General features: G+C 70.2%; 46 protein-coding genes and 3 pseudogenes (1 of these 49 running past the window's edge). 23 read left to right on the forward strand and 26 right to left on the reverse strand.

Annotated elements, in window-relative coordinates; genetic code table 11:
* Positions 1 to 29: 29 nt before the first annotated feature.
* Complete coding sequence (locus P3T35_RS35140; RefSeq protein ID WP_280709153.1) at positions 30 to 4,784, forward strand: non-ribosomal peptide synthetase; 4,755 nt, start codon at positions 30 to 32, stop codon at positions 4,782 to 4,784.
* 192 nt (positions 4,785 to 4,976) lie between these two features.
* Positions 4,977 to 5,870, forward strand: a complete 894-nt coding sequence (locus tag P3T35_RS35145) for a TauD/TfdA family dioxygenase (RefSeq protein ID WP_101383133.1) — start codon at positions 4,977 to 4,979, stop codon at positions 5,868 to 5,870.
* Between the two features lie 216 nt (positions 5,871 to 6,086).
* Here P3T35_RS35145 and P3T35_RS35150 read toward each other — a convergent pair whose 3' ends face one another.
* From P3T35_RS35150 to P3T35_RS35165, 4 genes are all read right to left on the reverse strand, one after another.
* A complete protein-coding gene (locus tag P3T35_RS35150; protein WP_143676963.1) occupies positions 6,087 to 6,329 on the reverse strand; it encodes a hypothetical protein in 243 nt (80 codons plus the stop codon).
* Positions 6,330 to 6,521: 192 nt separating this feature from the next.
* Complete coding sequence (locus tag P3T35_RS35155) at positions 6,522 to 7,292, reverse strand: alpha/beta fold hydrolase (RefSeq protein WP_101383134.1); 771 nt, start codon at positions 7,290 to 7,292, stop codon at positions 6,522 to 6,524.
* A gap of 27 nt (positions 7,293 to 7,319) precedes the next feature.
* On the reverse strand, positions 7,320 to 9,188 hold the full coding sequence (locus P3T35_RS35160) for a non-ribosomal peptide synthetase (RefSeq protein ID WP_280709156.1): 1,869 nt from the start codon (positions 9,186 to 9,188) through the stop codon (positions 7,320 to 7,322).
* 78 nt (positions 9,189 to 9,266) lie between these two features.
* Positions 9,267 to 10,271 carry a TauD/TfdA family dioxygenase gene (locus P3T35_RS35165; protein WP_101383135.1) on the reverse strand — a complete coding sequence of 335 codons (1,005 nt, stop codon included), beginning with the start codon at positions 10,269 to 10,271 and terminating at the stop codon, positions 9,267 to 9,269.
* 118 nt (positions 10,272 to 10,389) lie between these two features.
* Between P3T35_RS35165 and P3T35_RS35170 the strand changes: the two genes are divergently transcribed.
* The gene (locus P3T35_RS35170; RefSeq protein WP_101383136.1) at positions 10,390 to 10,596 is read left to right on the forward strand and encodes a helix-turn-helix transcriptional regulator; all 207 of its coding nucleotides are present in this window, start codon (positions 10,390 to 10,392) and stop codon (positions 10,594 to 10,596) included.
* An 80-nt stretch (positions 10,597 to 10,676) separates the two neighbouring features.
* Here the strand turns inward: P3T35_RS35170 and P3T35_RS35175 are convergent, their stop codons facing one another.
* Complete coding sequence (locus P3T35_RS35175; RefSeq protein ID WP_101383137.1) at positions 10,677 to 11,615, reverse strand: TauD/TfdA family dioxygenase; 939 nt, start codon at positions 11,613 to 11,615, stop codon at positions 10,677 to 10,679.
* 537 nt (positions 11,616 to 12,152) lie between these two features.
* On the opposite strand from P3T35_RS35175, the gene P3T35_RS35180 reads away from it, so the two are divergent.
* The 3 genes from P3T35_RS35180 to P3T35_RS35190 all read left to right on the forward strand — a co-directional run bounded on the left by P3T35_RS35180 (position 12,153) and on the right by P3T35_RS35190 (position 15,093).
* Positions 12,153 to 12,434, forward strand: coding sequence for an acyl carrier protein (locus tag P3T35_RS35180; RefSeq protein WP_101383138.1), 282 nt, complete (start codon positions 12,153 to 12,155; stop codon positions 12,432 to 12,434).
* Positions 12,435 to 13,067: 633 nt separating this feature from the next.
* Positions 13,068 to 14,849: a fatty acyl-AMP ligase gene (locus tag P3T35_RS35185; protein WP_101383139.1), complete on the forward strand. Its 1,782-nt coding sequence runs from the start codon at positions 13,068 to 13,070 to the stop codon at positions 14,847 to 14,849.
* A gap of 61 nt (positions 14,850 to 14,910) precedes the next feature.
* On the forward strand, positions 14,911 to 15,093 hold the full coding sequence (locus tag P3T35_RS35190) for a phosphopantetheine-binding protein (RefSeq protein WP_180356680.1): 183 nt from the start codon (positions 14,911 to 14,913) through the stop codon (positions 15,091 to 15,093).
* Positions 15,094 to 15,111: 18 nt separating this feature from the next.
* On the opposite strand, the pseudogene P3T35_RS40490 reads toward P3T35_RS35190, so the two are convergent.
* The 5 genes and pseudogenes from P3T35_RS40490 to P3T35_RS35210 all read right to left on the reverse strand — a co-directional run.
* Positions 15,112 to 15,470, reverse strand: a pseudogene (locus P3T35_RS40490) (integrase); the annotation flags it as partial.
* A 268-nt stretch (positions 15,471 to 15,738) separates the two neighbouring features.
* Positions 15,739 to 16,242 carry a hypothetical protein gene (locus P3T35_RS35195; RefSeq protein WP_101383141.1) on the reverse strand — a complete coding sequence of 168 codons (504 nt, stop codon included), beginning with the start codon at positions 16,240 to 16,242 and terminating at the stop codon, positions 15,739 to 15,741.
* The gene (locus P3T35_RS35200; RefSeq protein WP_101383142.1) at positions 16,239 to 19,031 is read right to left on the reverse strand and encodes a CHAT domain-containing protein; all 2,793 of its coding nucleotides are present in this window, start codon (positions 19,029 to 19,031) and stop codon (positions 16,239 to 16,241) included. The genes P3T35_RS35195 and P3T35_RS35200 overlap by 4 nt, the downstream gene beginning before the upstream one ends.
* Positions 19,024 to 20,229, reverse strand: a complete 1,206-nt coding sequence (locus P3T35_RS35205; RefSeq protein ID WP_143676964.1) for a hypothetical protein — start codon at positions 20,227 to 20,229, stop codon at positions 19,024 to 19,026. The genes P3T35_RS35200 and P3T35_RS35205 overlap by 8 nt, the downstream gene beginning before the upstream one ends.
* 557 nt (positions 20,230 to 20,786) lie before the next feature.
* Entirely contained in the window at positions 20,787 to 21,308 is a 522-nt protein-coding gene (locus P3T35_RS35210; RefSeq protein ID WP_101383144.1) for a TerD family protein, read from the reverse strand.
* A 637-nt stretch (positions 21,309 to 21,945) separates the two neighbouring features.
* Here P3T35_RS35210 and P3T35_RS35215 point away from each other — a divergent pair.
* Positions 21,946 to 22,089: pseudogene (locus P3T35_RS35215) on the forward strand (IS256 family transposase); the annotation flags it as partial.
* A 78-nt stretch (positions 22,090 to 22,167) separates the two neighbouring features.
* Here the strand turns inward: P3T35_RS35215 and P3T35_RS35220 are convergent.
* Both P3T35_RS35220 and P3T35_RS35225 read right to left on the reverse strand, forming a co-directional pair.
* Complete coding sequence (locus P3T35_RS35220; RefSeq protein ID WP_101383145.1) at positions 22,168 to 22,842, reverse strand: NUDIX domain-containing protein; 675 nt, start codon at positions 22,840 to 22,842, stop codon at positions 22,168 to 22,170.
* Positions 22,839 to 23,222, reverse strand: coding sequence for a DUF4406 domain-containing protein (locus P3T35_RS35225; RefSeq protein ID WP_180356681.1), 384 nt, complete (start codon positions 23,220 to 23,222; stop codon positions 22,839 to 22,841). Before P3T35_RS35225 ends, P3T35_RS35220 begins: the two co-directional genes overlap by 4 nt.
* A gap of 48 nt (positions 23,223 to 23,270) precedes the next feature.
* Here P3T35_RS35225 and P3T35_RS35230 point away from each other — a divergent pair, with 48 nt between their 5' ends.
* Both P3T35_RS35230 and P3T35_RS35235 read left to right on the forward strand, forming a co-directional pair.
* Positions 23,271 to 24,029 carry a DeoR/GlpR family DNA-binding transcription regulator gene (locus P3T35_RS35230; RefSeq protein WP_101383146.1) on the forward strand — a complete coding sequence of 253 codons (759 nt, stop codon included), beginning with the start codon at positions 23,271 to 23,273 and terminating at the stop codon, positions 24,027 to 24,029.
* A 417-nt stretch (positions 24,030 to 24,446) separates the two neighbouring features.
* Positions 24,447 to 24,722, forward strand: coding sequence for a hypothetical protein (locus tag P3T35_RS35235; protein ID WP_101383147.1), 276 nt, complete (start codon positions 24,447 to 24,449; stop codon positions 24,720 to 24,722).
* 170 nt (positions 24,723 to 24,892) lie between these two features.
* Here the strand turns inward: P3T35_RS35235 and P3T35_RS35240 are convergent, their stop codons facing one another.
* Positions 24,893 to 25,774, reverse strand: coding sequence for a LysR substrate-binding domain-containing protein (locus P3T35_RS35240; protein ID WP_101383148.1), 882 nt, complete (start codon positions 25,772 to 25,774; stop codon positions 24,893 to 24,895).
* 106 nt (positions 25,775 to 25,880) lie between these two features.
* Here P3T35_RS35240 and P3T35_RS35245 point away from each other — a divergent pair, with 106 nt between their 5' ends.
* From P3T35_RS35245 to P3T35_RS35255, 3 genes are read left to right on the forward strand one after another with little or no spacing between them, the layout of a single operon-like run.
* On the forward strand, positions 25,881 to 26,024 hold the full coding sequence (locus P3T35_RS35245; protein ID WP_180356682.1) for a hypothetical protein: 144 nt from the start codon (positions 25,881 to 25,883) through the stop codon (positions 26,022 to 26,024).
* Positions 25,999 to 27,231 (forward strand): MFS transporter, encoded by a 1,233-nt coding sequence (locus P3T35_RS35250; protein WP_101383149.1) that lies wholly within the window; start codon positions 25,999 to 26,001, stop codon positions 27,229 to 27,231. Before P3T35_RS35245 ends, P3T35_RS35250 begins: the two co-directional genes overlap by 26 nt.
* Positions 27,228 to 28,325, forward strand: a complete 1,098-nt coding sequence (locus P3T35_RS35255; protein WP_101383150.1) for a hypothetical protein — start codon at positions 27,228 to 27,230, stop codon at positions 28,323 to 28,325. The genes P3T35_RS35250 and P3T35_RS35255 overlap by 4 nt, the downstream gene beginning before the upstream one ends.
* 242 nt (positions 28,326 to 28,567) lie before the next feature.
* On the opposite strand, the pseudogene P3T35_RS35260 reads toward P3T35_RS35255, so the two are convergent.
* The 3 genes and pseudogenes from P3T35_RS35260 to P3T35_RS35270 all read right to left on the reverse strand — a co-directional run.
* Positions 28,568 to 28,945, reverse strand: a pseudogene (locus P3T35_RS35260) (integrase); the annotation flags it as partial.
* Between the two features lie 525 nt (positions 28,946 to 29,470).
* The gene (locus P3T35_RS35265) at positions 29,471 to 30,667 is read right to left on the reverse strand and encodes a globin domain-containing protein (protein WP_101383151.1); all 1,197 of its coding nucleotides are present in this window, start codon (positions 30,665 to 30,667) and stop codon (positions 29,471 to 29,473) included.
* A 285-nt stretch (positions 30,668 to 30,952) separates the two neighbouring features.
* A complete protein-coding gene (locus P3T35_RS35270) occupies positions 30,953 to 31,102 on the reverse strand; it encodes a hypothetical protein (RefSeq protein WP_180356683.1) in 150 nt (49 codons plus the stop codon).
* A 251-nt stretch (positions 31,103 to 31,353) separates the two neighbouring features.
* On the opposite strand from P3T35_RS35270, the gene P3T35_RS35275 reads away from it, so the two are divergent.
* Complete coding sequence (locus P3T35_RS35275; protein WP_101383152.1) at positions 31,354 to 32,142, forward strand: helix-turn-helix domain-containing protein; 789 nt, start codon at positions 31,354 to 31,356, stop codon at positions 32,140 to 32,142.
* Positions 32,143 to 32,218: 76 nt separating this feature from the next.
* On the opposite strand, the gene P3T35_RS35280 is transcribed toward P3T35_RS35275, so the two are convergent.
* The 6 genes from P3T35_RS35280 to P3T35_RS35305 form a co-directional block, all read right to left on the reverse strand.
* A complete protein-coding gene (locus P3T35_RS35280) occupies positions 32,219 to 33,700 on the reverse strand; it encodes a CoA transferase (RefSeq protein WP_101383153.1) in 1,482 nt (493 codons plus the stop codon).
* Between the two features lie 31 nt (positions 33,701 to 33,731).
* The gene (locus tag P3T35_RS35285) at positions 33,732 to 34,673 is read right to left on the reverse strand and encodes a 3-hydroxyacyl-CoA dehydrogenase NAD-binding domain-containing protein (RefSeq protein ID WP_101383154.1); all 942 of its coding nucleotides are present in this window, start codon (positions 34,671 to 34,673) and stop codon (positions 33,732 to 33,734) included.
* Positions 34,674 to 34,733: 60 nt separating this feature from the next.
* Positions 34,734 to 35,471: an acetoacetate decarboxylase gene (locus P3T35_RS35290; RefSeq protein ID WP_101383155.1), complete on the reverse strand. Its 738-nt coding sequence runs from the start codon at positions 35,469 to 35,471 to the stop codon at positions 34,734 to 34,736.
* A gap of 64 nt (positions 35,472 to 35,535) precedes the next feature.
* Positions 35,536 to 37,026, reverse strand: a complete 1,491-nt coding sequence (locus P3T35_RS35295) for a CoA transferase (RefSeq protein ID WP_101383156.1) — start codon at positions 37,024 to 37,026, stop codon at positions 35,536 to 35,538.
* Between the two features lie 354 nt (positions 37,027 to 37,380).
* The gene (locus P3T35_RS35300; RefSeq protein ID WP_218976723.1) at positions 37,381 to 37,638 is read right to left on the reverse strand and encodes a hypothetical protein; all 258 of its coding nucleotides are present in this window, start codon (positions 37,636 to 37,638) and stop codon (positions 37,381 to 37,383) included.
* A gap of 373 nt (positions 37,639 to 38,011) precedes the next feature.
* Positions 38,012 to 39,268: a lipase family protein gene (locus P3T35_RS35305; RefSeq protein WP_180356684.1), complete on the reverse strand. Its 1,257-nt coding sequence runs from the start codon at positions 39,266 to 39,268 to the stop codon at positions 38,012 to 38,014.
* Between the two features lie 881 nt (positions 39,269 to 40,149).
* On the opposite strand from P3T35_RS35305, the gene P3T35_RS35310 reads away from it, so the two are divergent.
* Entirely contained in the window at positions 40,150 to 41,517 is a 1,368-nt protein-coding gene (locus P3T35_RS35310) for an arylsulfotransferase family protein (protein ID WP_280709165.1), read from the forward strand.
* 454 nt (positions 41,518 to 41,971) lie between these two features.
* Here the strand turns inward: P3T35_RS35310 and P3T35_RS35315 are convergent, their stop codons facing one another.
* The 4 genes from P3T35_RS35315 to P3T35_RS35330 all read right to left on the reverse strand — a co-directional run bounded on the left by P3T35_RS35315 (position 41,972) and on the right by P3T35_RS35330 (position 48,196).
* On the reverse strand, positions 41,972 to 44,404 hold the full coding sequence (locus tag P3T35_RS35315) for a glycoside hydrolase family 27 protein (protein ID WP_101383157.1): 2,433 nt from the start codon (positions 44,402 to 44,404) through the stop codon (positions 41,972 to 41,974).
* A gap of 104 nt (positions 44,405 to 44,508) precedes the next feature.
* Positions 44,509 to 45,549, reverse strand: coding sequence for an ABC transporter permease (locus tag P3T35_RS35320; protein WP_101383158.1), 1,041 nt, complete (start codon positions 45,547 to 45,549; stop codon positions 44,509 to 44,511).
* Complete coding sequence (locus P3T35_RS35325) at positions 45,546 to 47,141, reverse strand: sugar ABC transporter ATP-binding protein (protein WP_101383159.1); 1,596 nt, start codon at positions 47,139 to 47,141, stop codon at positions 45,546 to 45,548. Before P3T35_RS35325 ends, P3T35_RS35320 begins: the two co-directional genes overlap by 4 nt.
* A gap of 5 nt (positions 47,142 to 47,146) precedes the next feature.
* Positions 47,147 to 48,196 carry a substrate-binding domain-containing protein gene (locus P3T35_RS35330; protein ID WP_101383160.1) on the reverse strand — a complete coding sequence of 350 codons (1,050 nt, stop codon included), beginning with the start codon at positions 48,194 to 48,196 and terminating at the stop codon, positions 47,147 to 47,149.
* A gap of 188 nt (positions 48,197 to 48,384) precedes the next feature.
* Here P3T35_RS35330 and P3T35_RS35335 point away from each other — a divergent pair, with 188 nt between their 5' ends.
* The 9 genes from P3T35_RS35335 to P3T35_RS35375 form a co-directional block, all read left to right on the forward strand.
* On the forward strand, positions 48,385 to 49,152 hold the full coding sequence (locus P3T35_RS35335; RefSeq protein WP_280709168.1) for an SDR family oxidoreductase: 768 nt from the start codon (positions 48,385 to 48,387) through the stop codon (positions 49,150 to 49,152).
* Between the two features lie 60 nt (positions 49,153 to 49,212).
* Entirely contained in the window at positions 49,213 to 49,929 is a 717-nt protein-coding gene (locus P3T35_RS35340; RefSeq protein WP_101383162.1) for an FCD domain-containing protein, read from the forward strand.
* Positions 49,926 to 51,071, forward strand: a complete 1,146-nt coding sequence (gene dgoD / locus P3T35_RS35345) for a galactonate dehydratase (RefSeq protein ID WP_101383163.1) — start codon at positions 49,926 to 49,928, stop codon at positions 51,069 to 51,071. The genes P3T35_RS35340 and dgoD overlap by 4 nt, the downstream gene beginning before the upstream one ends.
* On the forward strand, positions 51,065 to 51,898 hold the full coding sequence (locus P3T35_RS35350; RefSeq protein WP_180356685.1) for a hypothetical protein: 834 nt from the start codon (positions 51,065 to 51,067) through the stop codon (positions 51,896 to 51,898). The genes dgoD and P3T35_RS35350 overlap by 7 nt, the downstream gene beginning before the upstream one ends.
* A gap of 17 nt (positions 51,899 to 51,915) precedes the next feature.
* Positions 51,916 to 52,539 carry a bifunctional 4-hydroxy-2-oxoglutarate aldolase/2-dehydro-3-deoxy-phosphogluconate aldolase gene (locus P3T35_RS35355; protein WP_101383164.1) on the forward strand — a complete coding sequence of 208 codons (624 nt, stop codon included), beginning with the start codon at positions 51,916 to 51,918 and terminating at the stop codon, positions 52,537 to 52,539.
* Positions 52,536 to 53,501, forward strand: a complete 966-nt coding sequence (locus P3T35_RS35360; RefSeq protein ID WP_101383165.1) for a sugar kinase — start codon at positions 52,536 to 52,538, stop codon at positions 53,499 to 53,501. Before P3T35_RS35355 ends, P3T35_RS35360 begins: the two co-directional genes overlap by 4 nt.
* Before the next feature lie 18 nt (positions 53,502 to 53,519).
* Positions 53,520 to 54,404 (forward strand): SMP-30/gluconolactonase/LRE family protein, encoded by an 885-nt coding sequence (locus P3T35_RS35365; RefSeq protein ID WP_101383166.1) that lies wholly within the window; start codon positions 53,520 to 53,522, stop codon positions 54,402 to 54,404.
* 480 nt (positions 54,405 to 54,884) lie between these two features.
* The gene (locus tag P3T35_RS35370; protein ID WP_280709179.1) at positions 54,885 to 57,314 is read left to right on the forward strand and encodes a ricin-type beta-trefoil lectin domain protein; all 2,430 of its coding nucleotides are present in this window, start codon (positions 54,885 to 54,887) and stop codon (positions 57,312 to 57,314) included.
* A 99-nt stretch (positions 57,315 to 57,413) separates the two neighbouring features.
* Positions 57,414 to 57,671: part of an RICIN domain-containing protein coding region (locus P3T35_RS35375; RefSeq protein WP_280709181.1), annotated on the forward strand (this coding region is incomplete at its 3' end). 1,973 nt of the annotated region lie beyond the right edge of the window; the window shows 258 of its 2,231 annotated nt.

Raw genomic sequence — 57,671 nt, forward strand, 5'->3', positions numbered from 1 at the left:
CGCGCTGTGTCGTCAGCGATGGTGCGGTGGTGCCGATCGGTGGGCCGGTGGCCAACACCCGGGTGTATGTGCTGGACGGTTCGCTGTCCCCGGTGGCGGTGGGTGTCGAGGGTGAGTTGTATCTGGCGGGTGTGCAGTTGGCGCGCGGCTATGTGGGGCGTGCCGGTCTGACCGCGGAGCGGTTCGTGGCCTGCCCGTTCGCCGAGGGCGGGCGGATGTATCGCACGGGTGACCGGGTCCGCTGGAACGCCGATGGTCAGCTGGTGTATCTGGGCCGTGCGGACGAGCAGGTGAAGATCCGCGGTTTCCGGATCGAGCCCGGCGAGGTCCAGGCGGTGGTGGCCGCCCACCCTGCCGTGGCCCAGGTCGCGGTCGTCGCTCGCGAGGACGTGCCGGGTGACATCCGCCTGGTGGCGTACGCCGTTCCGGCTGGATCGGACACGCCTTCGGACGAACTCGTGTCCCTGTTGCGGGAGTTCGCTGGTGAGCGGTTGCCGTCCTACATGGTTCCGTCGGCGGTCGTGGTCCTGGACGCGCTGCCGGTGACCGTCAACGGCAAGCTGGACCGCAAGGCCCTGCCCGCACCGGAGTATGCGGCGGGTGCGGGTCGGGCACCGGCGACGGTGCAGGAGGAGTGGCTGTGCCAGGCGTTCGCGCAGGTGCTGGGACTTGACCGGGTCGGTGCGGAGGATGACTTCTTCGCGCTGGGTGGTCATTCGCTGTCGGCGATGCGGTTGGTGAGCCGGGTGCGTGCGGTGCTGGGCGTGGAGTTGCCCCTCCGGGTGCTGTTCGAACGCCCGACGCCGGCCGCGGTCGCGGCGTGGAAGGGTGAGGCCGGCGAGGGCCGTGCGGCGTTGGTGCCGGTGGTGCGTCCGGAGCGGGTGCCGCTGTCGTTCGCGCAGCGCCGACTGTGGTTCCTGGGGCAGTTGGAGGGTCCGAGCGCGGCCTACAACATTCCGATGGCGATGCGGTTGACCGGGGAGTTGGACCGCGGGGCCATGGCCGAGGCGTTGCGGGACGTGATCGGGCGGCACGAAGTGCTGCGCACGGTCCTGCCGATGGCGGATGGTGGGCCGTTCCAGCGGGTGCTGTCGCTGGAGGAGTGCGGCTTCGAGCTGTCGGTGGTCGAGGTGGCGCCGCAGGAGCTGGATGCGGCGGTGGCGGAGGCGGTCGGGTACGGGTTCGACCTGACGTCGGAGATCCCGTTTCGGGCGACGCTGATCGCGCTCGGCGAGGCCGAGCACGTGCTGGTGGTGGTGGTTCACCACATCGCCGGGGACGGCTGGTCGGCGGCGCCGTTGGCGCGGGATGCGTCGGTGGCGTATGCGGCGCGGGCCGCGGGCCGGGTGCCGCAGTGGGAGCCACTGCCGGTGCAGTACGCGGATTATGCGTTGTGGCAGCAGGAGTTGCTCGGGAGTGAGGACGATCCGGGCAGTGTGCTGTCCAAGCAGGTGGCGTATTGGCGCGAGGCGTTGGCGGGGGTGCCGGAGGAGTTGGAGCTGCCGGTGGACCGCCAACGCCCGGCGACGGCTTCGCACCGCGGTGAGAGTGTGGAGCTGGCCGTCTCCGCGCAGATGCACCAGCGACTGGCGGCGCTGGCCCGGGAGCGGGGGGCGACCCTGTTCATGGTGCTGCAGGCGGCGTTGGCGGTGACGTTGAACCGCCTGGGGGCGGGGGTGGACATCCCGATCGGGTCGCCGGTCGCCGGGCGCACCGATGAGGCGCTGACCGACTTGGTCGGGTTCTTCGTCAACACCCTGGTGATCCGGACCGACCTGTCCGGTGACCCGACCTTCGACGAGGTGCTGGAGCGGGTCCGGGAGACCAGCCTGCGCGCGTACGAGAACCAGGACGTGCCGTTCCAGAAGCTGGTGGAGGAGCTGTCGCCGGCCCGGTCGACGGCACGCCAGCCGCTGTTCCAGGTCGTGCTCGCGCTGCAGAACAACCAGTCGGCACAGCTGGAGCTGCCCGGTCTGCGCGCCGGAGGGTTGTCGGGCGGCCTGGTGCACAGCAAGTTTGACCTGGACCTGAACCTCAGCGAGGCGTTCGACGCTGACGGTGCGCCGGCCGGCTTGCGGGGTGTGCTCCTGGCGGCGGCGGACTTGTTCGATGCGCAGACCGTGCGGCGGATCGCGGGCTGGTTGCTCCAGGTTCTGGAGACGGCGACGGCGCAGCCGGGGACGCGGTTGAGCGCCGTTGATGTGATGGGCGCGGATGAGCGCCGCCTGCTCCTGGAGGAGTGGAACGACACGGGTGTTGCTGCTCCTGTGTTGTCGGTGGCGGAGGTGTTTGCGGCGCAGGTGGCGCGGACGCCGGATGCGGTGGCGGTGGTGTGCGGGGACGTGGAGCTGTCGTACGCGGAGTTGGATGTGCGGGCTGCTGCGTTGGCGGGTGTGCTGCGGGATCGCGGGGTCGGCGCGGAGTCGCTGGTCGGTGTGGTGATGGAGCGTTCGGTCGAGCTGCTGGTGGCGTTGCTGGCGGTGGTGAAGGCGGGTGGTGCGTATCTGCCGGTGGATGTGGAGTCTCCGTCGGAGCGGGTCGCGTTCGTGCTCAAGGACGCGGCGCCGGTGTGTGTGCTGACCACGCGGGATGCTGCCTCGCGGGTGCCTGGATCGGTGGAGGCGCCGGTGCTGGTGGTCGACGGTGAGCGGGTGCCGGCCGGGTCGGCGCAGGTGACTGGCGCTGGGGTGGGTCTGGAGTGCCCGGTGTATGTGATGTACACCTCGGGTTCGACGGGTGTGCCCAAGGGCGTGGTGACCACGCAGCGGGATCTCGTGGAGTTGGCGTCGGCTTCGCATTGGGGTGTGGGGTCGGGGGATCGGGTGTTGTTCCAGGCCCCGCATGCCTTCGACGCCTCCTCGTATGAGGTGTGGGTGGCGTTGCTGTCGGGTGCGACGGTGGTGGTGGCGCCGACGGGTGCGGTGGATGCGGTGGTGCTGCGGAAGTTGCTGGTCGACTGCGGGGTGTCGCACGTGCATGTGACGGCGGGTCTGTTCCGGGTGATCGCGGAGCAGGATCCGCAGTGTTTCGCGGGCGTGCGTGAGGTGTTGACCGGTGGTGATGTGGTGCCGGTGGGTGCGGTGCGTCGGGTGCTGGAGGCCAACGCGGGTGTGGTGGTGCGGCACCTGTACGGGCCGACGGAGGTGACGCTGTGCGCTACCCAGCACGAGGTGGGCTCGCCGGAGGCGCTGGGTGGGGTGCTGCCGATCGGTGGGCCGTTGGACGGTACCCGGGTGTATGTGCTGGACGAGTACTTGGCTCCGGTGCCGGTGGGTGTGGCGGGTGAACTGTATGTCGCGGGTGCTGGGTTGGCGCGCGGCTATCTGAACCGCCCGGGCCTGACGGGTGAGCGGTTCGTCGCGGACCCGTTCGGTGTGGCGGGTGGCCGGTTGTACCGCACGGGTGACCGCGTGAAGTGGTCGGCGGACGGTCGGTTGGTGTTCGCGGGTCGTGCGGATGAGCAGGTGAAGATCCGCGGGTTCCGAGTGGAGCCGGCCGAGGTGGAGTCGGTGGTGGCCGCGCACCCGCAGGTGGCGCAGGCCGCGGTGATCGCACGTGCCGTGGCGGACGGCGACAACGCCGAACTCGCCTCGTCCGTCCGTGCGTTCGTTGCTGAGCGGTTGCCGTCCTACATGGTTCCGTCGGCGGTGGTGGTGCTGGACGCGCTGCCGCTGACCGTGAACGGCAAGCTGGACCGCAAGGCCCTGCCGGCCCCGCAGTACGCCGTGAGTGCGAAGGCTCCCGACGGCGCCGGCTCGCTCAGTGCCCTCGAGCAGAGCGTGTGCGAGGCGTTCGCGAAGGTGCTGGGGCTGGAGAGCGTCGGGCTCGACGACGACTTCTTCGCGCTGGGCGGGCACTCGCTGCTGGCGGTGTCGCTGGTGGAGGAGCTACGGTCGCGCGGTGTGTCGGTGTCGGTGCGCGACGTGATCACCAACCCGACTGCGGCGGGACTGCTCAGCAGGATGTCCTTGTCGTCGGTCAAGGACGCGCTCGGCGGCATGCTTTCCATCCGGCCGAGCGGTAGCAAGTCGCCGTTCTTCTTCGTGCATCCCGGAAGCGGGTCGAGCTGGTGCTACCTGCCGCTGGCCCGGTACATCCCGCAGGAGTATCCGCTCTACGGGCTGCAGGCCGACGGGCTCGACGGCACGAGTGAACTCGCAGCCCGTGCTGTGGAGATGGCCGCGGCGTACATCGAGCAGATTCGTTCCGTGCAGCCGAGCGGCCCCTACCACCTGGTGGGTTACTCCTTCGGGGGGACGGTGGCGCATGAGATCGCGGTGCAACTCCAGGCGGCGGGTGAGCAGGTGGCCGCGCTGGTCATGCTGGACGCCTACCCGGCGGAGCAGGACGCGGATCCCGCCGCGGTCGGCGAGGCATCCCGCAACGCCGGGGAGGCGGACCGGTCCGACGACCCGGAGAGCTCGTCGACGTCCGACGAGAACGACGTGCGCGCCCAGAGACTCCGGGAGCTCCGGGCGGATATGGGCGCTGTCCTCGGCGGGATCTCGGACGAGGAGCTGATCCGCATCATGCGCGTCTTCGAGAACAACAGCCAGCTGTTGGTGGAGCACCGGACCGGTCGGTTCCGCGGGGATGCCCTGATGGTGGTCGCGGCGCAGGGCAAGGCGACCGATGTGCCGTTGGCGCAGCGGTGGGAGCCGTACATCTCCGAGGAGATCACCGAGGTGAGCCTTCCTCTCACGCACGCCGACATGATGCGGCCTCACACGCTGGGCCAGGTGTGGGCCGCCGTCGAGGGGTGGCTGGGCTCGGGCCGGTCGTAGCGGGGCCAGTCCGAACCGGAACCCGGAGCCACCTCAAGCCGGAGCAACCCACCGGCGAGTGGAGAAGTGGGGCCGGCTCAGGCCGGAAAGGTGGGGCCACTTCAAGCCGCCAACGCCACACAACCCCGCCCCGCCAAACCGTGCTCGGTAGCGGGCGACCACGACGTGACTTTCAACCATCCGGAGAAACAGATGACAACAGAACTCAGCAACCAGGCGCAGGGCGTACAGGAGGCCAGCGCCCCGCTGCTGCTCGAAGAGGCTTCGGCCGAACAAGTACGCGCCGGTCTCAGGGCCCGTGGGGCGGTCCTGCTGCGCCGGGCCGGCGGTCGGTCGCTAGCGGAGTTCGAGTCCTTGGCGGACGAGTTGATGACTCCGCTGGTACATCCCGCGGTCGCTGACATGCAACGTGAGCCGGTGAGCGCGGACGGTGCGACGGCGACGGTGAACAAGGGCCAGGGCTCCATCCCGCTGCACCGGGAGCTGTCGTACGCGCCCGGCGCACCCGACCTGCTGATGTTCCTCTGCCAGACGCCGCCGGCCAATGGTGGGCAGACCACCCTGTGCGACGGTGTCGTCCTGTTCGAGGCCCTGGACGAAGCGACGCGCGACTTCCTGCGAACCGGTGAACTGGTCTGGAGGTGGGAGGTCTCGCCCGCGCGCTGGCGCTCGGTCCTGGGCGTCACCACCCAGGAGGAGGCGCTCACCGCGGTCGAGGCGCTCAACGGCCTTTCGCGCGACGGCGGCTTCCTCAGCGGGACGTTCGAGGGGGAGACGCTCAAGGGCGCCTACCGGACCAGCTTCGTCACCCGCCCCGGCGACGGGCTCCGTGAGGCATTCTGCAACTCCGTGCTCGTCACCATGAGCGACGCGAAAAGCACCGCCACGCTGGGCGACGGCTCGGCCTTCCCCGACCTGCTGCTGCACGGCATCGCGGCCAAGGCCGAGGCGGTCACCTACGACATGGCCTGGCAGGCAGGCGACATCGTCGTACTGGACAACGCCCGGTACCTGCACGGGCGCCGTTCCTTCCTCGACACAGAGCGCCGGATCCTGACCCGGGTGGGCCACAGCCACAGGCCCTGAGCCTGGATCCACAGAGTTGTATTCGGTGAGTGCGGCTCTGCGCGGCACCGGGGTCAGGTAGTTGCGGCGCCAGTAGCCGACCTGGCCCTCCACTCCGCCCTTCTCGTGGGCGCCGCGAAGCCCGGGCTCGCAGTAGAACGGCGTGATCGAGAAGTGCTGGCGGAAGTCGGTCCAGCGGGGATGCTCCTCGCTGGAGCGGCTCTTGCTGATCACCCGCTAGGCGATCTCCTGGTGCCGCTGGTGGACGTAGTCCCACACCGTGGAGTACGCGATCTCGGCACCGCACTCCTGCTGAAGCCGGGTCAGGATCCGCTTCACGGTGTGCCGCTGCTTCGGCGGAGCTTCCAGATCGTCCAGCAGCCACTGGTCGATCGTCTTCTTGAACGGCTCCAGCCTTGGCGAATGCCGCCGAGGCGTCCGTCGCGGAGTCGGAACCGGCGAAGACAGGGCATCACGCACCAGCCGCCGATGGACCCCGTACTTGGGCTCTGGTCCGGGCCGAGCCTGGTCACGCCCGAGTCAGAGCCCAGGTCGCGGCCGGGTCGTCGGACGGCGCGAGCTCGGGGCCGGCGGGAACGCCGAAGCGCGGGTGCCGAGGCTGTGATACAGCCTCGGCACCCGCGCTGTTGGTGCGAGAGCCCCCGGGGGGCGTCAGCGGGAGCTGAACGCCCCGGAGAGGGCCGGGATGTAGGTCGGAATCCGACTCCAGACCTCCGGCGTGTAGAAGTGGCCGCCGGGCAGGACATCGTGCCGGAAGTCACCGGTCGTGAGGTCCCGCCAGTGCTCGCCGGCGTTGGGCTCGATCACCGTGTCCGTCTCGCCGGTCAGGACCTGCAGCGGCACACTGACCTTCGAGCCGGGAACGTAGTGGAAGGTGTCCCGGACCCGGACGTCGGCCCGCATCAGCTCGACCGCGAGTTCCCGCAGGTCCGGGTCGTTGACGACGTGCTCGGGCAACATCCCGTGCATGGTCATCCAGCCGAGCAGCTGCTCGTCGGTGTCCTGCTGAGTCGGGGACCCGTCCTGGGCGGTCAGCCCGCGGTGGGCCGCGTTGGCGGAGGACACCACGAGCGCCTCGGGCGCGGGGCCACCGAGCCGCTCGATGCGCACGGTGACGTCGAAGGCCATCCAGCCGCCCATGCTGTGACCGAAGAGCACATAGGGGCCCTCGGCCGCAGCGGAGAGCACGGCCTGGGTCGTGTCGTCGGCGAGGGCGTCCCAGGTCTGGGCGAAGTCCTCCATGAAGCGGCCTTCCCGGCCCGGGTAGCAGATGGCGGCGAGGTCGACGTCCGCCGGGAGCATGCCGCCCCACTGGTGGTACTGCCCGGTGCCGCCGCCGCAGAAGCCGAGGCAGATCAGGGTGCGGGCGGCGTTCTCGGTTCGGCGGGATCGGACGACGATGAGGTCCTGGGCGGTAGCCATGGGCGGGAATCCTTGCGATGTGATGGGTCAGGGGGTCTCGGGAGCTGCGGCGAGCTTGGCCTCGACGTACGCGGCCAGTTCGCGCAACTGCGGGTGCTGGTACACCTCTTTGGTCCGCACGGCGAGGCCGAGCTCGCGCTTGAGCCGGCTGATGACGCGCAGCGCGACGAGCGAGTGGCCACCCAGTGCGAAGAAGTTGTCGTCGGCGCTGATCCGGTCCCGGCCCAAGACCTCCGACCAGACCTCGGCGAGCAACTTCTCGACCGTTCCCTGGGGCTCGACGAACTGCTCGGCGGGTGCCGCATGCGGCGCGGGCAGTGCCTCCCAGTCGACCTTGCCGTTGACGGTCAGCGGAATGGCGTCGACCGCCACGAAGACCGAAGGGACCATGAACTCGGGGAGCACTGCCGCGCAGTGGTCGCGCAGCTCCGCGCCGGTCAGCGGCTCGTCGGCGACGTAGTAGGCCACCAACTGGTCACCGAGCGCGGGGTCCTGGTAGCCGGTGAGCACGGCGGTGGTCACCCGGGGGTGCGAGGAGACCGCGTCCTCGACCTCGCCGATTTCGATCCGGTAGCCGCGGATCTTGACCTGGCGGTCGACCCGGCCGATGAAGTCCAGCGAACCGTCGGCTCGCAGGCGGACCAGGTCTCCGGTGCGGTACATCCTCCCTCCTGGCCCGCCGCCGGGCTGGGGGTACCTCCCGGCCTCCCCCAGCCTTCGGCCGGGGGTACCCCCATGGCCGGGGGCGAGAGGCCTGTTGCCGTTCGCCGCGAACGGGTCGGCGACGAAGCGCTCGGCGGTCAGGGCCGGCCGGTTGAGGTAGCCCAGGGCCAGGCCCTCGCCTGCCAAGTACAGCTCGCCCGTCTCACCGGGAGCGGTCACCTGCCGGAGGTCGTCGCCGACCACGTACGCCCGGGTGCCCGGCAGCGGGTGGCCGATGTGCGCTTCCCCACCGGTGATCCAGGCACTGGTGGCGTCCACGGTGCACTCGGTCGGACCGTAGAGGTTCACCGCTTCGAGCAGCCCGTTCGCGGTCGCCTTGGATATCTCCTGCCAGGTCCGCTCCGGCACCGGCTCCCCGCCCATGAACAGACGCGGCAGCGGGCCGTCGGCACCGCTGTCCAGCAGGCAGGTCCGCACCAGCTCCCAGTGGGAGGGGGTGAGGTCGAGGTCCTGGATGCCGTACGCGTCGAGCAGGGTCCGGAGCTGGACGGGATCGGTGCGCTGGTCCTCGTCGAGGATGGCGATGGTGTCGCCGCGGCAGATCCGCGCCCACTGCTTCACCGAGGCATCGAAGGAGACACTGGCGTTCCAGCCGACGACCCGCGGCTCTTCGGCGTAGACGCCGGCCCGCTCCAGGGCCGTGACCAGGTCTGCGACGGATCCCCGTCCGACCTGGACGCCCTTGGGCCGGCCGGTTGAGCCCGAGGTGTAGATCACGTACGCCGGGTCGAGCGGATTGGCGGCCACCGGCTCCGAGCCGGCGGCTTCGGGGGCGCCGGTCGTGGAGTCCGGGTCGACGACGTCGAGGCCGGATGCCCCCAGGACGTGGTCGGGGGCGCCCAGCAGTACCCGGATGCCGGCGTCCTTGGCCATGAACTCCAGGCGGTCCACCGGGTAGCGGGGGTCCAGCGGGAGGTAGGCCGCACCCGCGCGCCACACCGCGAGCAGCGACACGACCAGCTGGGTGCTGCGCGGCAGACTGACCCCGACCAGGTCGCCGGCGCCGATGCCACGGGCGGCCAGCGCGCCGGCGAGCTGTGCGGTCCGCCGGTCGAGCTCGGCGAAGGTGAGCTCACCGTCCGCGCCCCGTACGGCGATCCGGTCCGGGGCGTGCTGTGCGGTAGCGCGGAAGCGTGCTACCAGGTCAACCGGCTTCTGGGCGAGGTCAGTCACGAGAACGAGCTCCTTGTGCACAGGAATGGGGCATGGCGCGGCCACCGGACCGACCCGGTCTGACGGCGCCGCTCAGGTTCAGGCGAATGCGGGCGCGGGCTCGACGGTCGGCCGGCACTCGGAGAGCTCGACCGGGTCGCCCATGGCCACCACGATCTTCCGGTCGCCGCGGAACGGGTCCCGGCCGTGTGCGGTCAGGATGTTGTCGACCAGCATCACGTCGCCCGGCTGCCAGGTCTCGCGCACCGTGGCCGCGTCATAGGCCGCCTGGATGGCCTGGAGGTCCTCGTTGCTCAGCGCGGCCCCGTCCCCGAACTCGGTGTTGAACGGAAGACCGTCGCGTCCGAACTCATCGACCAGCGCCTCCCGCAGGTCCTCTTCCAGCGCCCATTCGTTCCAGAAGAGCAGGTGGTTGAACCACACCTCCTCGCCACTCGACGGGTGGGTGATGATGCCGGGACGGATCTGGCTCGTCCTCAGGGTGCCGTCGTCGTACCACTGGTGGCCGATGAGGTTGTCCGCGCAGTAGCGCGCGACCTCGTCCACGTCATCGGTGGCGAACGCGGTCTGCCAGGCGGTGGAAATGTGCTCGGAGTAGCTGCGCGAGAGTCGCCACCCGGCGGTCCGGATCTTCTCGACCACCTGATCGGGGAGCGCGTCGAGGACCTTCCGGCAGTCCGCGACGGGTGTCGCCCCGCCCTGCGATGGTGCGATCAGGCAGCCGAACAACAACCGGCCGGGGAAGGTCAGCGTGTAGCTGTTCTCGTTGTGCATCCGGATCGACTGTGCGGCCGGGAGGTCCGTCGAAGAGAAGACATCGTCGCCGAGCCGGCTGCGGGGAGTGGTCTTCTCCCGGTACGGCGTCCGCTCGCTGATGAGCACGTCTCGGATCTGGGCGAAGTCCTCGATGGTCGCCATCGGCAGACCACGCAGGTAGATCGCGCCGTATTCCCGCAGAGCCGCGGTCAGTTGCGGATGGACATCCTCGAGCCACGCGCGGACCTGTGTCATCCCGGTGAGACCGGCGACGTGCGCTATGGCCGGCTTGCCATCAACGGCCTGCCATTTCAGCGTATGTGACATTGAATCAGGTCCTCTCCAGTTCCTTGGACCGGTTATCGTCCCGATAATAGGAGGATCGGTTGCGCCACGTTAAGGCGTCCAACGGGCTGATCGACAGGCCGTTGCTGCAGGCCGCAAGATCGAGCGGTTCACCGACCGCGAGCTCGAGGTCCTGACCCTGATCGGGCGCGGCATGTCCAACAGCGAGATCTCCGCCCACCTGTACATCAGCATGGCCACCACCAAGAGCCATGTGGCGCGCCTGCTCGCCAAGATCGATGCACGCGACCGGGTGCAGCTCGCCATCGCCGCCCATGAGGCGAAGATTGTCCCGCCGCCCGAGTGACGCCCCGGTCGCCACCGACCGAACCGGGAGCCCTGGTCCACCGGCTGCGGACCAGGGCTCCCGCGTTCTGCCCGGTGCTCTCAGTGCGACATGGCGACCAGGACCCGGCGGCTTCCGGCGAACGCCCTGCGCCCGTGTGCGACGGCGACGTTGTCGATGACCAGGACGTCGCCCTGCCGCCAGTCGACGTCAACGGCCAGCGCCAGTCCCTTCTCGCGGATCTCGAGCACGTACTCGTCGGGGATCGGGGAGCCGTCGGCGAAGGTCACCGACTGCGGCAGCTCGTCCGCGGGGACGATGGCCGCGAGCTCGCGCATGGTCTCCTCGCCCAGCGTCGCGGGGTGCCACTGGTCCGCCTGGTTGAACCAGACCTCCTCACCGGTGATCGGGTGCCGGAGCGTCGAGGGCCGGACCTGACGCGTCCGCAGCGCATTGCCGGCGGTCCACTCCCAGCTCACGCCCGCCTCGGCCAGCAGCTTCTCGACCTCCGCCCGGTCGTCCGTCTCGAACGTCGCCTGCCAGCTCTTGCCGAAGCCCCTGCCACCGTGCAGGTACTGCCGGTAGCAGACACCGCCGCTGAAGTCCGCGCGGATCCGCTCGTCGAGTGCCGCCAGCCAGGAGGCGCCGTCCAGTAGCGGAGTGGCGCCTCCCGTGGCAGCCGGCTGCACGCAGCAGAAGAGCAGCCGGGAGGGCCAGGCGTGGGCGTAGGAAAGCTCGCTGTGCATGGAGATCGCGTAGTCGGGCGGGTACTCCGTCGAGGTGTAGACGTTGTCGGAGACCTTGGTCCTGGGCGTGTTGCCGTGCACGTACGCGAGGCGCTCGGGCAGCAGGGCGGGCATCACGTCCGCCAGGGACGCCTCAGCGACGTCGAAACCCCGGAACAGCAAGGCCTGGTGACGGCCCAGCAGTTCGCCGACGGCTACCGAGTCGAGGTACTCCATCAGTCCCCGGGTGGTCGCGCTGGCGCCGGTGCTCTCGGGCGTGAACCGTTGCGGTGCCCAGCCCTGCTGAACGCTCATGGGGGATATCTCCTTGGTGGTTGGGAGGTAGGGCGTCGAGTTGTTCAACCTACGGGGGCGCCACAGTTGGACGCACCGGTTCGGTTCGGCCGCCTGCCGGGAGCGTCGGCCGTGCCAATAGACCGGGGCGAATGTTCGGCGTCGTTCAACCGGCGCGCCAACGCAGTTGAACGGTGGCCGTGGTGAGCATCAAGGATTGATCAGTCGTGCGGGCCTGCACCATAGTGAAGCGAGGCGGCATGGTGAAACCGGTGCTCTTGGGCATCTGGAGGCTGGTGCGGGTGGCCTGACACGGCTTGTCGGTGGAGTCCCGTCCAGGAGCCTGATCGAGGCGATGAAGAAGTAGCGCCCCTGCTGTTGGGCCGGCCTGCTGAGGCAGCCCGACAGCAGGGGTCTGGCATTACGGCGGAGTTCTGGCCCGTACGGCGCGAAGCGCCGGTTCGAGCAGGCACTGCTCCATCTCGCGGTCTCATGCATTCGGATGCCGCGGACCATGAACAGACTGTGCATCATATACCTGATGAGAAAGGGAGTTCGATGACTGATCGGGAAGTGGGTGCGGGGGTGTCGGGTGAGGACATTGAGCGGTGGTTGATGGAGCGGGTGTCCTATTACCTGGAGACGCCGGTGGGGGAGATCGATCCGGGTGTCTCGCTCGCCGAGTACGGGTTGGAGTCGGTGTACGCCTTCGCGTTGTGCGGTGACATCGAGGACAAGTTGGGTGTGACCGTGGAGCCGACCCTGGTGTGGGATGTCGACACGGTTGCGGCTCTGACCGTTCACCTGGCCGGCCTGGTGGCCGAACTGCCGTCGGCCTGAAGGGTCTTCAGGGCCTTGACGCCTTGCAGGGCGGTCAGTTGACCAGCGCCCTGGCCCTGAGCCGACCTACCGGCTGCGACCCGCCGTACCTCGTCGACGCCGCCTTCCAAGCGGACGACTCGTACTTCGCGGCCCGAGGAGCGGTCAGAGTGGACCCGGTGGATATCGACGAAGACAGGCCTGGCCGCGGGTTACCCGCAGTCCCCGGCACGTGTGTTCAACGGTGGTCGCGCGGCGGTTGAACGGTGCTCAGGACAACTGGAGTTGTTCGTTGGGCGGGAACGAACTCGCCGAACTCAGAACCGCCGCGCGCTGCCTGCGCACCAGCCTTACCGCCCTGATGGCCTGCGCCGGCGATGGTTGAACACCAGTGCTGATCATTTGCAGCGGGTTGAACACCCGCACCATCGCCAGTGGCTGGGGCATAGTGGTCTGCGCCGCCAGGAACCGACGGAGTTCGGCGAAGCCGGATGTCAGGACGCCTGGACCGGACCGAGGAACCGTGGGCAGAGCTGCGGCCGATCAGCCTGATCGCGACAGTCGAGAACGACACCGCCCAGCCGCGCGGCGCGCGCCGCCGTGCATGTCCGCGCGCCGCTCAGACCGACGCAGCGCCAAGCCCAGGGGGAAACAATGGCCTTCGAGCTGACCAGCTACCGGAACCTCGGCGACGCGTTCGCCGCGCGCGTCGCCCAACATCCCGACAAGACCGCGGTCACCATCTACCGCAACTCCGCCGACGCCGCGCACGAAAGCCTCAGCTACGCCGAACTCGCCCGCCGGGCCGGCCTGCGAGCCGCCGACCTGGCGCAGCACCTGGCCCCCGGTGAGCGCGTTCTCATCGCGCTGCCCACCGGCACCGAGTTCGTCGAGCTCTACCTCGCCTGCTTGCTGGCCGATGTCATCGCCGTGCCCGCCCCGCCGGCGACCGGCTCCGCCAGCGCCGCCCAGCGCGTCGCCGCGATCGCCGCGGACTGCACGCCCGGACTGGTCTTCGTCACCGCCGGGGACCTCGACACCCTCACCGAGCGCTTCCACGCGCAGGGCCTGGGCCACGTCCCCGTCCGGGCCGCCGCCCCCGTGCCGGCCGGTGAGGCCCTCCCCGCGGCGCTCCGCGGCCGCCACGCCGACCAGGACTCGCTCGCCGTTCTCCAGTACAGCTCCGGGTCCACCGGCACCCCGAAGGGCGTGATGCTCGCCCACCGGAACGTCCAGGCGAACCTCGCGGCCCTGCACTCCGTCATGGGCCTGGGCGGTGACGACTCGTTCGGCAGCTGGATGCCGCTGCACCACGACTTCGGTCTCTTCTGTCAGCTCAGCTGCGCACTCTTCTACGGCGCGACATCGGTCCTGATGCCGCCGACGGTGTTTGCCCGCAGGCCCGTCGAGTGGTTCCGGATGATGAGCGAATTCCGGACCACCGCCAGCTCCGCCCCCAACTTCGCGTACGGCATCGCGCTGCGCCTCATCCAGGACGAACAGCTCGACGGGCTCGACCTGTCACCGCTGCGCTTCCTGAGCAACGGCTCCGAGCCGATCCACGCTCCCACCGTCGCCGCGTTCACCAAGCGATTCGCGCAGATCGGCCTGCGCCCCGAAGCCCTCGTCGCCGGCTACGGCATGGCCGAGGTCACCGTCTACGCCAGCGGCACCCCCATCCCGCTCCAGCCGACCGTCCTGGTCGTCGACCCCCAGCGCCTCGCCGACGCCGACCACCCCGCGCTGGTTCCCACCCATGACGGCCGCGGCAAGGAGATCACCGGCGTCGGACGCCCCGAGGCCTTCGACACCCTCATCGTCGACCCCGCCACCCTGCGCCCCGTGCCCGACGGCGAGGTCGGCGAGGTCTGGCTGCGCGGCGACAGCGTCGGCCGGGGTTACTGGGACAAGCCCGACCTCACCGCCCGCATCTTCCACGCCCGTCCCGCCGGCGCCGACGACACCGGACCCGACTGGCTGCGCACCGGCGACCTGGGCGCCCTTGCGGACGGCGAACTGTTCATCACCGGCCGGCTCAAGGAGGTGATGATCGTCCACGGCCGCAACCTCTACCCGCACGACCTCGAACACGAGGCGCGGGCCGCCCACCCCGCGCTGGAGGGGTTCGTCGGCGCCGCCTTCGGCGTCCAGGCCCCCGACGAGCGGATCGTGCTGGTGCACGAGGTCAGCCCGACCCTGTCGGCCGAGGAACTGCCCGCCGCGGCGGCGGCCGTCATCCGCCGCCTCACCGCCGCTACCGGTGCGCCGGTCCGCAACGTCCTGCTGGTGCGGCGCGGCAGCGTCCACCGCACCACCAGCGGCAAGATCCAGCGCGCCGCGATGCGCGACCGCTTCCTGGCCGGCGAGATCACTGCCCTGCACACCGAACTCGAACCAGCGGTACGGCAGTTGACCGCAGGGCCCGAAACCCTGTGACGCCCACCCGCACCGGCACCGCACGCGGGATCGTCAACCGGTTGGCGTGGATGCAGGCCGAGTGCGGGCTCACGGGCGCGGATCGGGTGCTGCGGAAGACACCGTTCTCGGCGGCCACTCGCTGCTGGCCACGCGACTGGTGGGCCGACTGCGCGGCGACCTCGGAGTGAACCCGCCGATGCCGACCCTGTTCGAGATGCCGACCCTGGCCGGGCTCGCCGCCTGGCTTGCCGATCAGACCTGAGGGGTGTCAAAACTCCGATCAGGCCGCTGATCTGGGCGTTTCTGGTGGTGGCTGGGAGGGTGTGATCGGTGCGGCGTGGTACTCGTTGAGCAGCCCGCCGAGCAGTCGACGGCGCCGGATTGCCGTGGCGGGCAGTGGGATGACGTTGGGGTCGTCGTGTGGGGCTCGCAAGTCCAGGCTGCGGTGGGCGCGGCCGGTGTTGTAGTGCTCGGTGTATTCGCCGAGTATGGCGCGCAGGTGTCGGTGGTGAACTTCGAGCCGCGGTCGCGGTCGCGGATTAGGAACTGGAAGTGCCCGGCTCTGTCTCCGAGATCCATCAGCAGGTTCCGGGCGAGCTGGGCGACCCACTCGCCGGTTGGGTGTGGGGTGATGCCGAGGCAGAAGATGGGGTACAGCAGTCGCAGACCCACAAACCGTCATCATGCCCGGGGTGCGGCGGCCGACACAGGGGCTGCTCAGCCACCGTACGGCAGAGAAGAAACCCCTCAGGGAGCGCCAAGCCGTCGCCCCGCCGCTGTCACTACCAATGCCGACTGCACACGATCGAGGGCGGTCCGATGAAGACCGCCCCTGACGGGCCACGGCCCACTACACTCACCACGCGTTGCCTCTGAGCAGGCAAAACGTCGAAGTCCTGCTGGAGTACTAAGGCCGCGGCCCGCCGAGCATCCGCGAGACGACGGACGCCAGATCCCGCAACGTCGTGCCATCGGCCGCCTCCTTGCGCACGCGGAACTCGAATTCCGTCTTGCCGCCGGCCCGCTTGAAGCGGATCTCTACTTTTGTCTGCAGCCACGCGATGACCGCGCCCAGGACCACGACTCCCGACACGGCCATATCCGCGCTGAGCCGCGAGTCCGTGGGCGGCTCCGCCAGCACAGCCGCGACAGAGTCCGCGTAAGCCGGCTCATCGGCGAGTGTCACGAGCAGTCGGCGCGCGGCCGAGTAGCCAGCGGCGTCGCCGGGAACCAGGGTGGCGGGAACCTCCTCGCCGTGTCGGCGCAGCAGGGTGGCCAGCAGGAGAGCGGCTTCGTCCTGGTCCAGGGGCGTCGTGTCGGGAGCGGCGCCCGCCATCAGGTCCTCGGTCAGTTCCTGCAGTGCGAGGATGACTTCGCGGTCGCTGAGTTCGGCAAGTCCGGCGGGTGTCATCGGCTTCTCCAATGTCCGAAGAGGGCGAGCGCGGCCCAGTGATACGGATGGCTTTCCCACGGCACGACGGGGTCCTCGAGCATGCTGCGTTGGGCGAGCCACAGGGCTTTCCACGGCGCTTGTGGCTCCTCGGCACGCCGGCGGTAGAAGTCCTCGAACAGCCGGCGCGAGCTGTCGTCGTCCACGTCCCACAGGGTGCCGACGACCGTTCGGGCGCCCGACGACTGCAGCAGCTGGGCCAGGCCCTGGATGTCCCCCGTGCTGTGCAGATCCCGACGGGCCGTCGAACAGGCGCGAAGGGTGAGCAGTTCCATCCCCAGTCCCGCGTCGAGGACGTGCCGTGCCGTGAGCAGGTGCCTGAGCCGGGTCCTGATCTCGACCGTGAGGGGGTACTTGCTCGGGCGCTGCCCGTCGTGCGCCAGGAACAGCCCGGAGTCGAGCGGCTCAATGCGGTCGTACCAGCCGTGTCCGGTCAGGTGCGCGACGCGCGCGGCGCCCAACCCCGCCAGGACGGTCTCCCGGGTCGCGGCCGGCCCGCTCGCCTCGCTCGTTCCGGCGTCGGAGCGGCCCGGCGCGATGAAGTCGATGTCGCGTTCGAGACGGTCGGCATCGGCATCCTCCCGGGCCGCGACTCCGGCGACGAACACACCGCCGCTGCCCGGGGCCGACGGCCGACCGGCGGTGCGGAGCAGGGCCGTGGCGCTGGAGACCTGGACGACGGCGTGCCGCTGTGCGAGCACCTGCGCGTTTCCCCGCGCGTGATCGACAGCTGCGGGAAGCGGGAGTGCCGACAGCGGAAGGGCCGTCAGCGTCGGCTCGGCGGCAATGCAGAGCAGCTCTCGTCGGCCCACCGCGGGCAGGAAGGCGAGCAGGTCCGGCGCCAGTTGGTCGAAGAAGTCCAGTCCGCGGCGCCAGGGCCGCCGCGCGGGCAGCGGGGGCAGCGGGGGGAACGCTCCCGCGTCGCCGTCGAAGACCCGCCGCAGGCGCTCCGCCGTCCGCTTGACCGTCGCCTCGGTCAACTCGGTCCGGAAAAACGTGACTCGGCCGGTGTCGGCGTGCAGAACGAAGATGGTGGTGGCGTTCGTACCGCAGAAATAGGACACATAGGCGCAGTTCTCGGCGTCGGGATCGGCCGCGAGGCAGTCGCGAAGACCGTGCAGGGTGGCAGGTGTCGACAGGGTTCCCGCGGGATTCAACGTCATGTCGACCCACGCCTTGTACTCCTCGTGCAGGTTGAACGCGAGCTCGACCGCCTCGTCCTGCTCGGCAGCGGTCCCGGGCCGGTCTTCCGCCGGGATCTCGATCTCACGCCCGTGGTCGAGCAGCGACCGGACCAACAGCTCGTAGCTCGCGCGGTACTGCACCACGAGTGAGGGCACGTCCCCGTTCGCCCGGTGAGCGCGGTGCGCGATCGAGCGCAGCAGCTCGGAGCGCCGTTGCCAGGCAAGGTCGAATGCCCCCTGCCGGTCCGCACGCGAACCACGGACGAGCAGGGCCTGTGCCAAGCGGTCATCGATCTCCATGCCGATCTTCAGCTCGCTCGGCCGGCGCAGGCATTCTCCGCGCAGGGTCCGAAGCGCGGCAATCGACCCGTCGATGTCGCCGCCGGCGCCCTGTTGCGCTGCCTCCGCGAGACGGAACGGCAGGTGGTGGCTCCAGTACCGCTCGGGATCGGAGAACATGTCCCGGAAGATCTGTGCGGTGCGGAACAGCAGATCGGCGTCCGGAACGGCGAGGCGTCCCACCCGGGAGGCCACCAGGTGCATGCCGTGGGCCGTCGCATCCCTGTTGACGGTCATGGACTTCGTCAACGCCTGGAAGTACGCCTCGGCGGCTTCGCTGCCGTTACCCGCGTCGGCCGCGAGGTCTCCGAGACCGACCCACGCCTCCGCCGCGCGAAGCGTGCGGGGCTCGTCGACCTCCGCGTCATCGGTCAACTCCAGCGCGCGGCGATGACACGAGCGGGCCGCGGCCGCGTCGCCGGCCTTCCGGTACGCCTCTCCCAGCCGGTTGAGCACCCTGGCCAGCGGTTCCCCGGCGACGCCTTTGGACTCGGCGCGCGTGAGCACCCGGCGGTACTCGCGTACCGCGTCCCGACTCCGACCCGCGGCCAGCTGAGCGTCCGCCAGTTCCAGCCGGATCGTCAATTCCTCGTCGACGGAGCCAACTTGCTGGAGCAGTTCGAGCGCCGACGCATACTCGGAGCGCGCGCGTTCATACTGCGCTTCGGCCTGATACATGCCGCCTCGCAGCTGGTGCAGCCGGGCCCGTAGCATCGCGTCGACCGCCACGTCTCCGCGCCCGCTGGCAGGCCCGAGTTCCAAGGAGTCGAGAATCTCCAACGCCCCGCGTGAGCGCCCGGCCGCATGCATGGCTTTGGCGATCAACACCTGAATGCCGAGAAAACGACCGTTCGCGTACGAGCCGGTCCGTACGGAACGGAGGGCGGCCCGTACGAGGTCGTGGGCGGCGTCGAGCCGACCCTGCTTCAGCAGCTCCGACGCCTGCCGCTCGGTGGCCTGCCAGGTGTCGTCCGGCTCCTCATGGCGTCGGGCGACGGCGGCGAGCAGCGCGGGCCTGAGCTCCCGTACCAGCGAGACGTAGAAGTCCACCAGCGCGGCGGCCTTCGCCTGCCCGTCCGCCGCGAAGGCGCGCTGCCTGACCTGCAGTTCGCGAACGAGCTCGTCCGGGTCGAACTCCGCAGCATCCGCGAAGAGCACGTACTCCGCTTGCTGGACGGTGCTCGCCCTCATGAGCAGCGCGGCGACCCGTCGCTCGGGCTCACCCATGCGCGCCCTCCGCCCGGTCGGCGCCGACCGTCCTCATCGCCGACCGCACGTTCTCCCGCTCGTTCTCGTTCTCCGAGCTCTCGAGCGCGAGCGCGAAGTGCTGTCGGGAACGATCACGCTCGCCGAGTATCCACAGGAACTGGGCGACGTGGAAGTGGGTGTGGTGCCCCGCCTTGGGATCCGCGGCCAGTTCGAGCGCCAGCCGTCGGGCCTCCTCGTAGTCGCCGCGTCCGTCGGCAGCCCTCCCGTAGACCGCGAACAGCAGGCCGACCCGTAACTGCTCGTTCTCCGGGAACCTGCGCAGTTCACGGCGCAGCTCGTCCTCCGCCCCCGGCTCGCTGTGGCTAGCGCGCTCCACGATGTCATCCCAACGCCGCTTCAGTTCGTCCGACGCCTGTCGGAGCCCGGGATCCGTGACCTCGGCGCGGAACGCTGCCAGCACGCCCGAGTCCGGGGCGAACCGTTCGAGCGCTCGCAAGGCATCCGCAAGGCGGTCCTGGTCTCCCATCAGCAAACGTGCCCACGCGACGAGTTCCATCGCCTCGATATCGGTCGGCGCCTCGGCCAGGATGCGCTCGGCCACGGCTATGAACTCGGCCGGGGAGACGCCACTGCCCGGTCCTTGGAGGAGAGACCCCAGCACCCGGCAGAGCTCCTTGAGGTCGGACAATCCGGCTTTGCCCTGCGCCACCAGCTCTCGGTAGGCGTCGGCCCGCAGTTCCAGCAGGCTCGATTCTCGATCGATGCGGCGGCGGGCCATCGTCTGTTCGGCCAAACGCCGGTCCACCAGCGGGCGCAGCGGGTCATCCTCGCGACACCGACGCGCGCAGTCCTCCATTTGGTGGGCGCTCTCATCGGTGCGACCCGCGCTGAGCAGGCACGCCGCCATGTTCAACCGGAAACCGATCGATGCCGGCTCATGGTCCACCAGTATCCGCCAGAACCGCAGGGCCTTCGTGTAGCGCTTCACGATGGCAAGACCGATCGCGTAGCGTTCCACACTCGCCGGATCGTCGGCGCTCACCGAGTCGGCCAGGACGCGAAGCCACCGCTCCCGCTCCTGCTCCGATGGAGCCTCGGACAGCTTTCGGATGAGATCGTTCCGAGGCTCCGGGCCGGCCAGGACCCACGGCCAGTCGAGAGGATATCCGCCCACGTTACTGTCCCCCGTTTCCTCACCCCAGCGCTTCAGGCGCACTCCTGCCTATCAGAACACATCGCTCCATCGCCAGCCCGGCACCGCCGTCCGCTTCGAAACGAACTGCCCGTTCGCGATGACCTGGCATCAGTTGGTACTCCGGTGGTGGTGAACTACCACTGGGCGTCACGAACCGGGATCAGGTGTCATGTGCGCTGGACTTGAAGGGCCCTGACCTGCGGATTCTGGACTGAATGGACGGACCGTCACGACCTTTCGCCCGCTGCAGACCTGGTGCATCGGTGCGGACGATATCGCAGTGCGACCGCCGGGCAGGGGTCCGCCGCATCTCCTCGAACCGCCGGGCCACGGGAAGCTGAACCGCTGTCACGGGGTGGTGGTATCGCGGCCTCCGCACACGCTCGGTCGGGAGCGGGCCTGCGTGGCGATGTCGTGTCGGCCAGACTGTCCCGTTTGACGAGCTCGAATCCCATGAGCCGCCAGGCTCCGCTGGCGCGCGGGTTCGCTCTTGAAGACGCCACACTCGGCACGATCACGGCCGGCTGCGGTGTCGCCGGCGGGCTGGCCGCCGGATACTCCTTCGGGGCGGCAGCTCCCTAACTGCCCATGATCGTCACGAAGGTCGCCGGATCGGCATCGAAGCCGGAGACGCCGGAATGGAATCCCCAGGCTCCTGAGTCGTCCCGGACGAATTCCGCGACCTTCGCAGCCGTTGCCTCACCGACGTCGGTGAAGTCCACCGCTGCGAGTTCATCGTGCCTGTTGCGGATCCGTACAGCGGGGTGGGCTATGCCTGCGAAGGTCAGCCGGCCGTTGTGCTGCTGGATGGCGACGCCCACGACCACCCGGACGTAGCGGTGCGCCAGGCGGTCGAGTTCCAGGAGCAGGCGCTCGTCGACACCGAGGCCCTTGCCGTCACGGCTGTCCCTGCTGAGCGTGATCGTGCCATCGGGAGAGCGGCTGTCGAAATGCACCAGGTAGGCGGGTGCGCCGGGCGGGGCATCCTCGGTGTACGTCGCTGCAACGAGGTCCAGGTCGTGGGGCACCGAGCCTGCGGGACTCGGATCCCACATCAGGCTCACTTCGACCCGTTCCAGACCCTTGTTGAGACTGCTCACCGGACTCTCCGTTCGTCGGCGCACCGGCCTCCATGGTGCCACCGCAGGCTGGCCAACGCTGGGCGATGACCCGATACTTACGTGTAATTGACATGGTGTCAGCTGGGAGGATCCCGCAGTCTTGGGCCTGTAGGCCGCCCGGCTGGGCTTTTGTGCACTTTGGCGGGTCCCGCAGTCGTGTCAGAGCGTCAGACGCCCGCCCGGTAGCGGTGCATGAGGGCGACGGCCAGGGTGTCCTCGCTCGCCCACGAAACCAGCCTGGTGAGAATGAACCTCGCTGCCTCGCTGCCTCGCTGGCTCGCTGCCTCGCTGGCTCGCCGCCTCGCCGCCTCGCCGCCTCAGCGCTGAGCTCGGAGCCGCCCGCCAGGGTGAGGATCCGGGCGGGGCCGGCCCGGCGCAGCCCGACGACGTCCACGGGGTAGAGCAGCTCCGTGCCGAACCGGCCCGCCTGGCCGACGGCCCGTCGGGCCGGTTCGCCGCCCGATGAGTTGACCGGGAGCCCGTGCTCTCAGCTCTCGTTCAGGACTGGACATCTCCAGTTCGGTCGCCCCCGGCCTGGCCAGCTCCATCGCCGCCTCCAGGCCCGCCGCGGTGGCGCGGCCCGCGTGCTCGATGATCGCGATCTCCCGGGGGCGGGGCGATGGTGTTCAAGCTGGTCGAGTCTGCTCAGGAACGCTGGCGCGCGATCACCGGAGCCTGCCTCGTCGCCCTGGTCCGATCCGGCGCCAGGTTCAAGAACGGCGTCCTGGTCGTGTATGAGGAGGCCGGCGCGGCGGCATGACGGGCCCCTGCCCCCGCGGTCGGCTGATCAACGCGGCACTGCAGATCGGCCGGGGAAACACCGCGGGTGAGGGTGTTGTCAGCGGTTGCTCGCTGGGGCGAAGGGCCCGTCCAGGGCCGCCCATTGCAGGAGCAGGATGGTCTTGCCGTCGGTGATGCGTCCGTCGCGGGTCATGGCGAGGGCCTGGGCGAAGGGCAGTTCGAGGACCTCGATGTCCTCGCCGTCCTCCTCGAGTCCGCCGCCGGTCCCGGTCCGGTCGGCCGGTGTGTAGGGGGCGGCGAAGAAGTGGAGGCGTTCGGTGACGGAGCCGGGGCTCATGTAGGCGTCGAGGACATGGGTGAGCGGGCCAAGGGTGACGCCGAGCTCTTCGGCGCTCTCGCGTCGGATGGCGGCGGGCGGGTCGTCCGCGTCGAGCAGGCCTGCGGCGGCTTCGATGAGCATGCCGTCGGGGTGGGCGTTGACGTAGGCCGGGTAGCGGAACTGGCGGGTGAGCAGGACGCAGCCGCGTTCGGTGTCGTAGGGCAGGACGACCGCGCCGTTTCCGCGGTCGTAGGTTTCGCGCTGCTGGGTTTCCCAGCGTCCGTCGCGGCGCCGGTAGTCGAGGGTGGTGCGGCGCAGGACGTGCCAGCCCTGGGAGGTGAGCTCCACATCGCGGACCACGACGCCGGGATTGCGGTCCAGGTCCCGGCCGGCGCGGTCGAGGCCGGTGCGGCCGCGGTGGTCGGGGGTATCGATGCCGGGGCGGGGCGTCACGCGGTCTCCTGCGGGGTGCGGCGTGGGATCTCGTTCACGTCGTGGTAGACGGGCAGGCCGCGGCGGCGCGCGGTGGCGACGTCCTGGTCGGCGCCAGTGGAGTCGCCGGGCAGGCGCAGCACGGCGTCGCAGCGCGCGAGCAGGCGATCGGCGGTCGGGTAGAGCACCTGGTCGGCAAGGGGATCGGTGGGGCCCGCGCCGGCGGAGTGCAGCACCGGCAGGGCGATCCATTCCCCGATGACTGGGAGGTGGCCGGTGGCGAATACGGGCCAGGCGGCGGCTTCGAGGCGGGCGAGGTTGGCGGCCATGGCCTGCGGGTCACCGTCGGTGCCGGAGCGGTAGGGGCCGGCGATCAGGATGAGCATGGGCTTGTCGGTCATGGGCGCTACCATACATGCAGAAACGTGCAAGAACAGGAGAAAATAAGGATGCTGGCTGCCGAGAGACGTGACCACCTGCTGGGCCTGCTCGCCCGCGAGGGCAAGATCGTCGCCAAGGACGTCGCCGCGGACCTGGGCATCTCCGAGGACAGCGTGCGCCGCGACCTGCGCGACCTGGCCGCCGAAGGACTGTGCCAGCGGGTCTACGGCGGAGCTCTGCCCGTCTCCCCGGCCATCGCGGACTACACCACCCGGCAGACGGTCACCCCGGACGGCAAGCGGCAGGTCGCCGCGGTCGCCGCCGCGCTCGTGCGGCCCGGCAGCGCCCTGATCCTGGACGGCGGCACCACCGCCCTCGCCGTCGCCCACGCCCTCCCGCCGGACCTGGCCTGCACCGTGATCACCCACAGCCCGACGATCGCGGCCGCACTGCTCGACCACCCCCAGGCCGAGGTCTTCCTCCTCGGCGGCCGCCTCTTCAAGCACTCGGCGGTCACCTGCGGCGCGGCCGCGGTCGAGGCTGCCCAAAACGTCTCCGCCGACCTGTGCCTGCTCGGCGTCACCGGCGTCCACCCACAGGCGGGACTGACCACCGGTGACGCCGAGGAAGCCGCGATGAAACGAGCCCTGGCCGCACGGGCCGCGGACACCTACGTCCTCGCCTCGTCCGAGAAGATCGGTACCGCCTCCCGGTTCCGCGTCCTGCCCTGGGAGGACATCAGCGGACTGATCACCGACGCCGACCCCTGTCATCCGGCCCTCGGTCAACTCACCGCGCACGGAGTGGAGATCCTGGCAGCCGGGTGACGGCTACGGTGCGAACACGCGATCGCAAGAGATCAAGACACCAGCCTGCCAATGCCGTTCAGCCATCCACGGGAATTGACAATCGCTCCACCGGCTGGGGCGGACCGGTCTGCGGGCGGCGTGTAGTGCCAGCCTGGGCGCCGGGTCGGCCGCCGCTCCACTGGGGCGGGATACGGTCCCACCTGGTGACGGTCCGGTCGATCGGACGGCCGGCATCGTGAACTCTCTTCCGGGTGTGGCTGCGTCGTGGCGACCTACCGCTCGATGCCGCGGGCGGCAGGCTCCCGGGCGTCATCGCCGGCGATGCCGAGCCGCTCGGTGGGGGAGGGCGCGAGGACACCCACACGACATGCAGGAGATCGCTGCGCCGGTCACAGGTCCGCCAGGAAGTGACGGCGCGACCTTCCGGCCACCGCGGTGGCCGATCTCCTGGAGGAGGATGCTGCTGGTGGCATCGTCGAGTACGAAGAACAGGTCGCCACAGGTGCCGGCGACCGGGAAGGTAACACCACCGAACTCCGCCGCCTGGCGGCGCGCGTGTTCGGCCAGACCGTGCACCGTTCGCCGCAGCTCGTCCTCGTTCCAGACGGTGCCGAGCGACACCGTCTCCCCGGAGTGCTCCAACCCGTCCACCGGGCCACACCAGAAGCTGCCATGGAGGGCCGGCACATCCGGATGCAGCGTCGCGTCTGATCCCGGTGAGCGCGCTGTCGAGCTCGGTAACAGTCGGTGACAGCTGAAACGTGGACCGGTGGCTACGCTCAGGCGAATCCGCCGTTGCGTAGAACCCAAAGCGTCGCCAGAGGGCCACGGTTCAGCCGTCACCGACAACTGGGGCTGCTCTGCCTACGAATGCTGTGTCGTCACAGATCCGGGAGCGCTGCACGCGTGTGCCGGATCAGTGCCCGGGCTGCCGGGTTGATGGGACCTTGTGATCTCCACGCCAGCGTCAGGCGTACCTGTGGAGCTCGCATGAGGGGAGCCACTCGCAACCGGGGGGAGCGCAGGGCGAAAGTGCTTTCGGGTAGCACGGCGATGCCCAAGCCGCGGGCGGCAAACCGGGCCACCATGTGTGGGTCCCCGGCCTCGAACGCGATACGCGGGCGGAATCCGGTCGCCTGGCACGCCTGCTCGAGGCACGCCCGCACACCGGTGCCCTTCGGCAGGCAGACCAGGGGCCGTTCACGTAGCGCCTCCAGATGGACGGGTTGTGGCCGGGCGAGCGGATCGGACAACGGGATTCCGAGGGCCAGTACGTCCTGGGCGATGACCTGGGTGGCGGTGCCTGCGGGCAGAGGAGCCTCGCCGATGATGGCCAAGTCCAGCTGTCCTGCGCGGAGTTCCTGCGCCAGTTGGTCAGACGGTCCTTCCGACAGGGACAGGGTCACCCCCGGGTATTGATGGTGGAAGTCGGCGAACACCGCAGGCAGGTCGATGGGGGCGATGGAGGCGACCGTGCCCACGCGCACCTGTCCGCGCACCAACCCCGCGAGTTCATCGACGGCGGCGCGGGCGCAGTCCACGGCGGCCAGAGCGGCGCGCGCGTGAGGTAGCAGAGCGGCGCCGGCCGCAGTGGTCCGCACCACGTGCCCTTGACGGTCCAGTAGTTCCTCACCCAGCTCTCGTTCCAGGTTCCGGATCTGGGCGCTGATGTTGGGCTGGCTGACACCCAGCCGGATGGCGGCGTGGGTGAAGCTCTCCTCCTCCACCACTGCCACCAGGTACCGCAACTGCCGAAGCTCCATAACTGAAAACTATATGGCGCATGATCGGTAGTTCTTTTACACATACGGCTCACGGGAGGCAGGCTGACCTGGAACCCAAGCCGAACCCCTTTGAAAGGACGGCACATTGGCCTCCCACGACCATCCCGAGTCCAGCGACGACCTGGTCGACTACTTCGTCACTGCCCTGGCCCCCGACGGCCCCCAGCTCCCTCACGGGCTGGACACCGGGGAGGGACGCTTGCATGAGCTCGCGCAGCGCTGCGGCTGACCGCGAGCGCGTTCCGACCACGCGGGTGGCGGCGGGGGCGGGGTCGCTGGCGAGCATCGTGCTCATCGGGGCCAACCTGCGGGCTGCGCTGACCGGCGTCGGTCCCCTGCTGCCCGGAATCGAGCACTCGACGGGGCTGACGGGGGCCTGGGTCGGGCTGCTGGGCGCGCTGCCGCTGCTGACCTTCGCGGTCACCTCGCCGCTGGCCGGCCGGATCTCGCACCGCTACGGAACGCCTCGGGTCCTGGGCGGCTCCCTGCTGGTGCTGATGGTCGGGCTGCTGGTTCGCTCGCTGCCCGGGGCGGTGTTCTTGTTCGGTGGCACGGTAGTCGTCTCCGCCGCCATCGCCTGCGGCAATGTCCTGCTGCCCGCAGTGGTCAAGGGTGCCGTTCCCCCGGCGCGCGTCGGCCAGGTGACCGGCCTGTACGTCACGGCGATGGGCCTGGTCGCTGCGGTGTCGTCGGGGGTGTCGGTGCCACTGGCCGACGCCCTGCCCGGAGGCTGGCACACCGCGCTGGGCTGTTGGGCCCTTCTCGCCGCGGCGGCCCTGCTCGTGTGGCTGCCGCAGCAAGGACGGCTGAACACGGTGTCCTCCAGCGCGCGAGTACGGGCCCGAAGTCCCTGGCGATCCTGCCTGGCCTGGCAGGTCAGCGTGTTCATGGGACTGCAGTCCCTGTGCTTCTTCTCCACCATCGCCTGGTTGCCCAGCATCGTGCACGACCACGGGACCGGCGAAACCGGCGCAGGCTGGCTGCTGTTCCTCTTCCAGCTGGCGGGGCTGCTCTCCGCCAGCACACTTCCCTTGCTCACCCGCCGATGGACCGACCAACGCAGTCTCGCGGCGGCGGCATCGACACTGTGCGCCTTCGGCTTCGCACTGCTGGCGGCCGACCCCGGCCTGGCCCTCGTCTCCAGCGTGCTGCTCGGCCTGGGCGGCGGCACCTGCCTGGTGCTCGCTCTGACCTTCCAAGGCCAACGGGCGGCCGACGAGCCCCAGGCCGCAGCCCTGGCCGCCATGGCCCAGTCGATTGGCTACCTGGTGGCCGCCGCGGGTCCGCTGCTGCTCGGCGTCCTCCACGATCTCACCGGCACCTGGACAACCCCGCTCCTGGCCCTGGTGGCCCTTGCTCTCCTCCAGACGGTCGTCGGCGCCGGTGCCGGCCGAGACCTGACCATCCTCCCCACAGGAAAGGAACGACCCTCATGACCACGTTCTTCAGCTATCTCGACACCCCGACGGCCTCGCCGCTGTCGATCGCCGAGCTGATGCCCGGAACCCATAACCTCATGGAGTACGCGGCGGTCAAGCCAGGCGAGCAGGTACTGGTCCTGACGGAGCACGGCGTCGATCCCGTGGTGGTCCAGGCCATTGAAGCCGCGGCGGCCTACCGCCTGGCCGACGTGCACATCCTGTCGGTGCCGGCCTTCAGCGCGGGTGGCCACGATCGGCAGTCACCCTCGCCGCTCCTGCCCGCCGCCCATGCCGCGGCCGACGTGGTGATCTCACTGACCTGGTGGGGAGAGGTGCACACGGCCGGACTGTTCTTCGATGAGATCGCCCGGCACAAGGCCAGGTTCATCTCGCTGCATCAGACCGCCACCGCCGCCGCACTGGCCACCGGTGCCCGCTTCCCCCTCGACCTCTACTTCGCGATCGAGGCCAAAGCCACCGCCAAGCTCGCCGCCGCGTCCGAAATCCGCGTGACCACCGCCCTGGGCACCGACCTGACCTTCCGCGACTTCACGACCTCGGGACACCACGCCCCGCTCGCCCCCGGCATGTGGCGACCCTTTCCGTACGGCGGCGTCAACTTCTACCCCGATCGCACTGATGGGATCGCAGTCATCGAGGAATCCACGGCCACCGGCGTCCCCGCCCAGCGAACCGTCGTCGAGCTGACCGCCAACCAGGTCACTGACATTCAAGGAGTAGCCGAGCTCAGGCAGTACTCTCCCGACGGTTACTACATGCGGCACGCACTGATCGGCCTCAACCCGAAGGTGCGGCTGGCAGGCGGCACCCAGTTCGAACGCGAGAAGCACGCAGGCGCGTTCTACTTCGGCCTCGACGGTCTCACATCCCGAGGCACGGCCGATCGTCGTGGTCCCGGCCATGCCCACTGCGACTGCCAGTTCGACGCGCCCACCATCGCCGTCGACGGTGAACTGCTCGTTGACGAGGGCCGCCTGCTCCTGCTCGACGACTCCGACATCCGCGAACTCGCTGAAAGGCACGGCCCGGCCGACACGCTCCTCGACCCCAACCCCCGCCTCGTCCTCCCGCCGCGGTACAGCCGCTGAATCCCAAGGGTGAGGGTCGGCCCCGAGCCGGCCCTCATCCTGGCCGGCGGGTCGGCCCCAGCGCGTGTTCGGCGACCCTGGCGGACCACCGCTGCGGGAGTGCGGAGCCCGTGGACTTCAATCAGCTGATCCCGGGTACGACTTCGACCTGGCCAGTGCGAGTCAGGCAGGACATTGTGGGTGCCGATTAATCATCCGCCCAGCTCAGGCTGCATGTTGATACTCGTGGAGGGTGCCGCCGAGACGATCTCCAGCCCGGCATCGGCCAGCACCGTGTCGAAGGCTGCCGTGAACTTCGAGTCCCGGTCACGAATCAAGAACCTGGCCCTGCTCCCCGCATCCTCCAGGTCCATAACGAGGTTGTGCCCTAGCTGCACCACCCAGGCAGCGGTGGGGTGCGCGGTGGCGCCGAGGATACGCACGTGCCTTGTTGCGTGCTCGATGACCACGAAGACGTACAGGCGCGCCCTGGCCAGGGTGCGGGTCTCGAAGAGATCGCATGCGAGCAGCGCGTGGGCCTGGCTGCGCAGGAAGTCGGCCCAGGTCGTGCTCTCGCGTTCCGGCGCGGGCGGGACGGCGTGCTCCCGAAGGGTCTCCCAGAGGGTGGAAGCGGCGACGCGCTGCGCGACGCGCGGCGGGCCCTGGGGCTGCTCGCGGCGATGCCCGTCGCGGTGGACGTCCTGCTCTGGGCCCTGCTGGTCCAGGCCCGCACGCTGCAGCACCTGGACGCGTCGGAGGCGGCCGGGGCGTGGCAGGAGGCGGTGACCCGTTGCCAGGAGTTCGGCCGCTCCAGGTTCCTGGCGCTCGCTGCCCGTCGGTACGCGGAACTGCTCGAGCGGCAGGGCGACTTCACCCGGGCCCGCAGCCAGCTGACCACCGCTTCGGCCTGTACACCGAGCGCCGTGACCGGGTTTCCGTCGCGGAGATCACCGCAGCCCTCGAACGCCTCACCACCGCCGGGGGCGCCGCTGTCGCACCGGCACACTGACGGCCCGCCGGCACCGCCCCGGATCCGTCGCACCTGCCCACCTCCTCCGTCCGGGGTCGTCACTGCCACCACGGACGGGAGGGCAGCCGGGGTTCACCGAAGCCGAACGCCCACCGCGCCGGGGTGATTCGGTGCGGCGGACGTTCGGCCGGGCGGTTCAGTCCTGGCTGAGCCACAGGTCGGGACCGAACACCTCGTAGGAGATGGCCGAGGCGGGCAGGCCGCGGTCGAGGAGCGAGCTGCGGACGGCGCGCATGAACGGCAGCGGGCCGCAGAGGTAGGCCTGGCCGTCGGTCGGGATCGGCACCCCGGTCAGGTCGACCCGGCCGGTGCGGGCGGCCGGCCAGCCGGCCGCAGGCTGTTCGTACCAGACGTGCAGGGCCGCGTCGGGAAGCATGGGGACGAGCTCCGCCAGCTCGGTCCGCAGGGCGTGGTGGGCGGGGGAGCGGTCGGCGTGCACGACGGTGACGGGCCGGGTGGAGCCGGTGGCGACCAGGTGCTCGAGCATGGCGATCATGGGAGTGCAGCCGATGCCGGCGGAGGCGAGGACCAGCGGCGCGGACCCTTCGTCGAGAGTGACGTCGCCGAACGGCGCGGAGACGGTGAGCAGGTCGCCGGCGGCGAGGTTGGCGTGCAGCCAGTTCGAGACCTCCCCTTCGGGGGAGCCGTCGCCATGGACCCGCTTGACACTGATCCGGCGAAGGTCGCCGCCGGGCGCGCCGGACACGCTGTACTGCCGGAGCTGGGTCGTATCGTCGTCGAGCCGGACGGAGACGGTGACGTACTGGCCGGGCCGGAACGCGGGCACGGGCGCGGCGTCCTCGGGCTTCAGCGTGAAGGAGACGACGTCGTCGGTCTCCGTGCGGCGCTCGACCACTCGCCACGGGCGGCGGGTGTCGTGGCCCGCGACGCCGGACTCGGCGTACAGCCGGGCCTCCAGCGCGATCAGCGCGTTGGCCATCAGCCAGTACACCTCGTCCCAAGCGGCGGCGACCTCGGCGGTGACGGCTTCGCCGAGCACCTCGGCTATCGCACCGAACAGGTAGGTGTGCACGATCCGGTACTGGTCCGCGGTGATGCCGAGGGACGCGTGCTTGTGGGCGATCCGGGCGAGCATGGCGTCGGGGCGCTGGTCGGGATGTTCGACGAGCATCCCCGCGAAGGCGGCGATCGCACCGGCCAGCGCCGTGCGCTGGGTGCCGTTGGCCTGGTTGGCGCGGTTGAAGAGGCCGTCCAGCAGTTCGGGGTGGTCGGCGAACATCGTGTCGTAGAACCGGGCCGTGATCTCCGGCAGGGCCGCGCCGACGATCGGCAGGGTCGCTCGGATGACGGGGGCGGAGTTCGGGGACAACATGGCACACCTCTCGATGAATGGTGATGACGGATGCGTCAGTGACGGCACCGGCGGCAGTTGAGGGAGCGGGCCGGCTCACATCCGCCGCCGTGCGGCGGAACGCGGGATGGGTGGTGTCCGTCCCGGATGCCGGTACCGGAGTGGTTCAGCGGGCCGGTGGGCGCGGGGCACTCGGCGCGGCCGGGGAGTCGTGGCGGACGCGGCAGCCCGCAGGTCGCTCGATGTGGGCGGTTCGAATGCGAGGGGTGCCGGCCGGATCCCGGCGGCGTGCCGCCGCCGGGCCGATCAGGCGGCCAACTCCGGCTCGGGTGCAGTAGTTTCAGCGGCCGCGGTGCGGTCGGTCCGCCCGGACCAGGGCAGTTCGGCCGAGAGCCGGCGCAGATGCTCCAGCTGCGCGGTGGACTGCCCGACTCGGGAGACGGTGCGGGTACTCACGCCGAGTGCCTCGGCGATCCGTACGTCGCCCCAGCCGCGCTGGGGCGGTGGCGGTCTGGGGCGGGGCGGTGGCAAGCATCACAGAAGTCCCTCCGCGCAGAGCGGGATCGGCGACCGGACGGCGAAGTCCGGGCTTCGTTCCTCCTCTTCCGGAGGACGCTCTCTCACCGTAGGCCACCTAGGCAGCATTACGCAAATAGAAATCAGCCTACTTATTTACGTAACTACTGCGATCTGTATAGGGTGTTCCCATGCCTGCGACGCACACTCCCGACCCGGCAGGGCAGCCTGCGGCTGCCGTTGCTCCCCGCCGCCCGCACCACCGCACGGTGGACCGCGTCGCGGCCATCCTGGACGCGGTCGCCCACGCGCCCACCGGTCTGTCGCTCAGTCAGCTGGCGGCCCGGCTGGAGGCGCCGGTCAGCTCGATCCAGGGCCTGGTCAACGGGCTGGCGGCGGTGGGGTACCTGACTGAGGAGGGCAAGCGCTTCCTGCTGGGGCCGGCCACCTACGTGCTCAACCTCGCGGCCGGTCGCCGGCCCGCCGCCGGGGTCACGCAGGACGACCTGGAGGAACTGTCCGCCCGGACCGGTGTCGACGTCCTGGTCGCGGTGCGGGTCGGCGACAGCGTCGTCTACACCAGCCACGCCGGGCCGTGGTCGATCCAGCGGCTGGCCTACCGGGCCACCGAGTACCGGGCCAGCCCGCTGCTCTGCGCCACCGCCGGCTGGGTGATCCTGGCCTTCGCCGACGAGCGCGACCTGCGCGCCCACCTGGCGACCGAGGGCGAGCGGCATCCAGGTGAGACGACCGCGTTCCTGGACCGGATCGAGCACATCCGGCGTACCCGGGTCGCCTTCAGCCACGGACTCGGCGACCCGGACGTCTCGGCCGTCGCGGTGCCGCTCGGCGGCGACGGACCGGTGGACGCCGCGATCCTGGCGATAGGACGGCACGAGCAGGTGGACGGTCGCAGTAACGAACTGGGCGCCGTGCTGCAGGCCGCGGTCGAGCGCTGGCAGAGTCGCTCGAAGCCGTAGCGGCGGCGCCGGACGGGCTGGGTCAGGAACGCGCGTAGGCGACCCGCTGCCGGGTCGCCTACGCGCGTTCTCGAACTCAGCCGCGGGACAGCCACTCCGCCCTGCTGGAGCCGCGCGGCACCAGCACCGTGCGGTACTCGCCGGGAGTGGCGCTCATCTCCACCTGGTCGGTGACGCCCTGGTAGCTGCCGCACGGCGTCTCGGCAGTGAAGGTGTCGGGTGCCAGGTAGCCGTGCTCACCTCCCGAGCCGGCCGTCGCCCGGGCATACCCCTGGTCGAAGGTACCCAGCGACAGGATCCACAGCGCGACCCGGGTGAGGGAGACGTGCACGCGGTAGCTGCCGCCCTCATCGGCCCGCCGCAGCAGCGCCTGCACGATGCCGGCGGTGGCGAGCCAGGAGACCAGGTAGTCGTTGACCACGGCGATCGGCGACAGCTGCGGCTGGTCCTCAGCACCCTCCAGGGACATCATCCCGGTGACACATCCGGCGCTCTGGTCGAACCCGACCCGGTCCGCCCACGGCCCTCCCGTGCCGAACAGCGAGACGGTCGTATGGATGATGCCGGGGCGGATCCCTGCGGCCTGCTCGGGCGAGAGCCCGATCTTCTCCAGGTAGCCGGGACGGCGGTTGGCGTAGAAGACGTCGGCGTCCCGCAGCAGGTCGCGAACCTGCTGGGCACCGGCCGGGCTGTGCGGATCGACCAGGCTGGAGCGCACGCCGACGTTCGCCGTGTAGTACAGGATGTCGTTCTCGTGCTCGTACGGCTTCCACAGGTTGAGCACGTCGGCGCCGTGCAGTGCCATGGTGCGGCCGATGCCCGCACCGGCGATGACGTGGCCCATGCCGAGGGCGCGGATGCCGTCGAGCGGGCTGCCGGCCCCCTCCGGCAGCGGCTGCGGCGCACCGTCCGCGATCTTCTCCACCTCGACCAGCGGCTGGTGGGCGAGGAAGTCGCGGTACTGCGGCTCCGCCAGGAACTCCTCCAGGGTGCGCAGCATCGGCATCACCACACCGGCCTCGGCACCGGCCTGCTCCAGCTCGGCGGCCTCCCAGCCGGCGACCGCCCGGGTGACGGCGGCGGTGTTGTCGGCGCAGTCCAGTAGTTCCAGCGCCCGCTGCTTGAGCTGCGGGTAGGCGTTCAGCGGCATCACCCACCGGCCGTCGCCGGCCCGGTAGAAGGACAGCGCCATCGGGTTGCCCGGGTCGCTGGGGACACCGGGCGGGAAGCCGTTGAGCTTCTCCCAGGTGAAGTCGTAGAACGGGCAGAGCCGGTGCGGGGCCTTGCGCAGGTCCATGCTGATGTCCTGGCCCTCGCCGCCGCGGGCCCGCCAGAGCTTGGCCATGGCCACCGACTTGGCGACCAGGCCGATGCCGGCGGCGGAGGCCAGTCGCAGGGTGGACGGGACGATCGGGTCGGCGCCGCGGAAGGTCACCGTGCCGCCCGCGTCCGCGGGGCTCATGTCGACGCCGGCCAGGACCTCGGCGAGCTCGGCGTGGACGTCGATCGGGTTGTTGTCCGGAGCCAGCGCGGCGCGCAGACGACTGTCGAGAGACATGACGAACTCCTCTTCTGATCTTCTGAGTCGCTCAGTCGGCGTTGCGCAGGGCGGCCATCAGGGCCAGCTGGTCGCGGTCGCGCGCCGCGCCGAGCTGGTCGTAGGTCCGGTCGCCGTAGGCCTCGCGCTCCTGGGCGCTCAGGGTGGCGATGGTTGCCTCGTCGAAGGACGGCTTGCCGAGCAGCTGCCACAGCATCTCCATGCCGGGGCCGAGGTGCTTGAGGAAGTGCTCGAAACCGCCCGGGCCGCCGCCGAGGTTGAAGGTGAGGAACGGGCCGCCGGCCGCCCAGCGCAGGCCGATCGAGCTGGTGACGATGGTGTCCAGGTCCTTGAGGCTGACGACCCCGGTGGTGACCAGGTGGACGGCCTCGCGGAACAGCGCGGACTGCAGGCGGTTGGCGACGAAGCCCGGGATCTCCCGGCGCAGGATCAGCGGCTGCTTGCCGACCTGGCGGTAGAACGCCGCGGCGTCCTCCAGCGTGCCGGCCTCGGTCTGCTCACCGGGGACGATCTCGACCAGCGGGACCAGGTGCGGCGGGTTGAACGGATGGCCGACCGCGACTCGGCCGGGGTCGGCCATCCGGGCGGTGAAGTCGGTGGCGCGGATGCCGGAGGTGGAGGAGAGCAGCAGGGTGCCGGGGCGGGTGGCCGTCTCCAGCCGGGCGAACAGCTCCTGCTTGAGGTTCAGGTCGTCCGGGCCGCTCTCCTGGACCACCTCGGCGTCGGCGACCGCCTTCTCGACGTCCGGCTCGAAGACCAGCCGGGCGGCCAGGGCCTCGGTGGGCAGGCCGAGCGCGGCCAGCGTCGGGGTGAGCGCGGTGAGTTGGGCGGTGACGTACTCCTCCAGGTCCGGGCGCGGGTCGCTGACGGTGACGTGCAGGCCGTGGGCGAGGAAGAGCGCGGCCCAGGAGGCGCCGATGGTGCCGGCGCCGACGACGGCGACGCGGGAGTAGGCATTCTCTGAGATGGTCATGACAGTTCCTTTGACGGGAGTTGAGACAGGAGGTGAGGACGAGGCCGCTGCGTCGGCCGGTCAGGCGAGGTAGTCGTGGACCAGGGTCGCCGGCGAGAGCGTGAGGTCGGTCAGGATGTGGCTGGCCGAGAGGACCTCCAGTACCGGCAGGTCGGCCAGCGGTGCGATGGCGTGCGCGACCAGGTCGAGCCGGGCGGGGCCGGTCCAGGCGCCCTTCACGTTCAGCTCGGTGATCCGGGTGCGGACCAGCTCGGCGATCCGCGGGTAGCCGTCGTAGCCGGGCAGCATCTTCAGCATGAAGGTCGGCACGGAGAGCTCCGCAGCGGCCTGCTCGTGGTCCAGCGGGCGCTGCTTGTACCCCATGGTGGCGGTGGCGACCCGCAGGCTGCCGTAGTCCAGGGTGCCGACCAGCGTGTCGGCGTCGGTGTACAGCGCCGGGCGGCCCGCCTTCTTCGGGTACGCGCTGATCTCGCGTCCGCTGGCGATGGCCGCCGGGCTGTCGACGTACATCGCGTGCAGGTATTCGCCGTGCTCGCCGTCCAGCACCACCGGGATCGCCTGGCCGGCCTCCGTGTAGCTGCCGAGGCCCGTGGTGTCGGGCATCTTCATGACCTCGAACCGGACCAGCGGCTCGGCGATCTCCAAAGGCTCCGGGACCAGCCGGCGCAGGGCCACGGGGTCGGTGCGGTAGACGATGTTCAGGTACTCGCGGTCGGTGAAGCGGTACGGCCCGAACGGGAAGGCCGGGGCGCCCAGCGGGGTGGTCATCTGGCCCTGGAAGATCTCCGCGATGTTCACGGGTGACGCTCCTCGAAGTCTCGGCAGTCGGTGGGACGGTGGGTCTCGACGGTCGGTGGGATGGTCAGCGGGGCAGCCACTCGGGCTTGCTGGAGCCCCGGGGGATCAGCACCGGCTCGGGGTAGCTGCTCGGGGTGTGGGAGTACTTCAGCGGCGGGGCCAGGTGCACCAGGTCGCCCAGCGGGGTCTGCGCGGTCATCAGCTCGGGGGTGCCCAGCCGGTGCGCGGCGCCGCCGAAGTCGATCGCCTCCTTGTCGAGGAGGCCCAGCGTCGGATACCAGGCCGAGGTACGGGCGAGCGAGAGCTTGACGTGGTAGCTGCCGCCCTCGGTGGCCCGCCGGACCAGTGCGGCGAGCACACCGGCTGCGGCGAAGTAACCCATGATGAAGTCGTTCAGGATGCCGGTCGGCGGGAACTGCGGCTGCTCCTCGCTGCCCTCCTTGACCATGTAACCGGTGAAGGCCAGGCCCTCCTGGTCGAAGCCGGCCCGCTCGGCCCACGGTCCGGTGTGGCCGTACGCGTTGAGCGAGCAGTAGACGACACCCGGGCGCAGCTCGGCCGCGTCCTTCGGCCCGAAACCGGCCCTCGCCATCGCAGAGCCGCGCCGGTTCTCGATGAACACGTCTGCCTCGCTGAGGAGTTGACGGAAGACATCGGCTCCTGCGGGCTCCTTGATGTCGACCCGGGCCGACCGCATGCCGAGGCCGACCTCGGCCCAGTTGATGTCCTGCTCGTACTCGTGCGGACCGTTGACGTGCAGTACGTCAGCGCCGTGCTCGGCGAGGGTGCGGCCGACAACCATGCCGGCGATCACCTTTGTGTCCTGGAGCACCCGCAGGCCGGCCAGCGGCACGTCGGCGAGAGTGAACGGCTCGGGGTCGGAGTCCGCGATCTTCTCGATCGTGATCAGCGGCTCGGCCAGCACCGCCTTGCCCTGCGGGTGCGCCCGGAACTCCTCCTCGGTGCGGACGACGCAGAGGGCGATGTTCTTCTCGGCGCAGGCCTCCTCCAGCTCGAAGGCGTCCCACTCGGCGATCGCGGCGGTGACCGCGGCCTTGTCGTGCGGGACTCCGAGCAACTGCAGGAAGGCGTCGCGCTGGTGCGGGAAGGGGCAGGTCGGGACGACCCAACGGCCGCCGCGGGCCTGGTACATGTCGAACATCAGCGGACTGATCAGCCGCTCGCCCATCATCACCTCGCTGCCGCCCTCCGTGAGGGTGACCTCGCCGAGGTTGGGCAGGTACCCGTTCAGCTTGGTCCAGCCGGTCATGAACGGGCTCAGGCTGTGCACTGCCGAGTTGAGGTCCAGCGCGAGGGTCTGGCGCTCGCCGCCGCGCTGCTTGGCGATGGTGGCGACGCCGGTGCCGACGGCCAGCAGCGGAACACCGATCGAGGCACCGAGCCGGGCCACCGACTTCATGACCGGGTCCTCACCGGTGACCTCCACGGCCTCGACGGCATCGCCGCGGGACAGTCCGATGCCGTCCAGGACGTCGTCGAGGTGCGTGATCAGGTCGAACTCGGGCTCGGCTGCGGGCCGGGGGTCATTGGACATGGCTATCTCCTGCGAAGTGCTGGACGAAGAAGGGAAGTCGGGGCCACCGACGGCCTCAGCCCCCGTTTCCCGGGGTGGTCTCACCGTAGACCCGGGCAGAGAGATTACGCAAATAAAAATCAAACTATCTATATACGTAAACAACCGCCTCGTCAGGCGCGCCGGAAGAGCGCGCGGGACAGGGCGCGAGGCTCGTCAGAACCAGTCGGGGAGGACACGCTCAAGGCGACAACCGCCTGGAAGATCGCTGTCCGTAGCCGGCGGACAGTCGGCCTTGAGCGGTCAGCGGGCCCGGATCGGCCGCGCCCTTCCTCGCCCATGGCGCGGACGCGATCGACGTCCCCATCGGCCAGGTCACCAAGGACGAGCGCCCCGCGTACGGCCGCTCCTGCCGCTGTTGCGCACCGGTGGGAGCGGGCAGACCGTCCACCTGCGCCGGGGGCCCCGGCGCCAGAACCGGTCTGCAAGTTCGTAGCGGACCGGGCCGGCGATCTGACGGCGCAGCACCGCGTTCTCATGCCGGAGCACCGGCAACTCGGCGTCCCTGGCAGTGTCGCGGTGCAGCAGCATCTTGGGGAAGGACAGCAGTCGGCGGGCTACCTTGTAGATCATCGGGATGATCGCGCGGACATGGTCCCAGTCGAGAGTGCTCTACCGTCCCGACGTGCGGCCCAGGACCCCACAAGTTGCAGCAGCACCGGACCATCTTGTAGCCAGTCGGAGTCAGCTGGCAATCACTGAGCGAGACCTCCGCTGTCACTCGACCGCCCGGCCTCTCGACGGCGCCCACACGTCAATTGACCAGCACGGACGTGGTTCTTGGCACCTACAGGGTCCGCCTGCTCACCCTGCACGACCAGGACGACCTCGAGCGGGCCGAACCGGACACGATGCGCTACCGGCTCTACCACCTGCCCGCCCGCCTCGCCAGTACGCCCGCCGCCGCTGGCTGCGGATCGAACGCACCTGGCCCTGGGCCGGCTCGTCACGACCCCGCCGCAAAGAGTTGTTTGAGGCGGGCCTGGATCAGCGGCAGGCCGACGACGGGGACGTCATAGTGGCCCGCCCCTTCCAGGACCGAGAGGTTGATGTCGTTGCCGTTGGCCACCATCTTGTTGACGACGTTGTAGGTGACGGAGTTCGGGCTGGTGATGTCATCCGTCCCGTACAGCCACAGGACCGAGCCCGGCAGGGTCGAGCCTTCAAGTCTGCCTTGGTTCTGTTCGAAGAATCGTCTGTTCTCCGGAAGCGAGTTGGGACTGTCTCCGCGGACCCCTGGATAGGTGTTCAGGCGGTGGGACGGAGAGGCACTGAGGTAGCTTTGGATGTCCTGCCTGACGGCGGCGTTCAGGTCGTCGATGCAGGCCTGCCAGTCCTGACGGTAGAACTTGAGCATGTTCGGACCGTAGACCTGGGTCGGGTCGACGTCGTAGCCAGCGTAGCGTTCGGTCTTCGTGAAGTAGATGGTTTCTGCGTTGGCGAAGACCAGCTGGTCGATCTGGTGAGCCGTCGGGGGGAGCCCGGACCGAGAGGCGTTGTCGATGTCCTGCCAGAGGATCTTGTTCATGGCGGGAACATCCGGCACGGGGGCGAGGGTGATGGCGCCCCGGTACTCAAGGGCGGGGTCCGCCTTCGTGGCCGAGGCGGACTCGTAGGCGGCGGCAAGCGCTGCGAAGCCGCCTTCCGACCATCCCCCCGGGGCCCACTGCCCGGACAGCCTGCCGCCGAGGTATCGCTGTGCGGCGACCGCAGCGAAGATCATGGAGTTGCCCTCGCTGGACAGCTCGTAGTAGCCGTGCCCCGTCGTGACGCCCGCGGACACCGGCCCCAGCCCCTCGTAGTCCGGCGCGACGACGGCGATGCCCATCTTCAGGACGGCCGCCAGCAAGGCGGCGTTCGGACCGTCAGCCCACGTGCCGTGTTCCTGGAGTTGCACGCTGGGGGCGCAGTGCGGTGCCCATCCGGTGGTTCCGTGCCCCCACACGAAAAGCGGCCAGCCCCCTGCCGGAGGTGCCTTCTTGGGAAGGAACAGCATGGCCGTCGCTTTGACCTGCTTCCCTTGCATACCTGGCATGCGGTAGACGATCAATTCACCGTTGGCCACAGTGGAAATGTCCCGGGGCACGTTACGCAGACGGGTGGGAGTACCCACCACGTCGCCGTTGCCTGCGGCATCGGAGGGGACGCCTGGGCCTCCTGAGGGAGCGACGAACCCACAGATGAGGAGCACGGCCAGCGGCACGACCGCGCATGTCCTCCCCTGGCGAAGGAACGCCCTGCGGCGAAGTCTGCGCCGACCCGGCTCCTTCGGGCGACCGGCTCGGGGGGACGGCCCGCGCGGATGATTGTGCATGGCTGCGTCGGTCATACCCGCGACCCGCTTTCGTTTCTTCCCACTCCGATGCTTTTTGCAGTCCGCCCGAGCGTGCGTGAGCCACAGCTCAAGGACGGTGAGGCTGTGAGCTCATCGGTGACGGTAGGCGACAAGCGGGGCCTGCGCCTGCCGGGGCCGGTTCGGTGCGCCGTTCGGGCTTGCTCCGCGCTGGATCCGGTGGTCTCCGTCGGGAGGAAGCGCCTGACGGGTCCTGCGATGGCTCTGTCGTATGTCCGGGTGAGACCACGCCTGCCGAATGGTCTACCGGCGTGGCTTTGAGCAGTCGCAGGCGGTCCTTGCTGCTTACCGTTACCCGGGGAACAACTCCCGATCTTGACCATTTCGGGTCGGAGAGCGAACCGAACAGGACGTTCGAAGACGAGCGGCACCGCCATCGGAGAAGGGTCCGGGTGCCAAGGAGGTCGGCAATGGCGACGCGAGAGCCGTGGGCTCGCCGGACACGAGGAAGGACCCGTCGCACCGTCGGGGTCTGTGTGGTCGCTGCGGGGTGTGTCTTCGCAAGCTGCGTGTCCTCGGCCGCGGCGAGTCCGCAAGGGGACGCGCCCGGCCTGTGCGCCACGACGCCCTTCCCCCCATCGGAAAGTACTCCGCCCCCGATCCTGTCGGGCGGCGACGTGTGGAGTTTCGTCTCCGAGCCGGGCCTTCACCCCATGCGGGTGACCGTCACTGCACACAAACCTGGGACGGCTCCCGGCAGTATCTTTGTCGCCCCGTTCAGCGCGGACCGGATGGTCGGCCAGACCGGGGCACTGGTCAACGACGACTCCGGTGATCCGGTCTGGTTCCGCCCACTGCCTTCCACGAACCTCCAGAACGCCGACTTCAAGGTCCAGACCTATTACGACGGCCGCAGGGACCGGGGACAACCGGTGCTGACCTGGTGGCAGGGCACCCTCGCGCTTCCCCCGGCGTATACGAACCTGCCGGCCGGTGCGCCCGAACCGGGCGGGTGCTACTACATCTACGACACCCACTACCGCCTGCTCAAGACGGTCTTCGCGCATCACGGCTACTACCCGGACGAGCACGAATTCACCCTGACGCGCAGGGGCACGGCGTTGTTCATCGCCTCCAAACCGATGCCCATGGATCTCACCCCCTACGGGGGTCCGAAGAACGGAGCCATCGAGAACAGCGAGGTCCAGGAGGTCGACCTCGCCACGGGGAGACTCCTCTACTCGTGGAACGCGCTGGACCACATCGACCCCGCCGACTCCGAGGAGGCGGCCTCCAGTGCGTCTTCGTTCGGCGGGGTGTGGGACGCCTTTCACATCAACTCGGTCGACGAGGGCCCTGACGGCCAGCTGTTGATCTCCGCCCGGAACATGTGGGCGGTTTACGACGTCGCCAAGAGATCCGGGGACGTCCGCTGGCAACTCGGAGGGAAGAAAAGCGACTTCACCCTCGGCCCGAACGCGGACTTCTACTGGCAGCACGATGCCCGATTCCGGCCAGGAAACCGGATCAGCATGTTCGACGACGGCTGCTGCGACCTTCCCGACGGCGCCCCCGAACAACGGTCGCACGGCCTGATCCTCAGCCTTGACTTCCGCAGTCGGAAGGCGACCGTGGACAGGACCTACTACCACGAGCCATCGTTGGAGTCACCAACCCAGGGAAACACCCAGGCCCTTTCCAACGGCAACGAATTCATCGGGTGGGGCCAGAGCCCGTACTATTCGGAGTACGCGGGTGCAGGGAACACCGAGGGCAACGGCTTGCAGAATCTGCTCTACGACGCGAAGCTGCCGGGCTCCAATATCTCGTATCGAGCGTTCCGGAACGAATGGGTCGGCACGCCGTACTACCCACCGAGTGGGGCGGTACGGTCCGACGGCGGGGGCAGCGTCGTCTACGCTTCCTGGAACGGCTCGACGCAGACCAGGGCATGGCAGGTACTCGCCGGATCCGACCCCGACTCCCTGTCGGTCGTCGTCGGAAAAGCCCCACGGTCCGGATTCGAGACAGCCATCACCACGAACGCCCCTGGACCGTACTTCCAGGTAAAGGCGCTGAACGCGCAGGGCAAGGTCCTTGGGACCTCCCACGTCGTGACCCCCTCCAGCCGACAGTCGACGAGGGACACCAAGAGGTAGTCGCGGCATGGCTACGGCATGGCTGAAGGAACAGAGCCAGCTCCAGCCTCGGGTGTTCAGCCGGGTGGAGGTTCTGGTGCGGAGTTAGCGAAAGGTGCGCCTGAACTGCAAGGATGCGAGTGCTGACGTCGTATCCGGGCAAGGAACAGGTGCACCTGCCTGGTGAGTGAGCGTACCGGGTGGGACCTGTGGGGCTCGAAAAGTCATCGTCACAGGTCAAGCCGCGTAGCGGTACTCGTTGATGGCGCCGCCGAGGATGCGGGTGCGCATGAGTCTGCGGCTATGGAGGTCGTGGACGGTGGCGGGCTGGTCGACGGGAAGCGGACCGGCGGTGCAGATCGGGTGATCTGCACCGCCGGTCCGCTTCCGTTCGAGCGCTGAGCCGGTGGCCCGTCGAGCTCCGAGGAGCGCGACGGGCCACCGAGCCGACCATGCCAGGAGGTGACGGTCCTGCCTAGAAGTGGCCGGCCGCTGCGGGGCTACCGGTCAGCGCCAGGGTGCGGTCCAGTTGCTGCCAGGCCCCGGACGGCCCGGTGCCGATCCGGTACCACTGCCACAGGGTGTTGTCGGCGGCGCGGGCGTAGACGTTGACCCGGGCGCCCACCTGGGCCGCGCTCGGCGCACCGACGACGGCGCGGCCGAGGTCGTACCAGGAGGACGACCAGCCGCCTGCGGCGGTCCAGCTGAGCTGGCCGACACTGTTGGTGGGCGCCAGCCCTGCGAACACCTCGATCTGGCCGGGGGCGCCGCTGACCGCTGTCGGCGACGAGGAGAGCCTGCCGCCGTGGCTGGTCCAGCCCGTCCACTCACCGTTGACGTAGCTCTTCTGCCACAGCGCGTTGTCGGTGCCGCGGGCGAAGACGTCGATCCGGTTGAGCGAGGCCACCGCCGCGGGGGCGCCGACGATGGTGGTCGAGTCGGGTGCGTCCACGTACGCCCAACTGCTCGTCCAGTTGACGCCGTAGTAGTAGGCCGGAAGGTCGTTCGCGCCGGGCGTCTGCTGGAAGGTCTTCTGGTACACCTTGCCGTCGGTGCCGCGGACGAACACGTCGATGCGGTCACGTCCGAGGCTCGCCGCGGTGGGGCTGGCGGTGAGGGTGCCGCCGAGGCTGGTCCAGCTGCCCCAGGCACCGTTCTCGTAGGTGTTCTGCCACAGCGCGTTGTCCGCACCCCAGACGAACACGTCGGTGCCGCCCGGGCTGGAGACGACGGCGGGTTGGCCCTGGATCGATCCGGGGCCGGTGGAGCCGGCGGTGCCCAGCGCCAGGGTCTGCCAGGCCGACCAGGTGCTGCCGTTCCAGGTCTTCTGGCTCACGCCCGCCGCGGTCGGGACGAGGACCGCCTCCGGCTGCTGCTCGGTGGCGCCGGTGAGCTTGAGCATCACGGACTGGTGGGGGGCCAGGGTGAAGTTCTGCGAGCCGGTCGAGCTGACGGTGCCCAGGCTCGTGCCGGTGTAGAGGTTCTGCACCGAGGCGGTGCCGTTCAGGCCGAGGTTCTGCGTGGTGAACGAGTAGTTCTGCGAGGTGCTGCTGCGGTTCAGCAGCAGGACGGCCCGGGTGCCGGAGGCCGCCAACTGCTTGGACCAGACCTGGACGCTGCCGTTGTCCAGGACCTTCTGCCCCTGGTGGACTGCGCTGTCCTGGTCGACGGCGATCACGGACTCGTTGCCGACGATGGCTGCGGTCGCCCCGGTCAGGTTGGTGGTGTCGGTGGCCAGCACGAGCGGCGCGCCCTGGATGGCCCACATCCCGAAGTAGGACTGCTGCTCGTCCGGGGTGAGACCCCAGAGGGTGCCGGAGGTGCCATGGGTCTGCTGCTGCCCGGTGTTCGGGTTGTCGCCGAAGCCGGGCCCGATCAGCAGGTAGTCCGGGTCGTTGTACTGCCCGGCGGCTTCGTTGCTGGGGTGGTCGTTCAGATCGAAACTGCCGGAGACCTGATCCCAGTTGATCCACGTCGAGCCGCCGTTGGACGTCGTCCCGTAGCCGGCGTTGCCCGTGATGTCGCGGCCGTTTCGCCAGGTGCGAGCCGCCGAACCACCCCACATCCACGGGCCGTCCGGAGCGCCCGAGCCCCACTCGCAGATCTCCAGCGCCAGCGGATGCGCCACCCCGGTGGAGGTCTTCGCGTTGGCCGTCAGGCCGCCCCAGGCCTTGTAGTCCGCCATGACCGTGCTGTAGCCGGACGGGATGCCGCCGCAGTGGTCGAGCTTCACCCAGTCGAAGCCCCAGTCCGCGAACGTGGTCACGTCCTTGGCCTCGTTGCCGCCACTGCCGTGCTGGCCACCGCAGCCGGTGGCACCGGTGTCGGTGTACATGCCCGCCTGCATGCCGAGGGCGTGCACGTAGTCGGTGAGGTCCTTCATGGTGTTCAACGCGCGCGCGGGGACGGTGGTGCCGTTGGACAGCGTGACCGCCTTGGCCTGGGCGCCGGTCAGGAAGCCGGGGTTGGGGACCATGACGCCGTTGGCGTCGCGCCCGGTGCCGCTCTGGGTCCACCAGCCGCCGTCGAGGCTGACGTCACGGTAGCCGAGGTCGGCGAGGCTCTTGTGCCGGCCGGAGCCGTTGAGCCCGAGGTTCGCGTTCGGCGTCGCGAGTCCGGCCGCCTGGTCGGCGATGTTCTGGGCGGAGTAGTCGTTGTTGTAGAAGTACCAGGAGTTCCAGCCCATCGGCGGCGTCGTCGCGCCGTTCGCGCCGGGCGGGACCACCGCCTCGGCAGGGGTCGGGGTGCTGACAGCCGTCACCGTCAGCGTTCCGGTGACGATCATCATGGCACTCAGCGCTGCGGTGGCGAGCCGCCGCCCGCGCGGGCGGGCGGGCGGCACGGGTGATTGCGCGGAACCGACCGTCGTCGGGTCAGGACGACCCGACGGCGCGGAAGCGAGGGACATCGAGAGCTCCTAGGTGGGGAGATCACGCGGGGTGGGGGAGGAGGTGAGCAATGGTGCTGCGGGCCCGCCCCTTCGAACGAAGGGCGGGCCGCTTCGGGGGGTGGCTACGCGGGCAGGCCGACGGCGCGTTCGCGGGCGCGGCGCTGCTGGATCACGACGGCGGCGACCAGCAGGGCGCCCTGGGCGACGTTCTGCCAGAAGGCGTTGATGCCCTGCACGGTGAGGCCGTTCTGGAGGGCTCCCAGCAGGGCGACGGCGAGCAGGGTGCCGCCGATGCCGCCCTTGCCGCCCTTGAGGGCGCAGCCGCCGAGGGCGGCGGCGGTGATGGCCTGGAGTTCGAGGCCTTCGCTGCCGGAGACGGGCTGGCCGGAGCCGGTGCGGGCGGTGAGCAGGACGCCGGCGAGGCCGGCGACCATGCCGGACAGGGCGTAGGCGGAGATCAGGTACTTGTTGAGGTTGATGCCGGCCAGTCGGGCGGCGGTGTCGTTGCCGCCGATGGCGTAGATGTTGCGGCCGATGTCGGTGTACTTGAGCAGGACGTGAACGGCGGCCGCGACGAGCAGCAGCAGCCAGACCATGACCGGCAGGCCGGCGATCTTGCCCCGGCTCAGGAAGACGAACAGGCTGTCGTTGAGCACGTAGCCCTGCGCTGAACCGTTGGAGATGAGCTGCGCGACGCCCTTGTAGGCCGCCAGGCCGGCCAGGGTCGCGATGGTCGCGTTGACCCGGCCGTAGATGATGACGACACCGTTGAAGATGCCGATCCCGGCGCCGACGGCGACGGCGGCGCCGATCCCGAGGAGGGAGTTGGAGCCGGTCGAGGTGAAGACCATGGCGCTGGTGACGGAGGCCAGGCCCGCCTGGGAACCGACCGAGATGTCGAGCGCGCCGCAGATGATCACGACGGTCTGGACGACCGCGAGCAGGCCGGAGATGGTGACGGCCTCGGCGATGACCTGGATGTTGTCCCAGCTCAGGTAGTTGGGGTTGAGCCACCCGAACAGGGCAAGCACCAGGGCCATGGCGCCGATCAGGCCCAGGTTCTGGCCGCCCGCCCGGGCCAGCCAGGTGCGGGCGTCGGTTGCCGGCGTCGGCCGGCCGCCGCTCTGGTCGGGCTCTCGGTCGGCGGAGAGGGCAGTCGTCATCGGGTGCCTCCGGGGGCCGCGTCGGTTCCGGTGCGAGGTGCCGTGGCGGTCTCGTGCGGAAGGTCGGGGGTGAGGTCGTCGGCCATGGCGAGGGCGAGGATGGCCTCTTCGGTGGCCTCGGTGTGGTCGAGCCGGCCGGTGATGCGGCCGTTCTGCATGACGAGGATGCGGTCGGCGAGGCCGAGCACCTCGGGGAGTTCGGAGGAGATCACCAGAATCGCGGTGCCGTTGCGGGCGAGGTCGGCGATGATCTGGTAGATCTCGGCCTTGGCGCCGATGTCGACGCCGCGGGTGGGTTCGTCGAGGATCAGCAGGGCGGGGTTGCGGGCGAGCCAGCGAGCAAGGACGACCTTCTGCTGGTTGCCGCCGGACAGGGTCCGGACCTCGGCCTCGATGGAGGGGGCACGCACCCGCAGGCGGTCCGCGTACTCCTGGGCGAGGGCCTTCTCCTGGCTCCGGTTGACGAACCGCCAGCGGCGCAGCCTGCCGAGGCTGACGAGCGAGGTGTTGTCGCGGATGGTGCGCTGGAGGAACAAGGCCTGGGCTTTGCGCTCCTCCGGAGCGAGGCCGATCCCGGCGCGGATCGCGTCGCGCGGGCCGCGCAGGCGGATGCGGTTGCCATCGACCCGGATGGTGCCGGACCGTAGGGGGGTGTCGCCGGCCAGGGCGAGGGCGAGTTCGGAGCGGCCGGCGCCGATGAGTCCGGCCAGGGCGACCACCTCGCCGGCTCTGACCTGGAGGCTGACGTCGTGCACGTCGTCGGTGCTGAGGCCGTCGACCTCCAGCACCACGCGGTCACTGGCCACGTGCTGGCGCGCGAAGAGGCTGGACAGGTCACGGCCGACCATGAGGCGCACGAGTTCGCCCTCGCTGGTGGTCCTGGCATCGACGGTGCCGGCGACGGTGCCGTCGCGCAGGACGGCGATCCGGTCGGCGAGCCGGAAGATCTCCTTCATGCGGTGGGACACGTAGATGACGGCGATGCCCGCGTCGCGCAGCCGGCCGATGAGGGCGAACAGGGCGTCGACCTCGTGGTCGGAGAGCGAGGAGGTGGGCTCGTCGAAGGCGATGGCCCGCGGTGCGGTGTCGCCGGTCAGTGCGCGCAGGATCTCCACCAACTGCCGTTGCGCGGCAGTGAGCTGGGATCCGAGCAGGTCGGGGTCGAGGACCTTGTCGAAGCCGAGGCGTTCGAGGTCGGCGGTGATCCGGCGGCGCAGCTCGGCTCGGTCGAGCCGTCGGCCTGCGCGTCGCGGCAGGGAGCCGGCGTAGACGTTCTCGGCAACGGAGACGTGCGGGATGATCTCCGGTTCCTGCGGGATGATCCGGATGCCGGCGCGTCGCGCGTCGGTCGGCGAGTTGAGGTCGAGGACCTGACCGTCCAGCCTGATCCGGCCCTCGGTGGGCTGGTGGTCACCGGTGAGGATGCGCAGCAGGGTGGACTTCCCGGCGCCGTTCTCGCCCATGAGGGCGGTCACCTGGCCGGGTGGGAAGTGCAGGGTGACGTCTCGCAGCGCCTGGACGGGGCCGAACCGCTTGGTGATCGATTCGGCCGCCAGCCCGGGCCCAGCCGTTGCGGTGCTGGGTATGTTCATCCGGCTCAGCTGCACTTCACGCCGGCGGACTGCCAGGTGGAGGCGTCGACCATCGTGGTCGGGGCGAACGCCTCGGCGGGCATCGGCTTGCCGTTCTTGAGGTTGTCGTACATGGTCTGGACGGCCAGCGCACCCACGTCGCTGCCGTTGATGAAGAGAGCGGCCTTCATGCCGGACTGGGTGCCGGCGCCCCAGTCCTTGCACGCGAGGTAGGCGCCGAGGCCGACACCGATGATGTTGTCGGGGCTGACGCCCGCGTTCTGCAGGGCCGTCACGCCGCCCTGTACGTTCTCGTCGTTGCAACCCCAGACCACCCAGTGCTTGACGCCCGGGTTGGCGGTGATGGTCGCCGCGACCTTGTCCTGCGCACCGGTCGGGGTGTTGTCGGTGGCCACGTCGATGTTCTGCACGCTCGCGTCGGCACCGCTGTTGAAGGCGTCCTTGGCGGCCTTCACGCGGTCGCCGCACACAGTGACGTCCTGCTGCCAGGCGGAGACGACCCGGGTGTCGGCGGCGTTCCAGCCGGCCTTCTTGAACTCCTCGGCGGCGCGCTGGCCGACCTGGGCGCCCATCTGCTGGCCGGAGAATCCGATCCGCGGGACCAGGTTGGCCTTGTCGCAGTGTGCGGGGGTCGGGCTGTTGGTGCAGACCTGGTCGTCGGAGGTGAGCAGGGCGACCTTGGCGTCCTTGGCCGTCTGCACGACCTGCGGGCCGACGGCCGGGTCCGGCACGACGACGATCAGGCCGTTGCTCTTCTGCGCGATCGCGGACTGCACCTCGCTGACGGCCTTGTTCGCATCGGTGCCCAGGTTGACCACCTTCAGGTCGATGCCCAGCTCGGCGGCCTTCGCCTTCGCACCGTTGGCCTCGTCGATGAAGTACTGCTGGTCGCCCTGCTTCTGCAGGTAAGTGAGGGAGACCTTCCCACTGACCGGAGCGACCGAGGCCGGGCCGGCGCCACTCGACGAGGTCTGACCGGTGGAACAGGCCGTCAGACCAAGAACGACAGCCGCGCCCAGGACAGCGGCGGCACCACGGGTGCGCGTAGTGATCAATTCGAGCTCCTACCAGGGTGGGGGTGTTCAGGAAGCCGACCGGCCGTACGGGTATGTGGTCCGGGAGCTGCGGCGGCTTCCGCCTCGCGCTGCCTGCTTGCCTGTCGTCCTGGGCTCGAATCCTGGGACCGGGCGCCCAGGACTGTCAAGATATTTGCATAATTAATCAGAAGCGCTACGGTGACGCCGTGACTGAGCAGACCTGTCGAAGATTCCAAGGCCGCGTCGCCCTGATCACCGGTGCCGCCAGCGGCATCGGCGCCGCCACCGCGCGGCGGCTGGCCGCCGAGGGCGCGTCCGTCATCGCCGTCGACATCGCCGACCCGGCCGGCCGAGCCGTGGTCGAGGCCATCACCGCCGAGGGCGGCCAGGCCGAGTACCGGCACGGCGACGTGACCAGCGCCGCGGTGTGGGACGAGCTGGCCGCGCACGTGCGCAGCCGCTACGGACGGCTGGACGTGCTGCACAGCAACGCCTACGCCGTGGTGGTCAAGCCCGCCCACGAGCTGACCGAAGTCGAGTGGGACACCCAGCTCGCGGTCACCCTCAAGGCGTCCTGGCTGGCGGTCCGCGCCTTCGCCGGGACCCTGCGGGACAGCGAGGGCTCGGTGGTGCTCACCTCCTCGGTGCACGCGCTGGTCGGCCTGCCGGGGCACCCCGCGTACGCGGCCGCCAAGGGCGCCCTGTGCGCGATGGGCCGTCAACTCGCCGTCGAGTACGGCCCGCAGGTGCGGGTCAACACCATCGTGCCCGGGCCGATCATGACCGCGGCCTGGGACCGGGTGGACGAGGCCGGGCGGGCCGACAGCGTTGCCGAGACGGTCGCCAAGCGCTTCGGCCGGCCCGAGGAGGTGGCGGCGGCCGTGGCCTTCCTCGCCTCCTCGGACGCCTCCTACGTCACCGGTGCGAACCTGGTGGTGGATGGCGGCTGGTCCGTCGTCAAAGCATCGTCGTAACACTCACCTGATCGGCGCGCGGGCCACCGGCCCGCGCAGGACAACGGAAGGGGGACCGCCGTGAACAACCCGGTACGAGGCCTGCACAGGCAAGCCGTCGAGGTCATCGGCGAGCAGATCGTCCGTGGCACGTACGCCCCGGGCGCCTCGCTCCACCCCGACCGGATCGAGCAGGAACTCGGCGTCAGCAAGACCGTCGTGCGTGAGGCGCTACGGGTCCTGGCGTCCAAGGGACTGATCGACTCCCGCCAGAAGCGCGGCACCTTCGTGCGGCCGCGCGCCGACTGGAACCTGCTGGACAGCGACCTACTGCGCTGGCAGGGTCTGGGGATCCCCGACGCGGCCTTCCTCGACAACCTCGGCGAGGTCCGTGGCATCGTCGAGCCGGCCGGCGCCCGGCTGGCCGCCGAACGCCGCGACGAGGCCGACCTCGCCGCGCTGGCGGACGCCCTCGACCGGATGGCCGCCGCGGGCAGCGACGCCCACGCCGCGGTCGAGGCCGACCTCGCCTTCCACCGCGCGCTGCTGGCCGCCGCCCACAACGAACTCCTCACCCGCATGGAGGTCGTGATCGAGGCGGGCCTGCGGGTGCGCGACCACATCGTGCACGGTGCCGGCCACAGCGCCGACGCCGTCCCCGCCCACCGGGCCGTCCTGGACGCCGTCCGCGCCCGGGACGCCGAAGCGGCCGCCCGCGCCGTCGAGGAATTGCTCGCCCAGGCCGACGCCGACCTCCGCCACCTGATAGACGACGCCGACCGGGGAGAGACCGGATGAAGATCACATCACTGGAGACCTTCCTCGTCGCTCCGCGCTGGCTGTTCCTGCGCGTCGCCACCGACGAGGGGATCACCGGCTGGGGCGAGCCCGTCGTGGAGGGCCGCGCCGAGACCGTCCAGGCCGCCGTCCACGAACTCGCCGACTACCTGGTCGGACAGGACCCGCTGCGCATCGAGCACCACTGGCAGATCCTCTCCAAGGGCGGCTTCTACCGCGGCGGCCCGGTGCTCTCCAGCGCGGTCGCCGGCATCGACCAGGCGCTGTGGGACATCGCGGGCAAGGCCCACGGCGTCCCCGTCCACCAGCTGCTGGGCGGCCACGTCCGCGACCGGGTGCGGGTGTACGCCTGGATCGGCGGTGACAGCCCGGCCCATGTCGCCGAACTCGCCCAGGCCCAGGTCGACGCGGGCTTCACCGCCGTCAAGATGAACGGCTCCGCGCAGCTGCGGCCCATCGACACCCCCGCCCAGACCCGGGCCGTCATCGACCGGGTGGCCGCCGTGCGCGAGGTCCTCGGCGACGAGCGCGACGTGGCGATCGACTTCCACGGCCGGATGTCCACCGCCATGTCCCGGCGGGTGCTGCCCCTGCTGGAGCCCCTGCACCCGTTGTTCGTCGAGGAGCCCGTCCTCCCCGAACACTCCCGCGAGCTGCGCCGCCTGGTGGATTCGACGTCCGTTCCGCTGGCCGTGGGTGAGCGGCTCTACTCCCGCTCGGACTTCCGCGACGTGCTCGCCACCGGCATCGCCGTCGCCCAGCCCGACCCGTCGCACGCCGGCGGCATCTCCGAGGTCCGGCGTATCGCGGCCCTGGCCGAGGTCCACGACGTCACGATGGCCCCGCACTGCCCGCTCGGCCCGATCGCCCTCGCCGCCAGTCTCCAACTCGCTTTCTCCATACCGAACTTCCTCATCCAGGAACAGAGCCTCGGGATCCACTACAACCGCGGCAACGACCTGCTGGACTACCTGCTGGACCCCGAGCCGTTCCGCTTCACCGACGGCCACGCCACCCGGCCCGTCGGCCCCGGCCTGGGCATCGAGATCGACGAGGCCGCCGTGCGCCGCGCCGCCGAGACCGGACACCGCTGGCGCAACCCCGTCTGGCACCACACTGACGGGTCCTTCGCGGAGTGGTGACCGACCTGCCCATCGCCATCCGCACCGACCTGGCCCACGGCGGCCGATGGACCTCGCTGAGAGCCGGCGAACGCGACTGGCTCTGGCACCGCCCCGACCCGGCCCGCGCCACTGTCCGCCCCGGCGACGCCTTCATCGACGCCGGCGGCCTGGAGGAGTGCATACCGACCGTGCGCGGCACCCCCGACCACGGCGACGCCTGGTCCCGGCCCTGGCAACGCGACGGCGACGCAGACACCCTGCACTGCCCCGACTTCGTCCTGAGCCGACGCATCGACAGCGGACCGGCAGCGCTGCGCATCGGCTACGAACTGCACGCGGACCCGGGCTACCGGTTCCTGTGGGCAGCCCACGCCCTGCTCGACGTCACCCCGGACGCCCGGCTGGCCGCACCCGACGCCACGCCGACCCGGCTCTTCCCCGAGGCGGCCGAGCTGCTGGCCCAGCCCTGGCCGGACGGGGCCCACCACGTCACCGGACCGTGGCCGGCGCCGCGCGGCCTGCGCCTGGACCGGCTCGGCCCCGACGACGGCACCGCGGTCGGCGCGATCCTCACCGACTGCGCGAGCGTGACGGTCACCGACGGCCCCGACACGCTCACCTTCTCCCTGCACGCCGACGCGGACATCCCGGTCTCCGTCGCCCTCTGGCGCAACCTGCGCGGCTTCCCCGCGTCGGCCCCCTACCGCAGCATCGGGGTCGAGCCGATGCTCGGCTCCGTCTTCGACCTCGCCGAGGCCGGGCCGGGAGACGCCGCACAGGTGCCGCCCGGCGGGGCACTGCGCTGGCACCTCGACATCACCGCGACCAGCACCCGCACCGACTGACCGACAAGGGCCTCCCCATGCACTTGACCGAACTGCCGTACCGGACCCTGGCCATCGTGCGCGGCACCGACCGCGACGCGGCGCTGCGCACCGTGCTCGTCCTCGCCGAAGAGGGCATCACCGCCGCCGAGGTGTCGCTGACCACCCCCGACGCACTGTGGGTGATCGAGCAGGCCCGCCGCGAACTCGGCCCGCACGCCACGCTCGGCGCCGGCACCGTGCTGACCGGTGCGGACGCCGCCCGCGCCGCCGACGCCGGCGCGGACTTCCTCGTCACTCCCGGCCTCGGCGACGACCTGCGCCGCACCGCCTCGGAACTGCCCCTGCTGATCGGCGCGCTGACGCCGAGTGAGGTGATCGTCGCGAAGGAGAACGGAGCCCTCGCCGTCAAGCTCTTCCCCGCCTCCCTGGGCGGCCCCGGCTACCTGAAGGCCCTTCGGGACCCCTTCCCCGGCGTGCCGTTCGTCCCCGTCGGCGGTGTTGACGCCGCCCTGGCGCTCGCCTACCTCGCGGCCGGCGCGGTCGCCGTGGGCGTCGGCTCACCGCTGATCGGGGACGCCGCCAGTGGCGGAGACCTGAACGCCCTTCGTGCGCGCGCCGCCGGCTGGCGCACCGCCCTGACCGAGGAGATCGCGGCATGACCGGCTCGCCACCGCTCGAGGTCGTCACCGTCGGCGAGACCATGGCCGCCCTACGGGCCACCGGCCCGGTCAGGCTCGGCGCACCGATGCAGCTCTCCGTCGCCGGTGCCGAGGCCAACGTCGCCATCGGCCTGGCCAGGCTCGGACACCGGGTCGGTTGGGTCGGACGGGTCGGCGACGATGAGTTCGGCGCGCTCGTCCTGCGCACGCTGCGGGCGGAACAGGTCGACGTCAGCCACGCGCGCCTCGACACCGAGGGCCGCCCCACCGGTCTGCTGGCCCGCGAGGACAAGATCGCCGACCTCGTCAACGTCACCTACCACCGCGCCGGTTCGGCCGGCTCGGCCGTGCGGGCCGCGGACGTCCTGCCCGCCCTGAACCCCGGCGTCCGCCTCCTCCACCTGACCGGAATCACCCCCGCCCTGAGTCCCGACGCGGCCGAAGCCGTCCACGCGGCGGCCGCCAGGGCCGGCGAACTCGGCATCACCGTCTGCCTCGACGTCAACTACCGTGCCCGCCTCTGGTCACCGGCCCGGGCCCGCGACGCCCTGCTGCCACTGGCCCGGCTCGCCGATGTGCTGGTCGCCTCCGCCGACGAACTGCACCTGGTCGGCGAAGACCCGTCCCTGCCCGAGGACGACGCGATCGCCGCGCTGCTCGCCCAGGGGCGCGGCGAGGTCGTGGTCACTCGCGGCGGCGACGGCGCGAGCGTCACCACCGCCCAGGGCACCGCCAGCACGCCCGCACGCCGGGTGCCCGTCGTCGACGTGGTCGGGGCCGGCGACGCCTTCGTCGCGGGCTACCTCTCCGGCCTGCTCGACGGACTCGACGTCGAAGGCCGCCTCCACCGGGCCACCACCACCGGAGCCTTCGCCGTCGCCACCCGAGGCGACTGGGAAGGCCTACCCACCCGCCGCGACCTCGCCCTCCTCGACCAGCCCGCCGGCACCACCCTGCGCTAGCCCTCCCGGAGAGTCCCGATGTCCTTCTCAAGCCACCTGCCCGGCCAGGTCGAAGTCTGGGCCGCCGGCGACCACGAACTCGCCGAAGGCGCCCGCTGGATCGACGGACGGCTCGTGTACGTCGACATCCTCGCCGGCCGCCTCCTCGACGTCCCCGACCTCACAGGGCCGCGAACTCCGCGCGAGATCGCCCGCCTCGACGTCCCGCTCGGCGCCGTCGCGCCGGTCGGCGGCCGCCCCGGACACTGGATCGCCGCCGCCGGCACGGGCATCGCCCTGCTCGGCCCCGACGGCAGTCTGGACTGGCTCGCCCGCCCCGAGGACGGCTCCCCTGTCCCCACCAGGATGAACGACGGCGTCTGCGACCCGCACGGCCGCTTCTGGGCCGGCAGCATGCCCTACGACGGCACCACCGGCGCCGGGTCGCTCTACCGCACCGACCACGACGGTTCCGTGCACCGCGTCCTCGACGGCATGACGATCGTCAACGGCCCCGCCTTCAACAGCACGGGCGACCTCCTCTACGTCGCCGACAGCGCGGCGGGCGTCATCCACCGCTACGCCCTCGACGCCGACGGCAATCCGACCGACCACGAGGAGTTCGCCCGCACGGCGGCCGGCGGCTCCCCAGACGGCATGACCGTGGACACCGACGGCTGCCTCTGGGTGGCGATCTGGGGACACGGTGCTGTCCACCGCTACCACCCCGACGGCACCCACCTGACGACCCTGCGCCTCCCCGCCCGCCAGCCCACCTCCGTCTGCCTCACCCCGACCGGCGGCTACCTGCTGATCACCACCGCCCGCCACGGCCTCGACCACCCGGCCGGCCCGGACGGATCCGTGCTCCGCGCTCCGGTCGCCGCAGCTGCCCCGCCCGCCCGCGCCTACCGGCAGGGGTAGACGCAGCCGACCGGCAAGGACGGGGCCCGCGGCATCGGCGTCCCACCGCTCGACCATGCGAGGCCGGACAGCGTCCGCGCTGGTTCCGACCTCGGAAAGACAACGGCTGAGGATCGGCGCTTCGGCGTCGAGCAGACGGTCAGGGACTGGGCGACGGCTTGCCGTGCGGCCGTCATCGTCCACGCGTTGGCACCATGTCACATGGGCACGAGGGTTTTTGTTCGGACGGTTCGGAGATTGTTGCTCGGCGTCGGCAATTGTCTAGACATCAGTCCCCGGCTGCCGTGGCTGCTGACGGGATCTCCCTCGACTACCCGTCAACTTCGGCCACTGGAAGCGTCGATGGGGGCGCGTTGGCAATGGCGGACGGCGGACGCACGATAGTCGCAATTCGTTCGAACTTGTTGACTCTTGCTCATTTGGCCCTCATATTGAGCAGGTCTGAACCCAATCCCCCACCCTTACCCCTGGAGTCCCCCCATGGGTCGCAGTGCCATGCCCGCGCGATTCCGAACCGCCTTCAGCGCAGCCCTCCTCCTCATCGGCTGCACCACCCTCACCACGCCAGCTGTCGCCGACACGGCTACTTCCCCCACGACTGCTTCCACCACAGCCGCTCCCACCACGGCCGTTGCGCTCAGCGGCACCAAGCCCGGTCTGACCTTCGACGGTGTCGGGGCCATCTCCGGCGGCGGCGGCAACTCCCGCCTGCTGGTCGACTATCCGGAGCCGCAGCGCAGCCAGCTGCTCGACTACCTGTTCAAGCCCGGCTACGGCGCCTCGCTGCAGGTGCTCAAGCTGGAGATCGGTGGTGACACCAACTCGACCGACGGCGCCGAGCCGAGCATCGAGCACACCAAGGGCACCGTCGACTGCAACCAGGGCTACGAGTGGTGGCTCGCCGAGCAGGCCAAGGCCCGCAACCCCAACATCAAGTTCTACGGCCTGTCCTGGGGCGCGCCCGGCTGGATCGACGGCGGCTCGGGCAACTTCTGGTCCCAGGACACCATCGACTACCTGATGTCCTGGATGGGCTGCGCCGCGCAGCACCACCTGAACGTCTCCTACCTGGGCGGCTGGAACGAGCGCGGCTACGACAAGACCTGGTACGAGAACCTCAAGTCGGCGCTCACCAAGCACGGTTACTCCGGCACCAAGGTGGTGGCCGCCGACAGCGACTGGTCGGTGGCCGACGACATGGCCAAGGACCCGGCGTTCAAGAACGCCGTGGACATCGTCGGCGTCCACTACCCGTGCGGCTACCTCGGCTCGTTCAGCTCCTGCCCGAGCACGGCGAACGCGCAGTCGCTCGGCAAGCCGCTCTGGGCCAGTGAGAACGGTTCCGAGGACGCCAACGACGGCGCCCCCGCCGTCGCCCGCGCGATCAACCGCGACTACCTCGACGGCAAGATGACCTCGTTCATCAACTGGCCGGTCATCGCGGCGCTCTACCCCAACCTCTTCTTCTCCACCGACGGCATGTCGATCGCCGCCCAGCCCTGGTCCGGCAACTACAGCATCGGCAAGACCACCTGGGTCACCGCGCACACCACCCAGTTCGCCCAGCCCGGTTGGCGCTACATCGACTCGGCCAGCGGCTACCTCGGCGGCAACCGCGCCAACGGCAGCTACGTGACGCTGGAGTCGGCCACCAGCAAGGACTACAGCACGGTCCTCGAGACCATGGACGCCACCGCCGCCCAGACCGCGAACTTCACCGTCTCCGGCGGCCTGTCCACCGGCAAGGTCCACGTCTGGGCCACCAACCTCAACTCCACGGACCCCGCCTCCTGGTTCGTCCACCAGCAGGACGTCACCCCCAGCGGCGGCAAGTACACGCTCACCCTGCAGCCGGGTTACGTGTACACCGTGACCACCACCGCCGGCCAGGGCAAGGGCACCGCGACCGCCCCGGCCGCCGCACCGCTCCAACTCCCGTACTCGGACGGCTTCGAGACGCCGGCCACCACCACCTCGCCCAAGTACTTCACCGACATGAACGGCGCGTTCCAGACGGTCGCCTGCGGCGGCGGTCGCACCGGCACCTGCCTGCGCCAGATGACCCCGACCACGCCGATCCGCTGGACCAACGAGCCCTATGACGCGCCGTACACCATCATGGGCGACGGCAGTTGGTCCAACTACACGGTGACCGCCGACACCATGTTCGAGCAGGCGAGCACCGTCGAACTGCTCGGCCGGGTCAACCAGCAGGGCCGCAACAACAACGGGCTGAACGCCTACCACCTGCGGGTCAGCGACACCGGCGCCTGGTCCATCGACAAGAGCGACACCAGCTGGAACTTCACCACCCTTGCCAGTGGCACCACCAAGGCGCTGGGGACCGGCAGCTGGCACACCGTCGGCCTCACCATGCAGGGCAGCGCGCTGACCGCGACCATCGACGGCAGCGCGGTGGGCAGCGCCACCGACACCAGCTTCACCAACGGCCAGGCCGGCCTGGGCGTGACCGGCTACCAGACCGACCAGTTCGACAACTTCGCCCTCACCCCCGGCACGCCCGGCACCCAGACCGGTGCGGTCGCCTCCGCACTGCCCGGCAAGTGCCTGGACGACAACGGCGACTCCACCGTCAACGGCACCGCCGTGCAGCTCTGGGACTGCAACGGCGGCGCCTCGCAGGTGTGGACCTGGGCCAACGGCACCCTCACCCACGACGGCAAGTGCCTCGACGCCACCGGCCAGGGCACCGCCAACGGCACCCTGATGGAGCTCTGGGACTGCAACGGCGGCACCAACCAGCAGTGGACCCCGCAGAGCGACGGCACCCTGAAGGGCACCCAGTCCGGCCGCTGCCTGGACGATCCGGCCGCCGCCCTCACCAACGGCACCCAGGTGGAGCTCTGGGACTGCAACGGCGCCGCCAACCAGCGGTGGACCCTGCCGTAACCGCGGCCCGCGGGCCGGGCGGGCCTGCGCCGCTCGCCCGGCCCGCGGCCGTCACGGCGCCACAACCCACCCTCACCCCCATTCATTTGGAGCACCTTCGTGCGTAGACCTCCCTGCGCGCCGCGAACCGGGACCATGCTCGCGGCGCTGGCCCTGGGCCTCGCCACCGCCTTCACCGCCACCCCGGCGCCGGCCGCCTCGACTGCCGCCACCGCGGCGGCGACCGCGCCCGCGCCCTCGCAGGCCATCACGATCGACGGCACCTCGACCGGCCGGACCTTCGACGGCCTCGGGGCGATCAGCGGCGGCGGGGCGACCTCGCGGCTGCTGGTCGACTACCCCGAGCCGCAGCGCAGC

The organism is Kitasatospora sp. GP30, from assembly GCF_029892145.1.
GTDB lineage: Bacteria > Actinomycetota > Actinomycetes > Streptomycetales > Streptomycetaceae > Kitasatospora > Kitasatospora acidiphila.

Excerpts from the sequence above, each read along its gene's own strand:
- P3T35_RS35320 (WP_101383158.1), bottom strand. The coding sequence starts at position 45,549 with ATGACGACTGCCCTCTCCGCCGACCGAGAGCCCGACCAGAGCGGCGGC.
- P3T35_RS35185 (WP_101383139.1), top strand. The coding sequence starts at position 13,068 with ATGGCCTTCGAGCTGACCAGCTACCGGAACCTCGGCGACGCGTTCGCC.
- P3T35_RS35200 (WP_101383142.1), bottom strand. The coding sequence starts at position 19,031 with ATGGGTGAGCCCGAGCGACGGGTCGCCGCGCTGCTCATGAGGGCGAGC.
- P3T35_RS35195 (WP_101383141.1), bottom strand. The coding sequence starts at position 16,242 with ATGACACCCGCCGGACTTGCCGAACTCAGCGACCGCGAAGTCATCCTC.
- P3T35_RS35240 (WP_101383148.1), bottom strand. The coding sequence starts at position 25,774 with ATGGAGCTTCGGCAGTTGCGGTACCTGGTGGCAGTGGTGGAGGAGGAG.
- P3T35_RS35315 (WP_101383157.1), bottom strand. The coding sequence starts at position 44,404 with ATGTCCCTCGCTTCCGCGCCGTCGGGTCGTCCTGACCCGACGACGGTC.
- dgoD (WP_101383163.1), top strand. The coding sequence starts at position 49,926 with ATGAAGATCACATCACTGGAGACCTTCCTCGTCGCTCCGCGCTGGCTG.
- P3T35_RS35370 (WP_280709179.1), top strand. The coding sequence starts at position 54,885 with ATGGGTCGCAGTGCCATGCCCGCGCGATTCCGAACCGCCTTCAGCGCA.
- P3T35_RS35175 (WP_101383137.1), bottom strand. The coding sequence starts at position 11,615 with ATGAGCGTTCAGCAGGGCTGGGCACCGCAACGGTTCACGCCCGAGAGC.
- P3T35_RS35155 (WP_101383134.1), bottom strand. The coding sequence starts at position 7,292 with ATGGCTACCGCCCAGGACCTCATCGTCGTCCGATCCCGCCGAACCGAG.
- P3T35_RS35285 (WP_101383154.1), bottom strand. The coding sequence starts at position 34,673 with ATGACCATCTCAGAGAATGCCTACTCCCGCGTCGCCGTCGTCGGCGCC.
- P3T35_RS35255 (WP_101383150.1), top strand. The coding sequence starts at position 27,228 with ATGACCACGTTCTTCAGCTATCTCGACACCCCGACGGCCTCGCCGCTG.
- P3T35_RS35360 (WP_101383165.1), top strand. The coding sequence starts at position 52,536 with ATGACCGGCTCGCCACCGCTCGAGGTCGTCACCGTCGGCGAGACCATG.
- P3T35_RS35310 (WP_280709165.1), top strand. The coding sequence starts at position 40,150 with ATGGTCGGCCAGACCGGGGCACTGGTCAACGACGACTCCGGTGATCCG.
- P3T35_RS35295 (WP_101383156.1), bottom strand. The coding sequence starts at position 37,026 with ATGTCCAATGACCCCCGGCCCGCAGCCGAGCCCGAGTTCGACCTGATC.
- P3T35_RS35365 (WP_101383166.1), top strand. The coding sequence starts at position 53,520 with ATGTCCTTCTCAAGCCACCTGCCCGGCCAGGTCGAAGTCTGGGCCGCC.
- P3T35_RS35180 (WP_101383138.1), top strand. The coding sequence starts at position 12,153 with ATGACTGATCGGGAAGTGGGTGCGGGGGTGTCGGGTGAGGACATTGAG.
- P3T35_RS35250 (WP_101383149.1), top strand. The coding sequence starts at position 25,999 with ATGAGCTCGCGCAGCGCTGCGGCTGACCGCGAGCGCGTTCCGACCACG.
- P3T35_RS35300 (WP_218976723.1), bottom strand. The coding sequence starts at position 37,638 with ATGATCTACAAGGTAGCCCGCCGACTGCTGTCCTTCCCCAAGATGCTG.
- P3T35_RS35355 (WP_101383164.1), top strand. The coding sequence starts at position 51,916 with ATGCACTTGACCGAACTGCCGTACCGGACCCTGGCCATCGTGCGCGGC.
- P3T35_RS35145 (WP_101383133.1), top strand. The coding sequence starts at position 4,977 with ATGACAACAGAACTCAGCAACCAGGCGCAGGGCGTACAGGAGGCCAGC.
- P3T35_RS35165 (WP_101383135.1), bottom strand. The coding sequence starts at position 10,271 with ATGTCACATACGCTGAAATGGCAGGCCGTTGATGGCAAGCCGGCCATA.
- P3T35_RS35280 (WP_101383153.1), bottom strand. The coding sequence starts at position 33,700 with ATGTCTCTCGACAGTCGTCTGCGCGCCGCGCTGGCTCCGGACAACAAC.
- P3T35_RS35275 (WP_101383152.1), top strand. The coding sequence starts at position 31,354 with ATGCCTGCGACGCACACTCCCGACCCGGCAGGGCAGCCTGCGGCTGCC.
- P3T35_RS35265 (WP_101383151.1), bottom strand. The coding sequence starts at position 30,667 with ATGTTGTCCCCGAACTCCGCCCCCGTCATCCGAGCGACCCTGCCGATC.
- P3T35_RS35325 (WP_101383159.1), bottom strand. The coding sequence starts at position 47,141 with ATGAACATACCCAGCACCGCAACGGCTGGGCCCGGGCTGGCGGCCGAA.
- P3T35_RS35230 (WP_101383146.1), top strand. The coding sequence starts at position 23,271 with ATGCTGGCTGCCGAGAGACGTGACCACCTGCTGGGCCTGCTCGCCCGC.
- P3T35_RS35225 (WP_180356681.1), bottom strand. The coding sequence starts at position 23,222 with ATGACCGACAAGCCCATGCTCATCCTGATCGCCGGCCCCTACCGCTCC.